This window comes from Seonamhaeicola sp. (assembly GCF_028281565.1).
Classification (GTDB): Bacteria; Bacteroidota; Bacteroidia; order Flavobacteriales; family Flavobacteriaceae; genus Seonamhaeicola.
The window spans coordinates 1-57671 of record NZ_JANQJQ010000005.1 but is presented as its reverse complement, the minus strand read 5'-3'; the positions used below and the strand labels follow the sequence as shown (position 1 = coordinate 57671).

General features: G+C 37.3%; 48 protein-coding genes (1 of these 48 running past the window's edge). 17 read left to right on the top strand and 31 right to left on the bottom strand.

Annotated features, from left to right (window positions below):
- From Q0983_RS01335 to aroC, 7 genes are all read right to left on the bottom strand, one after another.
- Window positions 1–1011, bottom strand: partial view of a tyrosine/phenylalanine carboxypeptidase domain-containing protein gene (locus tag Q0983_RS01335; protein WP_299547585.1) — the 5' portion only. It extends 150 nt beyond the left edge of the window; the window shows 1011 of its 1161 coding nt (coding positions 1–1011); the start codon lies at window positions 1009–1011; its stop codon lies beyond the left edge, outside the window.
- A 3-nt stretch (window positions 1012–1014) separates the two neighbouring features.
- Window positions 1015–1845 carry an N-formylglutamate amidohydrolase gene (locus Q0983_RS01330; RefSeq protein WP_299547582.1) on the bottom strand — a complete coding sequence of 277 codons (831 nt, stop codon included), beginning with the start codon at window positions 1843–1845 and terminating at the stop codon, window positions 1015–1017.
- Complete coding sequence (locus Q0983_RS01325) at window positions 1838–2998, bottom strand: sulfurtransferase (protein ID WP_299547579.1); 1161 nt, start codon at window positions 2996–2998, stop codon at window positions 1838–1840. Before Q0983_RS01325 ends, Q0983_RS01330 begins: the two co-directional genes overlap by 8 nt.
- Before the next feature lie 11 nt (window positions 2999–3009).
- A complete protein-coding gene (locus tag Q0983_RS01320; RefSeq protein WP_299547576.1) occupies window positions 3010–3519 on the bottom strand; it encodes a hypothetical protein in 510 nt (169 codons plus the stop codon).
- Between the two features lie 13 nt (window positions 3520–3532).
- Window positions 3533–4570 carry a glutathione synthase gene (gene gshB, locus Q0983_RS01315; protein ID WP_299547573.1) on the bottom strand — a complete coding sequence of 346 codons (1038 nt, stop codon included), beginning with the start codon at window positions 4568–4570 and terminating at the stop codon, window positions 3533–3535.
- 72 nt (window positions 4571–4642) lie between these two features.
- Window positions 4643–5179: an acyl-CoA thioesterase gene (locus Q0983_RS01310; protein ID WP_299547570.1), complete on the bottom strand. Its 537-nt coding sequence runs from the start codon at window positions 5177–5179 to the stop codon at window positions 4643–4645.
- Window positions 5180–5333: 154 nt separating this feature from the next.
- A complete protein-coding gene (gene aroC, locus Q0983_RS01305; RefSeq protein WP_299547566.1) occupies window positions 5334–6395 on the bottom strand; it encodes a chorismate synthase in 1062 nt (353 codons plus the stop codon).
- A gap of 481 nt (window positions 6396–6876) precedes the next feature.
- Here aroC and Q0983_RS01300 point away from each other — a divergent pair, with 481 nt between their 5' ends.
- The 5 genes from Q0983_RS01300 (at window position 6877) to Q0983_RS01280 (ending at window position 10604) form a co-directional block, all read left to right on the top strand.
- Window positions 6877–7725 carry a UDP-2,3-diacylglucosamine diphosphatase gene (locus Q0983_RS01300; RefSeq protein ID WP_299547563.1) on the top strand — a complete coding sequence of 283 codons (849 nt, stop codon included), beginning with the start codon at window positions 6877–6879 and terminating at the stop codon, window positions 7723–7725.
- Between the two features lie 183 nt (window positions 7726–7908).
- A complete protein-coding gene (locus Q0983_RS01295) occupies window positions 7909–8397 on the top strand; it encodes a hypothetical protein (protein WP_299547560.1) in 489 nt (162 codons plus the stop codon).
- A gap of 292 nt (window positions 8398–8689) precedes the next feature.
- Window positions 8690–9754, top strand: a complete 1065-nt coding sequence (locus Q0983_RS01290; protein ID WP_299547557.1) for a ThuA domain-containing protein — start codon at window positions 8690–8692, stop codon at window positions 9752–9754.
- Window positions 9755–9772: 18 nt separating this feature from the next.
- A complete protein-coding gene (locus tag Q0983_RS01285) occupies window positions 9773–10192 on the top strand; it encodes a DUF1801 domain-containing protein (RefSeq protein WP_299547554.1) in 420 nt (139 codons plus the stop codon).
- 40 nt (window positions 10193–10232) lie between these two features.
- Entirely contained in the window at window positions 10233–10604 is a 372-nt protein-coding gene (locus Q0983_RS01280) for a VOC family protein (protein ID WP_299547552.1), read from the top strand.
- A gap of 474 nt (window positions 10605–11078) precedes the next feature.
- On the opposite strand, the gene bshA is transcribed toward Q0983_RS01280, so the two are convergent.
- The 9 genes from bshA to Q0983_RS01235 form a co-directional block, all read right to left on the bottom strand.
- On the bottom strand, window positions 11079–12215 hold the full coding sequence (bshA, locus tag Q0983_RS01275) for an N-acetyl-alpha-D-glucosaminyl L-malate synthase BshA (protein ID WP_299547549.1): 1137 nt from the start codon (window positions 12213–12215) through the stop codon (window positions 11079–11081).
- 87 nt (window positions 12216–12302) lie between these two features.
- Entirely contained in the window at window positions 12303–15218 is a 2916-nt protein-coding gene (locus Q0983_RS01270) for a glycoside hydrolase family 3 N-terminal domain-containing protein (RefSeq protein WP_299547546.1), read from the bottom strand.
- A gap of 130 nt (window positions 15219–15348) precedes the next feature.
- Entirely contained in the window at window positions 15349–16572 is a 1224-nt protein-coding gene (gene serB, locus Q0983_RS01265; protein ID WP_299547543.1) for a phosphoserine phosphatase SerB, read from the bottom strand.
- Window positions 16573–16648: 76 nt separating this feature from the next.
- Window positions 16649–17134, bottom strand: a complete 486-nt coding sequence (locus Q0983_RS01260; protein ID WP_299547540.1) for an ABC transporter ATPase — start codon at window positions 17132–17134, stop codon at window positions 16649–16651.
- A 46-nt stretch (window positions 17135–17180) separates the two neighbouring features.
- On the bottom strand, window positions 17181–17972 hold the full coding sequence (locus Q0983_RS01255) for a (Fe-S)-binding protein (protein ID WP_299547537.1): 792 nt from the start codon (window positions 17970–17972) through the stop codon (window positions 17181–17183).
- A 9-nt stretch (window positions 17973–17981) separates the two neighbouring features.
- A complete protein-coding gene (locus Q0983_RS01250; RefSeq protein ID WP_299547535.1) occupies window positions 17982–18668 on the bottom strand; it encodes a hypothetical protein in 687 nt (228 codons plus the stop codon).
- A complete protein-coding gene (locus tag Q0983_RS01245; protein ID WP_299547532.1) occupies window positions 18661–19968 on the bottom strand; it encodes a (Fe-S)-binding protein in 1308 nt (435 codons plus the stop codon). Before Q0983_RS01245 ends, Q0983_RS01250 begins: the two co-directional genes overlap by 8 nt.
- 1 nt (window position 19969) lies before the next feature.
- Window positions 19970–20911 (bottom strand): MlaD family protein, encoded by a 942-nt coding sequence (locus Q0983_RS01240; protein ID WP_299547529.1) that lies wholly within the window; start codon window positions 20909–20911, stop codon window positions 19970–19972.
- 134 nt (window positions 20912–21045) lie between these two features.
- Window positions 21046–22164: an N-acetylmuramoyl-L-alanine amidase gene (locus tag Q0983_RS01235; RefSeq protein ID WP_299547526.1), complete on the bottom strand. Its 1119-nt coding sequence runs from the start codon at window positions 22162–22164 to the stop codon at window positions 21046–21048.
- A 196-nt stretch (window positions 22165–22360) separates the two neighbouring features.
- Here Q0983_RS01235 and Q0983_RS01230 point away from each other — a divergent pair, with 196 nt between their 5' ends.
- Both Q0983_RS01230 and Q0983_RS01225 read left to right on the top strand, forming a co-directional pair.
- Window positions 22361–25042, top strand: a complete 2682-nt coding sequence (locus Q0983_RS01230) for a putative LPS assembly protein LptD (RefSeq protein WP_366140975.1) — start codon at window positions 22361–22363, stop codon at window positions 25040–25042.
- Between the two features lie 12 nt (window positions 25043–25054).
- The gene (locus Q0983_RS01225; protein ID WP_299547523.1) at window positions 25055–25435 is read left to right on the top strand and encodes a Rid family detoxifying hydrolase; all 381 of its coding nucleotides are present in this window, start codon (window positions 25055–25057) and stop codon (window positions 25433–25435) included.
- A 196-nt stretch (window positions 25436–25631) separates the two neighbouring features.
- On the opposite strand, the gene Q0983_RS01220 is transcribed toward Q0983_RS01225, so the two are convergent.
- Complete coding sequence (locus Q0983_RS01220) at window positions 25632–27047, bottom strand: ATP-binding protein (RefSeq protein WP_299547520.1); 1416 nt, start codon at window positions 27045–27047, stop codon at window positions 25632–25634.
- Between the two features lie 133 nt (window positions 27048–27180).
- On the opposite strand from Q0983_RS01220, the gene Q0983_RS01215 reads away from it, so the two are divergent.
- The gene (locus Q0983_RS01215) at window positions 27181–28221 is read left to right on the top strand and encodes a GMP reductase (RefSeq protein WP_299547517.1); all 1041 of its coding nucleotides are present in this window, start codon (window positions 27181–27183) and stop codon (window positions 28219–28221) included.
- Window positions 28222–28450: 229 nt separating this feature from the next.
- Here Q0983_RS01215 and Q0983_RS01210 read toward each other — a convergent pair whose 3' ends face one another.
- The 6 genes from Q0983_RS01210 to Q0983_RS01185 all read right to left on the bottom strand — a co-directional run bounded on the left by Q0983_RS01210 (window position 28451) and on the right by Q0983_RS01185 (window position 39671).
- Window positions 28451–30559 (bottom strand): pyrroloquinoline quinone-dependent dehydrogenase, encoded by a 2109-nt coding sequence (locus tag Q0983_RS01210; RefSeq protein WP_299547514.1) that lies wholly within the window; start codon window positions 30557–30559, stop codon window positions 28451–28453.
- Window positions 30560–30820: 261 nt separating this feature from the next.
- Complete coding sequence (locus Q0983_RS01205) at window positions 30821–32044, bottom strand: ATP-binding cassette domain-containing protein (protein ID WP_299547511.1); 1224 nt, start codon at window positions 32042–32044, stop codon at window positions 30821–30823.
- Between the two features lie 118 nt (window positions 32045–32162).
- Window positions 32163–33023, bottom strand: a complete 861-nt coding sequence (locus tag Q0983_RS01200; RefSeq protein ID WP_299547508.1) for an N-acetylglucosamine kinase — start codon at window positions 33021–33023, stop codon at window positions 32163–32165.
- Between the two features lie 82 nt (window positions 33024–33105).
- Window positions 33106–34113, bottom strand: coding sequence for a type I glyceraldehyde-3-phosphate dehydrogenase (gene gap / locus Q0983_RS01195; protein ID WP_299547503.1), 1008 nt, complete (start codon window positions 34111–34113; stop codon window positions 33106–33108).
- 18 nt (window positions 34114–34131) lie between these two features.
- Window positions 34132–35118, bottom strand: coding sequence for a 6-phosphofructokinase (pfkA, locus tag Q0983_RS01190; RefSeq protein ID WP_299547499.1), 987 nt, complete (start codon window positions 35116–35118; stop codon window positions 34132–34134).
- A gap of 155 nt (window positions 35119–35273) precedes the next feature.
- Complete coding sequence (locus tag Q0983_RS01185) at window positions 35274–39671, bottom strand: translocation/assembly module TamB domain-containing protein (RefSeq protein ID WP_299547496.1); 4398 nt, start codon at window positions 39669–39671, stop codon at window positions 35274–35276.
- A 163-nt stretch (window positions 39672–39834) separates the two neighbouring features.
- Here Q0983_RS01185 and tsaD point away from each other — a divergent pair, with 163 nt between their 5' ends.
- The 7 genes from tsaD (at window position 39835) to Q0983_RS01150 (ending at window position 46944) form a co-directional block, all read left to right on the top strand.
- Window positions 39835–40857: a tRNA (adenosine(37)-N6)-threonylcarbamoyltransferase complex transferase subunit TsaD gene (gene tsaD / locus Q0983_RS01180; RefSeq protein ID WP_299547493.1), complete on the top strand. Its 1023-nt coding sequence runs from the start codon at window positions 39835–39837 to the stop codon at window positions 40855–40857.
- Window positions 40858–40995: 138 nt separating this feature from the next.
- Window positions 40996–41700: a 16S rRNA (uracil(1498)-N(3))-methyltransferase gene (locus Q0983_RS01175; protein WP_299547490.1), complete on the top strand. Its 705-nt coding sequence runs from the start codon at window positions 40996–40998 to the stop codon at window positions 41698–41700.
- Between the two features lies 1 nt (window position 41701).
- Entirely contained in the window at window positions 41702–42343 is a 642-nt protein-coding gene (locus Q0983_RS01170) for a DUF4159 domain-containing protein (RefSeq protein WP_299547488.1), read from the top strand.
- Window positions 42344–42656: 313 nt separating this feature from the next.
- Window positions 42657–43157, top strand: a complete 501-nt coding sequence (locus Q0983_RS01165; protein ID WP_299547485.1) for a TrmH family RNA methyltransferase — start codon at window positions 42657–42659, stop codon at window positions 43155–43157.
- 43 nt (window positions 43158–43200) lie between these two features.
- Window positions 43201–44289 (top strand): AI-2E family transporter, encoded by a 1089-nt coding sequence (locus Q0983_RS01160; RefSeq protein ID WP_299547482.1) that lies wholly within the window; start codon window positions 43201–43203, stop codon window positions 44287–44289.
- A gap of 6 nt (window positions 44290–44295) precedes the next feature.
- Window positions 44296–45465, top strand: a complete 1170-nt coding sequence (locus Q0983_RS01155; RefSeq protein ID WP_299547479.1) for an RsmD family RNA methyltransferase — start codon at window positions 44296–44298, stop codon at window positions 45463–45465.
- A 15-nt stretch (window positions 45466–45480) separates the two neighbouring features.
- Window positions 45481–46944 carry an arylsulfatase gene (locus Q0983_RS01150; RefSeq protein ID WP_299547476.1) on the top strand — a complete coding sequence of 488 codons (1464 nt, stop codon included), beginning with the start codon at window positions 45481–45483 and terminating at the stop codon, window positions 46942–46944.
- Here Q0983_RS01150 and Q0983_RS01145 read toward each other — a convergent pair whose 3' ends face one another.
- Complete coding sequence (locus Q0983_RS01145) at window positions 46945–47403, bottom strand: RNA methyltransferase (RefSeq protein WP_299547474.1); 459 nt, start codon at window positions 47401–47403, stop codon at window positions 46945–46947.
- 173 nt (window positions 47404–47576) lie between these two features.
- Here Q0983_RS01145 and Q0983_RS01140 point away from each other — a divergent pair, with 173 nt between their 5' ends.
- A complete protein-coding gene (locus Q0983_RS01140) occupies window positions 47577–48020 on the top strand; it encodes a universal stress protein (RefSeq protein WP_299547471.1) in 444 nt (147 codons plus the stop codon).
- A gap of 64 nt (window positions 48021–48084) precedes the next feature.
- On the opposite strand, the gene Q0983_RS01135 is transcribed toward Q0983_RS01140, so the two are convergent.
- The 5 genes from Q0983_RS01135 to Q0983_RS01115 form a co-directional block, all read right to left on the bottom strand.
- A complete protein-coding gene (locus Q0983_RS01135; protein WP_299547468.1) occupies window positions 48085–48969 on the bottom strand; it encodes a hypothetical protein in 885 nt (294 codons plus the stop codon).
- 304 nt (window positions 48970–49273) lie between these two features.
- Window positions 49274–49702 carry a hypothetical protein gene (locus Q0983_RS01130; protein ID WP_299547465.1) on the bottom strand — a complete coding sequence of 143 codons (429 nt, stop codon included), beginning with the start codon at window positions 49700–49702 and terminating at the stop codon, window positions 49274–49276.
- 148 nt (window positions 49703–49850) lie between these two features.
- The gene (locus Q0983_RS01125) at window positions 49851–52355 is read right to left on the bottom strand and encodes a TonB-dependent receptor (protein WP_299547462.1); all 2505 of its coding nucleotides are present in this window, start codon (window positions 52353–52355) and stop codon (window positions 49851–49853) included.
- The gene (locus Q0983_RS01120; protein ID WP_299547459.1) at window positions 52342–53244 is read right to left on the bottom strand and encodes a FecR family protein; all 903 of its coding nucleotides are present in this window, start codon (window positions 53242–53244) and stop codon (window positions 52342–52344) included. The genes Q0983_RS01125 and Q0983_RS01120 overlap by 14 nt, the downstream gene beginning before the upstream one ends.
- 49 nt (window positions 53245–53293) lie before the next feature.
- The gene (locus Q0983_RS01115) at window positions 53294–53818 is read right to left on the bottom strand and encodes a sigma-70 family RNA polymerase sigma factor (RefSeq protein WP_299547456.1); all 525 of its coding nucleotides are present in this window, start codon (window positions 53816–53818) and stop codon (window positions 53294–53296) included.
- Window positions 53819–53962: 144 nt separating this feature from the next.
- On the opposite strand from Q0983_RS01115, the gene Q0983_RS01110 reads away from it, so the two are divergent.
- A complete protein-coding gene (locus Q0983_RS01110) occupies window positions 53963–55033 on the top strand; it encodes a hypothetical protein (RefSeq protein ID WP_299547453.1) in 1071 nt (356 codons plus the stop codon).
- A 222-nt stretch (window positions 55034–55255) separates the two neighbouring features.
- On the opposite strand, the gene Q0983_RS01105 is transcribed toward Q0983_RS01110, so the two are convergent.
- Window positions 55256–57031 carry a sodium:solute symporter family protein gene (locus Q0983_RS01105; RefSeq protein ID WP_299547450.1) on the bottom strand — a complete coding sequence of 592 codons (1776 nt, stop codon included), beginning with the start codon at window positions 57029–57031 and terminating at the stop codon, window positions 55256–55258.
- Window positions 57032–57199: 168 nt separating this feature from the next.
- A partial coding sequence (locus tag Q0983_RS01100; RefSeq protein WP_299547447.1) for a phytanoyl-CoA dioxygenase family protein occupies window positions 57200–57671 on the bottom strand: 472 nt, incomplete at its 5' end.

The window sequence follows — 57671 nt, the reverse complement described above, 5'->3', positions numbered from 1 at the left end:
TAGTAACAGAGTTAAATCTTTTCCCTGATGATAGTAGTCGTAAATCTTTTTTAAACCGGTTAAATACAGGTAATCTTTGGTAAACCCGCCTCCACGGTGTACTCTTAAGGTTATAAAAAATGCTTTTTCCCTATCCAGGTCATATTGATTATGAAGTAACCTGAACGTTTTTGAAAACGAATACCCTTTGGCCAAACTATCCACCGCTATAACACGATACGCTAATTCCTTTAAACGTTTTACGGTAAGGTTATTACTCATATATTCGGCAAATACTGCTAGACCTTCCTGGGTTTCTTCGTTATTAGGGAAGCCATGCGAAAATATCTTTAAAGGATGCAGCAACCCGTTCATGGTGGTCACCATATGAACCCCTATTTCATGGTTGGTCAATACTGCTATTTCATTATCTGAAAATGTATAATTGGAGTTCAATACTAAGGTCTTAATATTATTCAGGACCATAGCAATGGCTGAAATTTTATCAGACTGGGTAATATTGTACTCAAAGCCGTATTGTTCCGAATAAGCTTCAAAAAAGGATATAGCTTCTTTGGCTTTATACTTTGGTTCAAAAATACCTAGGTCTTTAGGCTCTTCCTCAAAATGCAAAATAAACTTGGCATTTTCAACGTCGCGCTCTGTAGGAGTTCCAAAACAGTGCAAACAATTGTAGTAAAACTTCTTACCGCTTCCAATGGTCTCAATACATTGGATCAAACCAGAATATTGATAAATAATATCTTCATACAATTTCCTGATCTGCTCGTCTTCAATGCACTCCAAATTGTTTTCAAAAAGCTTTCTGTGAAGTTTAAACCGGTCGAAATTAATGGTAGGATACTGAAATACAGGATCGGTTAAATACTTGGATGAAAAAAAACGTTTTTTTTCTTCTTCAATATTAGTAGGATTCACATAGCTAAGCAATTCAATTTGCTTAACCAGCTCATCAATATTATGATCTATTTCCAAAAGTGCTTTAGTAGCTACATTGTTCTCAACCTTCATAAACTATCCTTTAAAAGCTTTGTATACATCCAGTGCGTGCTTAGGTATACGGGTTTTCAATTCCTGTTCAACAGCGTTAACCACTTCGGGAAAGATAACCTGTTCGTATTCGTCACAATACACTTTAGCTATTTCAGTTGCCAAAACTAAGGTATTTTTAAAATTCTTTGTGATATATTTTAAAAAAAAGCCATTTCCGAAAAAAGTATCATTGACTTTTGAAGTCGATTTTATACCATTAGGAAGCCTGATCTCTGATAAGCTTTGTCGCCAGTCTTCTATCACTTTTCCAAACCTCTTGTTATCCAAATTGCTGGTTCCTAAATTCCACGTAGGCACTTCCCTATCCCAACGCTGCCAGTTATAACTATGCATATCATAAACCGTACAGAATCCAAATTTTCGTTCTAAGGTTTCAATTAAAGTATGCGTCACTTTATAAAAATTGATATGTTTTTGAAGGCTTTTACTTTTCATGGCTTCGGAAAGGGGTGCCTCCCATAATTGTTTGCCCCAGGCAGTAACAAAAACCGCTTCTTCCGGTGAACGGTTTAGATCATATTCAAAACGGGAATCACAACCGGCAATAACAATAGGATGTGAAGCTACCATCGTTTTGGTTTCCGGGTCTTCTTCGTACCATCGCTCAAACTCAGTATGCAAGCAATTGTCCCATAATTCTTTTCTAAACTGGTGGCCGTTATGGATGGCAGCACAGGCATAAGGCACGTACGTATCAATCTTAATAGTAAAACTGTAATCCAATGATACAGCCTCAAAAGTTTCTTCGTTTTCAATTTTAGAAATGATCTGGGTAAGGGTTAATCTATCCATCTATTAAGATCTTACGTAATTGACTATAGACCATTTGCTCCATTTGGTGCAAACTGCCGTCGGCAAAGGCCATGAGTTTAATATCTGCAAACAAATCTGCAAAATCGTTCCTGTAATAATCGTGTGCTCTAACCGCTTTAATAATATTTTGAATACTCTGATAATCACTATCGGCATCAAACCGGTCATGCATCTGCTGATACACCTTTTTATCAACTCTGCTTAGAATGTATTCACGCTCCTTCCAGGATTCTTTTAAATCTGAATTTGACACGTAAATCAAGATGTAAGCTAACAATTGATCTTTAGTCCATTCATCCGGATCTTCCATGGTACCCGGATCTAAGGTTCCCCATTCGGTCCATGAACCGTCGTAGACCGCTATATTGTTATAGCCTGAAATCTCAGCTCCCAAAGCTAAAATACAGGCCGTGATACCCGAACCACATGAAAAAATTACGGGATCGGATTTGGTAGTAAGAGTATTTGAAAAAATCACTTGAAGGTCACCTTCATGCTTTAGCAAGCCGTTTTCCAACAATTCCGTATAAGGTAAATTCACCGAATTTGGAATGTTGCCGCTTCTTAATCCTGCTCTGGGCTCCGGAACCTTGCCATGGAATCGTTCACCAGAGCGTGCATCAACAATGGCATGGGTTTTAGCTTTGGAAGCTTCTTTCAGGTCTTCATAAAACCTCATGTATTCCTGCTGAATATCGGCTTTAAAATTGCCTTTATCTCCCTGGTAAGCAGTCATGGGTTCGGTTGGATAGCCTGCTTGCAACCATTCCGGAAAGCCACCATCTAAAACCGCTACATTATCATACCCAAAAGCTTTGAACAACCACCAAACACGAGCACTGGAATAAAGACCTTTATCATCATAAACCACAATATAGCTATCATTATTGATGCCTAAGTCCCTGGCTTCACTCTGAAATTGTGCCACTGATGGAAATGTATTTGGAAACGCCCCGGAAGTATCACTGAACTTATTTTTTATATCAAAAAACCGTGCGTTTGGAATTTGTTGTAGCCCCGCGTCAAAAGACTTGCTGATGGTACCATCTAAAACCACAAGATTTTCGGCCTCTAAGTTCTTATGAAGCCAATCTACTGATACTATAGGTTTATCTAATGAAACTTGAGCCATTATTTTATTTTCTAAAGAAACGCCCTAAACAACTGAGGAACAAAAATCCATTTTTCATCAACTCTAAAAAAGGCGCCTCTGGATTTGGTTCCCATACCTTTCTTATCTACATATTGCATCCCATAAATAACCACATCTGCTTTTAAAAATTCACATAGCATGATGTAATCCATAGATAAATCGGTTTGTGACCACTCCAAAAGCTGATCCTGAGTTGCTGATACCGCAACAGGAATATCATCTTCATTCACTGGCCCTAAAGCATTAGCAGGAATCTTATCAATCCCATTCCATACCTTATTTGAATACTCAATTGCTCTTTCGGTATACATACTATCCCTGAAAATTTCATATAAATCAGAATCTGTTGGCCTTAAAGTCATCAGAAACTCATGGTCTTCATCAGTTCTTAGTTTTTTTATAATTTCCAATAATTCAGATTTGGGTGAACTGGCTTTCTCCTGGCATGAAAATAAAAATACGTTTACACAAACTAATAACAGCAATAATTTTTTCATCATTCTTTATTAAATTTTACGCATCCTCTACTGCTTTTCTTAATCTTTGACGTCGGTCAAAAGCCTGAAGCTTATCAAGCACTTTCATCTCGAGAAAATCAATGACTTTCTCTTCTATTTTGATTTTTAACTTATATACTTTATTAATATAGGTAATGCCACCGGGGGACATGACATTTACCTCAACTAATTTTCCTCCAATAACATCAATACCCACAAAATAAAGTCCGTCATTCACCAGTTTTGGTCCTATTTGTTTACAAAGCGCTTTTTCTTCCCTTGTTAAACTATGCTTTTGCACACTTCCTCCCGCCGATACATTGGATCTGTGATCATCACTTCCCGGAACGCGCTTCATAGCTCCAACCGGTTCGCCATTCAATATTAAAATCCGAACATCGCCTTTATCGGCCCCTTCAATATAATCCTGAAGAATCACATAATTTGAAGACCCGTCTCTATTGGTAATATAAAAATCCAGTAAAGACTGGATATTACTCATCGCCGATTTTTCTATAAGAATAACCCCCGAACCTCCAAATCCGTTAAGTGGTTTCAAGATCATCTTATCCGATTTTGATTCCTTGATCTGCCTGATCAAATAGTTTTTACTTTTTGATACGTGTGTAGCCGGAATAATGTTACTATGTGCATCTCCAAATGCTGCGGTATATAGTTTGTTATTAGCTTCCCGCATCCCTTCCAAAGAATTCATAATAAACACATCATCTTTTACAGAATCTAAAAAGTTAAGCATGATAGGGTCTAACGGCGGATTGGCCCTGAAGAAGATCACATCAAACCCTGCTAACGGCAGCATTTCCTTACGCAACGTTACCTTGTTATAAAACGATTTTAAGGAAGCAGGTGTTTTTTCCATACGGTTAATTACCGAACAATTAGCCGTAGTAACACTATTTCTGATAGTTAAATCTGCCGGAATACACATGGCAACCCCATGCTTGCGCTTTACACATTCTTTTATAAGCGCCAGGGTAGTATCATTATCCGGGTCAATATTTTCCCAGGGATACATTAAAAAACAAACATTCATGTATGTTGAATTTTTAAGTGGTTATGTAAGTTAAAAGTAACTATTTTTTTGATTAGTGTAAAGGTCATAGCGTTATTTTTTAGTGCGCTTAAGAATGTTGTAATCGTTATCAAACATGCTTAAAACTTCTGATGATACCGGTACATCAACTGGTTCTATACCACTTTCAAAAATAATGGGCCTGATAGGTTGAATCTTATTCTTTTTCCAAAATCCAACTTTAGTAAACCCAATGGCATAAATCTCATCATGCCTGGTAAAAACCTGACGATGGTATACCCAATTATCGTCCCAGCCTTCTAAGATCAGGGTAATTGTAAACTTCGTCCAGCGCTTAAGTGGTTTTTTGTAAATTATTTTTTGAGAGCCCAGAACAGGAAACTTACCTTTATTAACTGAATTCTTATATAAATTGGTACGGAACATAATTTCAAACCGGATTAAATCCATGTAGTAGAAATACTTGGAATTAGCCATAAAACGAAATGCCTCACAATCTAAAATACTGACACGTCTGGTTCTGGAAAGATTGGCCGCTAAATCGACTTTTTTCCAAAAAAGTTTTGAACCGATAAAAACGAAAATGAGGTGTAGCCAGTAATATAGCATGGTTGGTTGATTAGCAAATAAATATAAACATTTATATACTTAAAACACATAAGTTACCAGAGACATCGTGTCTGAGGTACTCATAAACACCTTAGAATTATATACTAAATTGAAGTAAGTTGGGACACTCCCGATTTAATCTTGGAACCAACTATTAATGATATATTTTATTGATCAAATAGAAGTCTGCCAACACCAAAGCCGCCATAGCCTCTACAATGGGTACCGCACGAGGCACCACACAAGGATCATGACGCCCTTTACCTTGCATTTGCACAGTATTACCGGCTTTATCAATGGTTTCATATTTCTGGATAAGGGTAGCCACCGGCTTGAACGCCACATTAAAATAGATGTCCATACCGTTACTTATACCGCCTTGAATACCGCCAGAATAATTGGTCTTTGTAGAGCCGTCATTGTTAAATGCATCATTATGGTCGCTGCCATACATGGTACTTCCGTGAAATCCGCTGCCATATTCAAAGCCCTTTACCGCATTAATGGATAGCATGGCTTTACCCAATTCGGCATGGAGTTTATCAAACACCGGTTCTCCCAGGCCTGCCGGTACATTTTTGATCACACAACTTACTACACCTCCAACGGTATCGCCTTTACTGCGGACCTCTTTAATGTAGTTTTCCATCTGAGAAGCCATAGCCTCATCCGGACAACGCACTATATTTGTTTCAGCTTTAGACAGATCCAATTCAGTATATGGTTTATCCAGTTTCATGGTCCCTACACTGGAAACATAAGCCGTAATGTCTATATTCTTAAGCAATTGCTTGGCAATAGCTCCCGCCACTACCCTACAGGATGTTTCACGTGCCGAACTGCGTCCGCCTCCCCTATAATCTCTAATGCCGTATTTTTTATCATAAGTATAGTCAGCATGGCTTGGGCGGTAACTGTCCTTTATATGAGAATAATCGTGAGATTTCTGATTGGTATTTTCTATGACAAATCCTATAGGTGTCCCGGTAGTTTTACCTTCAAAAATACCGGAGTGAAATTTAACCGTATCCGGTTCTTTACGTTGTGTAACAATAGCAGATTGCCCCGGCCTGCGTCTATCTAATTCGTGTTGGATCGCTTCAAAATCCAATTCCAATCCGGGAGGGCATCCATCTATAACACCACCTAAAGCGGTTCCGTGAGACTCTCCGTAAGTCGTTAAATTAAATAGTTTTCCAAAGGAATTTCCTGCCATGTCAAAAAATTTTGTGCTAAAATAAAAGAATTTCTTGAAACCAACTATCTTCAGGACAAGCCAAAAAGATATTTCACTGTTTTCATTTTGACCTTAGGTCCAAAAACGGAAATTCTTTTATTTAGATTCCCGTTTATACGGGAATGACAGTTTCAACGGAAACCCCGATGCAAGCATTCGGGGAATTCTTTTCGAGTAAATCTATTCTCAGAGAAACAAAAATCAAACGAACATCAATTTTCATCATTACAAATTCATTTAGATGGAATGATTAAAATTGATGAGCGTTACTGAATGTATTAATTTTTTTTGAAAATTGAGAAATCAAAAAAAATTAAGCAGATGACATTGCGCCAAACTCAGTAAAATCAAGCAAAAGCGTAACATTTGCTTAACAATATACTCATATTTAGATAATTATAAGATAAACTTTACATAATAGTAAAAGTGGTTATTTGCATAAAACCAAGCCTCCCCTAAATTGAAAATAAAAAGAAAAATAGAAATAGCCGTAATATCTGATGTTCACCTGGGTACTTACGGTTGTCATGCAAAACATTTACTCACTTATTTAAATAGTATTGAACCCAAGAGGTTAATACTAAATGGTGATATTATTGATGTTTGGCAATTTAGTAAGCGTTATTTCCCCAAATCGCACTTAAAAGTTATTAAAAAGATCATGGATATGGCTTCTGATGGTGTGGAAATATTTTATATCACCGGAAATCATGATGAAATGCTGCGCAAATTCAGTGGTACCAACATTGGTAATATCTCAATAGTTGACAAGCTTGTTTTAGATCTTGACGGGAAAAAAGGATGGTTCTTTCACGGGGATGTATTTGACGTTTCCATACAACAAGCCAAATGGCTTGCTAAACTCGGAGGTTACGGCTATGACCTGCTTATTTTATTAAACCGCCTTGTCAACTGGTATTTGGAAAAACGAGGGAAAGAACGTTATTCACTTTCCAAAAGGATAAAAAACAGCGTAAAAAAGGCTGTTAAATTTATAAACGATTACGAAACGGTTATCTCGGACCTGGCCATTGAAAATGGTTATGATTATGTTGTTTGCGGACATATACACCAACCTAAAATGGAATACAAAGAAAACAGGCATGGCAAAACCATGTACCTAAATTCCGGGGATTGGGTTGAAAACTTCACTGCTTTGGAATACCAGTTTAAACGTTGGAAAATATACAACTACAGTAAGGATAAACTAGCACCTTTTTACGTTGATGAAGCCATGGAAGACCTTGAAGTTAAAGACTTAATCGCTGCCATTACTATTGTGGAAAAGCACGAAAAAAAGGGAGATTAAGCCATGCTTAAAACCTCCTTAAGAATCTCATAGACAAATTGTTAAATTATTTTCAAAATAATTACTTCAAGAAGTTAAATATAAATACTTTTTTGGCGTTATTTTTGTTGAACTAATCTGAAATATAATTTGTGACGTATTTAAATAATAGTGTCCAACATTTAACAACAAAAATTAATCTTTATGAAAAAATTATTTTTATTATCATTTGCTTTAATAGGGTTTGCATTAACTACAAATGCACAAAACATAGCAAATAATGCCATTGGTTTACGTTTAGGTGATAGTGATGGATTAGGTGCGGAAATCTCTTATCAGAAAAAATTAAGCGAAGACAATCGTCTAGAATTAGACCTGGGCTGGAGAGATGGCAATAACTACGACGGTTTTAAATTGGCCGGTTTGTACCAATGGGTTATGCCTTTAGATGGAAGTTTTAACTGGTATGTTGGTGCCGGTGGTGGTATTGCCTCATATAGTGTTAATACGCCTGGTAATGATGTTACCGATACGTTTATTTTTGCAGCAGGCGACATTGGTATTGAATATGCTTTTGAAATTCCGTTATTACTATCATTAGACTTCAGGCCTGAAATAGGTTTTGGAGACGACACCTGGGATAACAATGATTTAGATTTCGATATTGCTTTAGGTATTCGTTATCAATTTTAAACTCATATTCTTCAATATCCATAAAGTAACATAAAAAATAAGGTTTGTCATGCTGAACTTGTTTCAGCATCTTAATAATTTATAAATCGGATAAAGAGACTCTGAAACGAGTTCAGAGTGACAATTTATCAAATATATTAACGAACAACCCGTTTTAAATGTATATAATTCTAAAAAGCGCCCGATAAAGGCGCTTTTTTTGTTGTACAAATTATCTGTGTGAAAGATTTTAAACCCTTTCAAGCTTTTAATTTTTTATCTTTCAACATAAATTATCTTAAACTAAACCGGAATGAAATTCATTTACACACTTTACTTTCTATTACTGGGGCTGATTTTTGTAGGATGCAAGAGCAAAACAAACCCGGATGACCAGGTAACCAAACCTAAGTTAAAAGCACTTATCCTTGATGGCGAAAACAACCATGGCGTATGGCCCAAAACTACGTTTATGATGAAGAGCTATTTAGAAGAAACCGGTTTATTTGAGGTGGATATAAACAGAAAGGCCTATACCTGGATAGGGCCTCACTACAATGACATAGAAGGTGTAAATGACATCAATGAACTGTTAACCATGTATCCGCTTAATGATGGTATGGAGCGAATTGCGGTTGATACACCTAAGGTTGATCCTAACTTCAGACCTAACTTTGAAAAGTATGATGTGGTTATATCCAATTTAGGCTGGAAATCGTCACACTGGCCGGATGCCACAAAAACCAATTTTGAAAATTATATGAAAAATGGAGGCGGCTTGGTTGTGGTTCATGCCGCTAATAATGCCTGGGGCGATTGGGATGAATACAACAAAATGATTGGTTTGGGCGCCTGGGGCGGTAGAGATGCCACCTCGGGACCATATATTTTTTATAACAACAACAATGAAATTGAACACGACCCCTCGGAAGGCATTTGCGCTTCGCATGGTGCACAATATGAATTTCAAATTAAAACAAGGGCTGCAGATCATCCTATAATGAAAGGGCTGCCTGATGTTTGGCTTCACGCAAAAGATGAGCTCTATGACCGTATGAGAGGCCCTGGAGACCAAATGACCATACTGGCTACGGCATATTCCGATGTTGAAGGGAATGCACCACCCTGGAATAAAGATGTTAAAGGCACCGGACGCCATGAGCCTATGCTTTTGGTTGTAAATTATGGTAAAGGGCGCGCCTTCCATTCTGCTATGGGGCATATGGATTATTCTATGGAATGCGTTGGTTTTATGACCACCTTCCAACGGGGTGCCGAATGGGCCGCTACCGGAAACGTCACTCAGGAGATCCCTAAAGATTTCCCGGGTGCGGATAGTACGAGCTCCAGAAAGTGGCGTTTAAAAGAGACGCATTAGGATATTTAAACGAATGCTTTGAGAATAACAACAGACCCAAAAGTAGAAACCGTTTTTAATAACTACCCCGATTCTGTAAAAAAACAGATGCTGGTGCTTAGAGCGTTGATTATTGAAACTGCTAAAGTAACTGAAGGGTTAAATACCCTGGAAGAAACATTAAAATGGGGTGAACCGAGTTATGTTACCAAACAAGGAAGTACTTTAAGGATGGACTGGAAGCCAAAATCACCCGATCAATATGCCATGTATTTTCAATGTACCAGCAGATTGGTTCCAACCTTCAGAAGCATTTTTAAAAACATGTTTGAATTTGAAGGTAAACGCGCCATCATTTTTAAATTGGATGACGACCTCCCAAAGGAAGCTTTAAAGCATTGTATAAAAGCAGCTTTGACCTATCACAAAGTGAAACACTTGCCAACGCTTGGGATATAAATTTTAGTATATTTATAAAAACGCGAAAAAAATTAAACAGATGAAACTAGGTGCATTTTCCATTAGTCTTGCTGTTAAAGACATTCATAAATCAAAAGAATTTTACGAAACCCTGGGTTTTAAAGTATTTGCAGGTGACATTGAAAGAAACTATCTCATCATGAAAAATGAGAACGCCCTTATCGGTTTGTTCCAAGGCATGTTTGAGAACAACATTTTAACCTTTAATCCGGGCTGGGATGAAAATGCGAATACTTTGGAAGCTTTTGATGATGTGAGAGCTATTCAAAAACACTTAAAAGCTAACAACATCACAATGGAACATGAGGCAGATGAATCCACAAAAGGGCCGGCAAGTTTTGTTGTTTTAGACCCGGATGGAAATGCTGTTCTGATAGATCAACACGTTTGATTATAAATTCCAAATCACAAATTCCAACTTCTAGCTTCCGTCTTCGGCCTTCGGTCTAATATCTCTAAATAAAATAAACTCCAAAATGTAAACTGAAACTAAGTATCGGGACTGGGATTGAATACTGAGACTGCTCACTGAATACTGAAGGGCCTCGCAAAGAAGCCAAGGCACCAAGCTGAATAAATTTCAAATCACAAATTCTAAATTCTATTTACCGACATTGAACACCGGGACTGTATACTGCCAACTGCTTACTGAATACTGAAGGACCTCGCAGAGACGCTAAGACACCAAGCTGAATAAATTCCAAATCACAAACTCTAACTTCCAGCTTCCTTCTTTGGTCTTTGGTCTTTGGTCTTTGGTCTAATATCTCTAAATAAAAAAATTCCAAAATACAAACTGCGACTGAATACTGAGACTGTTAACTACTAACTTCAAGCTTCATACTTCGCACTTCATACCCAAAATTTACAACACCAAACACTTGGTCAACGTATCTTCGTAAATGGCTTCGTATTGTGGTACTATTTCATGTAGGTCAAACTTTAAAGATTGTTCCCTCGCGTTATCTTTAAAAGCTTTCAATCTTTTGGCATCACTTAAAATATGAAGGGCATTTTTGGTCATATCCTCCACATCGCCTACATGACTTAAAAAGCCGGAATAACCGTGAACATTGACTTCCGGAATCCCGCCTGTATTACTGGAAATCACCGGCACACGGGATGCCATGGCTTCCAGAGCAGCCAGACCAAAACTTTCGGTACGTGATGGTAACAAGAATAAATCACTGAAGCAAAGGATCTTATCAATTTCATTACTTCTTCCAAAGAAAATGACCTTATCTATAATCCCCAATTCTATACAACGTTTCTCCACATTTTCTTTTTCAGGTCCCTCACCAATGAACATCAATTTAGCAGGCATTTCTTTTTGAACATTATAAAATACACTTATAACATCCTGAACCCGTTTTACAGGCCTTAAATTACTGATGTGGGTGATGATCTTTTCATTATCTTCTGCCATCATACCCCGTTGACAATCCGTAAACTGATAATTATATTTATCTAAATCGATAAAATTAGGAACTACGTGTATCTCATTCTTTACATTAAATAAACGTAAAGTATCATCTTTCAAGCTTTTAGAAACTGCAGTTACGGCATCCGATTTATTAATACTGAATGTGACAGCCGGTTTATAGAACGGATGGCTCCCCACTAAAGTAATATCGGTCCCGTGAAGGGTAGTAACAATAGGTACATGGATCCCCTCTTCCATCAACATCTTTTTTGCCATATAAGCCGCATAAGCATGTGGAATAGCATAATGTACATGTAAAATTTCAATGTTATGAAGTTTCACCATATCAACCAATTTGCTTGATAATGCCAACTCATAAGGCTGATAATGAAACAGCGGATATTCCGGTACATTCACCTCGTGATAATGCACATTGTTACTTATCAATTCCAAACGCACCGGTTGCCGATATGTGATGAAATGAATCTCATGGCCACGTTTAGAAAGTTCCAAACCAAGCTCTGTAGCCACAACGCCACTACCACCAAATGTAGGATAACAAACAATTCCTATGTTCATACTTTAAGTTTTAAGTGCCTAAAGTAAAAAAGTACTTAAAGTTTTACCGTAACTTTAAAATACTTTTAACTATTAAGTACTTCATTATTATTCTATAGCCTCGTATATAAAGCGTTGTATTTCCGTTCTGATATTTTCTCTTAACAACAGGTTTTTCCCCGCTCTCGGATAAGTCCTGTTAGCCAAAAACACATATACTAAGTCTTCTCCAGGGTCTGCCCACGCATAGGTTCCGGTAAAACCCGAATGTCCAAAACTGGTCATAGATACACAACCACAAGTAGGCCCTTCCTCATCTAACTGTGGTTTATCAAACCCTACCCCTCTTCTGTTGTCTTTCTCACAAAAATAACAAGTATTAAACTTATCAATGGTTTCCGGTTTTAAATAGCGTTTTCCTCCGTAAAACCCTCTTTGCAGATACATCTGCATAATTTTAGCTACGTCGTTAGCATTACTAAACACCCCGGCATGACCTCCTACACCATTTTGCATGGCAGCACCCATATCATGTACAAAACCATGAATTTTTTGGTGCCTGTAATAGTCATCAATTTCGGTTGGTACAATTTTCTTGTTACTTATCTTATAATACGGATTATACAAGGTATTATTAGCCCCTAAAGACTGGTAAAAATGCTCTTGCACCAGATCGTCTAAACCTTTGTCGTAATGGGTTTCAATAAATTTCTTTAAAATGTAATAAGGAAAGTCGCTATACCGATATTTCAACCGCTCCAACAATTCAGATTCTTTAATTATTTTTTGAATAGAATCCTGGTAATCAGACCTTAAATAAAGGTTTCTGGTGACTTCAATATTAAAGTTTTCACTTTTCTTAGTGCGATAATATTTTTCACTGGGCTTTTTTGTGACCGAATCTAAGGTATGATAATAAAACGGCTCCCACGGCCGTAATTTGGCATAATGTGACAGCATTTTTTTAACGGTAATATCTTCTTTATTAGTATCCTTATATTCCGGTAAAATCTCGGAAATTTTACTGTTTAACGACACCAGGCCCTGCTCTTCTAATTCCATTAAAAGTGGCAATGTGGCCAGGATCTTAGTTAATGAAGCCACATCATAAATATCATCGGACTTCACTTTTGTTTTTCCTTTGTATGTATGTTTTCCGAAGTTTTTATTGTAAACAACGTTTCCATTTTTGGCAATCAGTAATTGAATACCCGGAGTCATCATAGAATCCACGGCCATTTGGGCCACTGAATCCACTTTTTTTAATTTAAGCGAATTCATACCAACACGTTCCGGAACGGTATACCCCAGTCGTTTAATAGTGCTGTATTTAATACCTTCCCCAACCTTAAAAAACTTCCCTGTTGAAACCGGCAAGCTTCCTTTAGCCCCTAAAGCACCAAAAATAATCTGAGCCGATTTTTGTTGGGCCAACTCACTATTTTGATAGCTAACCACAATACTTTCAATGTTTTCAATGTTCTTTAAATCCATTAAAGCATATGGTTTTACAAAAATATCCAGAATAACATCATGCGTTCTGGCAATTTCCTGTAACCAACCCAGCTCTTTTTCAGTGAATTTATAGGACTTCCAGGGATTTGCATTAGACCGGTGCAATCCTATCACAACCGTATTGTAAGCTTGTAATTTGCCCATTAAATCATCGAGCATTTTAGCCTTTACATGATGTACCTTGGTGTACTTTTTTAACTCGTTTAGAAAAACGGAACCATCATCGTCACCCATTTGTACATAGGCAATGGTCTTGGTTTCCAATCGTGTAAGTGGTAATAAATCCCCTTTGTTTTTAACCACTGTAATGGCATTTTCAATAAGCTCTTCGTATAGAATATCATCTTCCAACCTGTTCAGATCATTAGTCAAATTGTATACCCCTACAGGCTCGTAATTATGCAACCCAACTTTATATTTTGCTTGAAGGATCTTTTTAACCGAATGTTCTAATCGCGCTTCTGTAATCTCCCCAGTGTTATAGGCTCTCACAATTTTTAATATGCCAATTTCTACATCCTCGGACATAAGCATGACATCATTTCCTGCTTTAAAAGCCGCTAAATCAATATCACCGGTTAAATCAAAATCCGCAACACCTTTCATGGTTAAAGCATCGGTAAAAATGAGACCTTGAAACCCTAAAGAATCCTTCAGGATATTAGTAATGACATTTTTTGACAGTGAAGAAGGATACCCGGAACGGCTTTCTAAACTCGGCACATTTAAATGGGCTACCATAACACTGGAAAGCCCTTTTTTAATAAGCTTTTTATAGGGATACAATTCCACGGAATCTAAACGTTTTTCATCAAAACTAACAGTTGGCAGGGTTTCATGAGAATCTTGCTCTGTATCACCATGGCCTGGAAAATGCTTGGCATTTGCTAATACGCCTGCACCTTGCATACCTTTCATAAAAGCCAGCGCTTTTTCGGTAACATTATCTCTGCTTTCACCAAATGAGCGGTTACCAATAATAGGGTTCTTAGGATTCGTATTAATATCGGCAACAGGTGCAAAATTAAAATGCACGCCTATGCGTTTGCAATGCTCACCGATATGTTTGCCGGTTTTTTCAATCAATGCACGGTCCTTTATGGCCCCAAGTGTCATATTCCAGGGGAAAGCATAGGTGGAATCCAATCGCATGCTTAAACCCCATTCGGCATCCATACCAATGAGCATGGGTATTTTTGAAATAGACTGTAATTCGTTATTTAATTTAGCCTGCCTTACAGGGCCTCCTTTTGAATATATGATCCCTCCAATATGATGCTCCCGAATCAGTTTAATAATGTCATTTTTTTTATCTGCATCCTGGTTAGACATCACCTGAACCATATACAATTGCCCCACTTTTTCTTTTAAACTCATGGAGGCATAGACACTGTCAACCCACTTTTTTTGGGCTTCAATATCTTCCGAAAGTAAAGGATTAGTATTTGTTTGACTTTGTAAAGTCTGAAAAATGACGAGAGAAAAGAGAGTAAATAAGATTTGACGCATAAGCAATGTATTAAGCCTATTAATATTAATTGTATTAATACTAATAACCATGCCAAAATACTATTTTTAGCAACAAGATAAAAAGACTTTAAGATAGATTTATAAAGAAGAAATTAACTGAAACAGTAAACTATTCAATTAAATCAATATGCCGGTCATGATACCCCAACAAATACAACACGCCATCTAATCCAATACTTGAAATAGAGTTTTGCGCATTATCCTTTACCGTTGGTTTTGCGTGAAATGCAATTCCCAATCCTGCCAGATTAAGCATTGGTAAGTCGTTGGCACCATCACCTACGGCAATGGTCTGGCTGATATCAATACCTTCCTTTATGGCAATTTCCCTGAGGTATTCTGCCTTTTTCTCTCCATTCACAATGTCTCCAAGGTAATTACCCGTTAAAGCACCATCTTTAATTTCCAACTGGTTGGCATATACGTAGTCAATCCCCAATTCCTTTTGTAAATAGTGCCCGAAATAGGTAAACCCACCAGATAAAATAGCAGTTTTAAATCCGTAGCTTTTAAGTGTGTCAATAAGTCTTCTGGCTCCTTTGGTAATTGGAAGGTTAACCGCCACATTATACAACACATCTTCGCTTAAGCCTTTTAAAAGCTTCATACGTTTCTCAAAACTTTCGTTGAAATCAATCTCGCCCTGCATGGCCGATTCCGTAATGGCTTTTACTTCGTCTCCTACCCCGGCTAATTCTGCCAGTTCATCAATAACCTCGGTTTGGATAAGGGTGGAATCCATATCAAAACAAACCAAACGTCTGTTACGCCTGAAAATATTGTCTTCCTGGAATGCAATATCCACATCCAGGTCCTGTGAAATTTGCATGAATTTCTCGGTGAATTCCGCCTTATTATTTATTCTACCCCTAATTGATAATTGAATAGATGCTCTGGGGTATTCTTCTTTTTTAACCAACGATAAACGCCCTGTAAGGCGTTTAATAGAATCAATATTTAAGTTCTTATCAGAAATGATTTTTGTGACTTCCGATATTTGCTCAGCGGCCAGTTTCTCCCCTAAAATGGTAACAATGTATCTGTTCTTTCCCTGAAGGTTTACCCAGTCTTCATAATCAGTAAGTGAAATGGGTGTAAACTTAGCCGTGATCCCTAATTCATAAGCTTTAAACAATAAATCCTTTAATACGGCTGACTGTTTTTTCCCTGATTCAATTTCAAACATGATCCCTAACGATAGTGTATCATGAATGTTTGCTTGTCCAATATCCAACACTTTGGCACCGTATTCAGCTAATACGGAGGTTAATGCAGAAGTTAACCCGGGTTTATCCTGCCCAGAAATGTTTAATAAGAAAATTTCTTTAGCCATACTTTAAGGTTTGCTATTTGAAAAGTGTAAAAATCAATAATCTATTTGAGATATGAAAGTTAAAAATGAATTATGATCAATTAAGAAATCTACTATGCCAGCTTTCGCTTGCAGGAACCTCCCAGTTCTCATTAAATTCGGCAATATTGGTGACCAGATTATTAAAGACTATGGTGTTTTTAGAAACAGCGCGATCCTTAGCCATTTTTTTGAAATCTGCTAAGGATTTATAAGCAATATATTCACCCTGCTTGTAAGATACATTCATTTTATCCATCAGATCTACATTGTACGCTTTCTCCAATTGTTGAATAAAATGCACCGACGCATCAATGGAACATCCGGTGGCAGCATTTAAACTTTGATTGAGCCCTATTACGATAAACCGCTTATACTTAATCAGGTAACCTGAATGTAAATCGCCACCATGAGCCGTCCAGTTTTCAATAAACGTATCCAATTTGGATTCTATTTCAGCTATTTCCTCGTCTGTAAACGAACGGTTAGCCTGATAGATCCAAACTCTTGCTTCTTCGGGTAATGTATTAAAATCTACTAGCATGATACTCTGTATACGATTTACGATTTTAGATTTACGATATATTAATTTATAATTCTTCTGAGTTTGCAATTAACTCTGCAATGTCTAAAACTGAAATGTCAGCTTCTTTTTCTTTAGCCTTAACGCCGTCGGTCATCATAGTATTGCAATAAGGACATCCCGTTGCGATAATATTTGGGTTTGTTTTCAAAGCATCTTCGGTTCTTAAAACGTTCACATCCATATCGCCTTTTTCCGGTTCTTTAAACATTTGAGCGCCTCCTGCTCCGCAACATAAACCTGTACTTTTATGCCGCTTCATTTCCACAATATCGGCCTTAGTGGTTTTAAGGAGCGCTCTCGGCGCATCGTATTCATTATTGGCTCTTCCCAAATAACAGGGATCATGAAACGTAATACGTTTGCCTTTATATACCCCCCCTTCAACCTTGAAGCGCCCGGATTCGATAAGCTCCTTAATAAATTGCGTATGGTGTAATACCTCATAGGTCCCTCCCAAATTCGGATATTCATTCTTCAAACAATTAAATGAATGCGGATCACAGGTCACGATCTTTTTTACTTCATAAGCATTCAAAACCTCAATATTCATTAAAGCCTGCATTTGGAACAAAAACTCATTGCCGGCACGTTTGGCCACATCACCGGTACAACTTTCTTCGGTTCCCAGAACTGCGAAATCTACATCAGCCTTATTTAAAATTTTAACAAATGCTTTGGTTATTTTTTTAGCTCTATCATCAAAACTACCGGCAGACCCCACCCAAAATAAAACCTCCGGCTGCTTGCCTTCCGCCATATAATCTGCCATTGTTGGTACTTTTAACAATTCACCCATAGCATCAATTTATTTGTTTTCACTTTCCTTTTTGCTTTTTAACATTAAAGCTTGTTGGTATTCTTTTGCAGCCCCTATCAAGTCAGAGGGTACTATCTGAACGAATAAAGGCGAATTGGCATCGTAATTTATCATAACCCAATTACTATTGGTTGCATCGTCTTTCATTAAAATGGTTATTCTATCATTCATTAACACATCCAATGTATTACTTGATATAAACTCTACATCCATTCCTTGAACTTTCATCATTCCAATCATCATTTTTTTTGATTCCTCATCAAATTCCTGATTGTGAAATGTCATTTTCATATTCATATCATAAGAAACAAAAGCGTATTCTAAATTATTCTGATCACCTTTAAAAACCTCTGATACCTTATATTCAGGTATTCTTTTGGGAATATCAATGCTAAACTCCTCATCACCTTCAAACATAGATTTAAAAACACTTTTAAAAGATTCTTTTGGAACCAACTCAAAGGCCTTTGGATGCATCATCTCTATAATAGCATCGTAATCCCTATTGTTTATATCAACAAACATCTTTTGCGCTAAACTGTTAATATGCTTAGTGGTCTCATTACTGGTTTGAGAATAAACACAAACGTTCATCCCTATCATTAAAAAACAAAAAGCAACAACTCTTACGTAAGATATTATATTATTTCTTTTACTCATAAATGGTTTATTCATCTTTCCAGTTTAATCTATCCATTTGATTATATGGCCATGGCGCTCCGTTGTTTTCAATATTGGTCATCATATTGTTTAATTCGGCAGGCGCGGCACTTTGCTCCATCACCAAATAACGACGCATATCTAAAATAATGGACAACGGGTTGATACTTACCGGGCACTCTTCTACACAGGCATTACAGGTTGTACAAGCCCAAAGCTCTTCGTGTGTAATATAATCTCCCAGCAACTGCTTACCATCATCTTTAAACTCGCCATTATTAGTATCTATGTTTTTACCAACTTCTTCTAATCGGTCGCGTGTGTCCATCATAATCTTACGCGGCGACAGCTTTTTACCTGTTAAATTTGCGGGACAGGCCGAGGTACATCTACCGCATTCCGTACAGGTATAAGCGCTAAGCAATTGCACCCAGTTTAAATCCTGCACATCGCTGGCACCAAACTTAGCTGGCATTTCTGCTTCTGTGCCTTCAGGAGGTGCCGCAAATGGATCAGCATTAGGATCCATCATCAATTTTACTTCTTTGGTTACGGATGCCAGATTATCAAACTGGCCCTTAGGCTTTAAACTACCGTAATAGGTATTTGGAAATGCCAGAATAATATGTAAATGTTTTGAATAATACAGGTAGTTTAAAAAGATAAAGATCCCGACTATATGTATCCACCAGGCTGCTCTTTCAATAACGTGCAGTGTGCTTTCAGGCAATCCGCTAAACCATGGTGCTATGAACTGACTAACAATATTGCCATTATTCATATTTTGAAATGACACATCGGTAGCATTCATCACCAAAAACAAGGTCATTAGTACCATTTCGAAATACAGGATATAATTGGCATCGTTCTTGGGCCAGCTGGTCATCTCTTTATTCCAGAAACGTCTTAATTTAATGATGTTTCTTCGTACCCAGAAAACAATAACCGCAACAAAGACCAGAATAGCCAGAACCTCAAAAATCCCGATTAAAACACCGTAAGGCTTTCCTATACCTGAAAATATGCGGTGGGTACCAAATACCCCATCAATAATAATCTCCAGGACCTCAATATTGATCACTAAAAATCCAACGTATACAACAGCGTGAAGTAACCCAGCTACAGGACGACGCACCATTTTACTTTGTCCAAAAGCAATGCGCATCATATTTTTAAAACGTTGCGATTTATTATCACTTACATCAACATCCTGTCCAAGCTTTATATTTCTGATAAGTTTTTTTACGTTTTTAGTAAAATAACCTATTCCTAAAATGAGCAGAACTGCAAAAATTATGTTCGGCAAGTAGTGCATACTAGTTTTTTTCTTCTTCTGAGTATGGGATTTCCTTTTTAGAAAGTATTCTGAAATAACGTTTGGGGTGCAGCTTAATGTCTTTTAAAAGGGCTTCCATTTCTCCGGTGGCGCCTTCCAAATTGTTATATAAAGCTTCGTCTTTTAACAATTTACCCATAGAGCCCTCCCCACGTTCCAGACCGGCCAGAATAGTATTGAATTTATTTAAGGTAGATTCCAAATTATCAATGGTCTGACCAATATTAGCGCTGGCAATAGAATCAGATACTTTAGAAAAATTAGCAGATATTGTTTCTACATTGGCCAAAGACTTATTGAGTTTACTGTTATCATCGGCCAATAACTCATTTAACGATTTAGCTGTAACTTTAAATTCAGCAATTGTCTCGTTCAATCCAGAAATAGAGGATTTTAAATTGGCTTTGGTTCTACTGTCAAAAAGTGTGTTAAGATTCTTTAAAAGCGCATCTGCACTGTTCAACATAGACTCTAAATTTTCCTGAATGGGTGTTAACCTTTGATTCACCAATTCACTTAAGCCAGCCTGAACACTTCCTTCTAAGGTATCACCGGATTGGGCATTTCCGGCGTTATCAAATGCCGGAATAATAGCAACGGCCTTACCTCCAATCAGTCCGGTTTCGTATAATTCGGCTTTGCTGTTTTTTGAAAATTGATAATCACTATCCACCAAAAGTTCTACAATAAGATTTGCTGAATTATCGTTTTTGAAATCTATACTGGAAACTTTCCCAACCACTTTACCGCTAATGGTTACAGGCATTGAGGGTGTTAAACCTTCAACATTATCATATTCTGTGTAAAACGTTCGGGATGAGTCTAATAGATTTTGTCCTTTTAAGTAATTAAAACCAAAAATAAGAAGTACTATTCCTGAAATTACTAATAAAGCTGTTTTAACTTCTTTCGATATCTTCAAAATAATTGTATTTGAAAAACAAATTTAAAATAAATTTCTTCGGTAAAAACTAAATTTCCTCTCAAATAAAACAAAATTTAACTTTAGATCAGTAACCACGGCGTTGAGCCATGCTATTTTTTAAAAGAACAGACTTAATTGGCTATTGTTTTCAGAGCATCTATCAACGGGATATTCTTTCCGTCTTTAAAAGCCACTACAAAGCTGGATTCATACCCTTTATTGATAGCTTCTTTCTCTAATCTTAAAATCTCATTATAGTCTGATGCACCGCCATAGTAATACTTATATAATTTTCTATTGGCATCATAATTTCTACTTATATTGCTTAAGCCGTTGAAATTATAAGGTTTAGTCTCCAATGCTTTTGAGCTTGCAGCTATCTGTACTTTAAACTCGATGTTACTTGAAACTTGTTTAACCGGTGTTTCTTCAACAAAAACAACATCTTTAGTGTTTACGTTTAAGTATTTAAGATATTTTTCAACAGCATTGAATAAAGACCTGGTCATCAAGTCTTTTCCTTTCTTGGAATTCAAAAAATCTTCTTCTTTTTTATGCGTTAAAAACCCAAGCTCAACCAAAACACTTGGCATATAAGTATAAGCCAATACGTAGAAAATATTTTGTTTTACACCTCTGCTCCTTCGTTTTGCAGTAACCTGAAATTCGTCCTCAATATATCGTGCCAATTTAATGCTATGGTCTAAATACTCTTCTTGTGCGAGCTCAAGACTTAACAAAAATTCGGTAGAACTTGGATTAAAGTCCTTATAAACCTCAGTATTATCTTCCAAAGCCATTACGTTGTTCTCTCTTTTAGCAACTTCCAGGTTCTCCTTGTTTTTTGTTTCGCCCAGTACATATGTTTCAGAACCATAAGCCGTTCCTTTTTTACCAGGTTGTGCATTACAATGAATGGAAATAAACAAATCCACATCTTTCTTATTTGCCTTTACAGCTCTACCGTTTAAAGTTGGGTAAACATCTTTATCACGCGTATAAACAACCTTAACATTTTTCAGTTTCTGCTTAATCATTTTACCCAAAGCCAATGACACATCCAAAGCAATATCTTTCTCAGTAGCTTTATATCTGCCCGTTCCGGGGGTACCACTATCTCTTCCACCATGTCCCGGATCAATCATGATCACAAAAGAATCCGAAGCCGACTGGCCATAGGCAGAAGTATTAAAAGAAAATGTTAATACTGTTATAATGAATACGAAAAGCGATAATCTGTACGTTTGCATAAATGTTTTAACGACTATAAACCGGGTTTATTACTCAAGTTTTTTAGGTGTAGATTTTATTTTAAAATTTTAAATCAATCACATAAAAAATATATGTAATTTTGGCATTTCAAAAACCGAGCCATACTTTTACAAAAATACATTAAAAGCGTTGCACACAAACAACTTTAAAATACTTTTTGCGCTAAGTTTTACAGTGTTTATTAACACATTAAGCTTTAGTCAAGACATCCCAAAAAAAGGTAAGGCTATAGATTCTGCTGTTGAAGATACCATAGTAGTTGATATTGACACAGACAAAATAAACGGCCCTGAAATATCTGAAAAAAGTCAGGACTCTACAGTAACAGATTCTGTTAAACCAAAAGAACTCTTAGAACATATTGTTAAGTACACCGCTACAGATTACACCAGGTTCAATCAGAAAAAACAAAAATTGTATTTATACAATAATGCCAAAATTGATTATGGCGACATGAATATAACGGCCGGTAGTATTATCATTGATTACAATAAAAACACGGTATATGCCCAGGGTATAAAAGATTCCATTGAAGGCTATACCCAAAAACCGGTATTTACACAAGGCAGCAATGTTGTAGAGCCGGACTCCATTATTTTTAATACCGATACTAAAAAAGCACTTATTTATAATTCCATTACGGAACAAGAAGGTACTGTTATTGCCAGTATTACCAAAAAGGAAAATGATTCTGTTTACTTTATAAAGGAAGCTAAATACACCACGGCGGAAGATCTTGAGGACCCGGATTACTATATCAGGCTTTTAAAGGCTAAAATAGTTCCCGGTAAAAAGATAGTTACAGGGCCTGCCGGATTGTATATTTATGATGTTCCAACCCCCATCTGGTTGCCTTTTAGTTTTTTCCCGCAAAGCGAAAAACACACCTCAGGTATTATCATTCCAACCTTTGGAGAACAAAATAATCGTGGCTACTTTTTACAGAACGGCGGGTATTATTTTGCAATTAATGATTATGTGGATTTAGCGGTTTTGGGTGATTATTACACCAACGGAAGTTATGGTTTGCGTTTAGAAAGCACCTATGCCAAACGTTACCGTTTCAGGGGAAACTTAGCGTTTAGATACGAAAACTTAATTACCAGTGAACGCGGTTTCCCTGATTATTCCAGGAATACCATTTATAACTTAAGATGGTCGCATAGCCAGGATTCCAAGGCAAATCCGAGTTCCCGGTTTTCAGCATCCGTAAACTTAGGTAGTAGTACCTATTATCGTTCGTCCATAAACCAAATTAACCAGGGAAGTAATTTTTTAACAAATACTTTAGCATCTTCGGTATCCTATTCCAAAACCTTTCAGGGTGAACCGCAGGTCAATTTTAGTTTGACAGCCACCCACTCTCAAAACACCAATACGCAAACCATAAGCATGACCCTGCCTACCTTTCAAGGCAGTGTTGGAAGAATGTATCCGTTTGCCTCAAAGACGGGTTCCAAAAAAGGCATTATTCAAAATGTCAATTTACAATACAACGTAAGAGGCGAAAACAGAATTCAGACTACAGATTCGCTCTTTTTCAAAAAGGAAATGTTTGATGATGCCAAAACGGGTTTTCAGCATAGCGTACCGTTAAATACCAACTTTAAAATATTCAAGCATTTTAGTGTTAGTGCCGGTAGTAGTTACAACGAAGTTTGGACTTTTAAGACCATAGGTAAAACCTACGATGCCCTTAACAGAGAAACCGTGATTGACACTATTAACGGGTTTGATTCTTTTAGAACCTATAACTTCAGTACAAGTATAGGGACAACCGTTTATGGTATGTTCAATTTTGAAAAAGAAGGTAAGGATACCTGGTTAAAGGCCATAAGGCATGTTATGAGGCCTTCTGTTAGTTACAATATTAATCCTGCTTTTGATAAATATTATGAAACCGCCGAAGTTGTAAACGCCGATGGTTTAACAGCCGGTGAATTAGAAGTTATCCAGAGTACCAACAATTTGGAATATACAAGATTTGAACAATCTATTTTTGGTACTCCCAACAGGAATTTTTCCAGTTCTATGGGGATCTCTTTAGCAAACAATTTTGAAGCCAAGGTAAGAGATAGGGACAGTACCGCCACGGAGCCTAAAAAGATCAAACTTTTAAACAGTTTAAACTTTTCAACAGCATACAACTTTGCTGCTGACTCTTTACAGTGGAGTCCCGTAAGAATGAATGGTAGTACACTGCTTTTCGAAAACCAAATGAGTATCAATTTTGGAGCGACATTAGACCCTTATGCTTTGGATAACAATAATGTAAGAATTAACAAATTTAATATAGATAATGGGGGCAGCCTGTTCAGAATAACCAGCGCCAACCTTACGGCCAGTTGGTCGTTATCAAATAAGGATAAAGGTAAAAAGAAAAGTGGAGAAAGTAACCAGGCCAGTGATAACCCGGAAGATGTGCTACCTAAAAACATTGACTTTGCGAATGAGCAGATAAACCGTGATAACGATGAGGATAAGGGCAGCGAAAAGCAGGAAAACACCAAGTTTTACAACCATAAGATACCCTGGAGCCTGCGTTTGGCATACGCTATAAACTATGCCAACTCAAGGCGACAGAATGAAATATCTTCACATTCCCTTATGTTCTCAGGTGACATTGATTTAACCGATAAATGGTCTATTAATGTCTCATCGGGTTATGATATTAAAAACCAGGGATTTACTTTAACTCAACTCCGTTTCTCACGGGATCTGTTAAGCTGGAAAATGGATTTTAGCTGGGTCCCTTTTAGCGACCGAAGTTCCTGGAATTTCTTTATAGGGATCAAATCAAGTATCTTAAAGGACTTGAAATACGAAAAGCGCAGACAACCAGACCAACAACTATAAAAATTTAGTGTCATGAAAAAAATAATAACAACTTCCAAAGCTCCGGCTCCTTTAGGCCCCTATAATCAAGCGGTTCTAAGCGAAAACACACTTTATATGTCCGGACAAATAGCTATAAATGTTGAAACCGGGGTTCTTGTTTTAGATGATATTCAGTCAGAAACACGTCAGGTCATGGAAAACCTGAAAGCTGTTTTAGAAGCTGCCGACATGACCTTTGAAAATGTAGTTAAGTCATCTATTTTCATCAGTAATATGGACGATTTTGTTTTGATAAATGAGATATACGGCAGCTATTTTGATGAAGCTTCTGCACCGGCCAGAGAAACTGTTCAGGTGGCCAGATTACCAAAAGATGTAAACGTTGAGATCAGTATGGTCGCTGTGAAATAAAAAATTTCTTGAAACGAACTATCCTTAAGGCTGAGCCATAGAGGTATACTTCGGCAAGCTCAGCACAGGTTTTGTTCGTTTCAGTTTGATCTTTGGGGCAAAGATCAAAATTTTGTATTTAGATTCCCATTTTTACGGGAATGACAGTTTCAAAAAAAACCTGACGCAAAGCGTCGAGGATTTATTTTCGATTGAATTACGCAGAACTCTCCTTTTTAGAATGTTTGATCAATAACTTTTTTAGCTTTTCCACTTCAATAGGTTTTGATAAAAAGTCATCTATTCCCGCCAGTTTAGCGTTGGTAATATCTTCTTCAAAAGCGCTGGCAGACACACCAATTATAGGTGTTTTTGCAGTTAAATATTTTTGTGTTTTCTGAATGGATTTGGTGGCTTCGTAACCGTCCATATCCGGCATATAGATATCCATAAACACCATATCGAAATCCAAAATCTTATAGAGTTCCAGGGCTTCCAAACCATTTTTTACAAATGTACAATCGGCGCCCTGACGTTCTAACAGGAATTTAATTACCTTTTGATTCATCCGGTTATCTTCGGCCACTAAAACATTGAATTTATCCTGTAGAACGGGTTGCAATTCTTCCGCTTCGGTTTTAACGTTCAGGGTCTTTTTAAGCTGTAAACTAAAGTAGAACGTAGAACCTTCATTTTCCTTAGTTTCTAACTTTAACTCGCCTCCCATCAACTTCACCAACTGGTGAGAAATTGAAAGCCCTATACCACCTCCTCTGTAATCACGCATTAATGAGGCATCATATGCTTTTTCCGAATCATCAAAAATACTTCTTACTTCTTCGGGCTTCATACCAATACCGGTATCTTTTATATAAAAGGTAATGATTTGATCGTCGTCAATACCTACGGTTTGATCAATAATAATCGAGATTTTCCCGGAATTGGTAAACTTAATCGCGTTATTAATCAGGTTAATCAGCACCTGTTGAATGCGTGCCGAATCACCTAAAACCAAAAATTTATCTTTTTCTTCAGATAGAAATTTGTATTCAAACTCCAGACTTTTTTCCCAGGCCTGGTACTCAAAAACTTTAAAGAGACGTGTTAAATCAGATTCTAGATCAATGGCCATCAGATTTAATTTAAGGGCTCCGGCATCCACCTCCGCATTATTGGTTACCATATTAACCAATTGTAATAAATGCTTTGACGAATACTGCGCAATTTCAACCTGGGCCTGTTGGTCGCCGTCCAATTCGGTTTGCCCGAGCATGTTTAGCATCCCCATAACGGTGCTTAACGGTGTTCGAATCTCATAGCTCATGTTTGCCAGGTAAATAGACTTATGTTCGGCCAATCTTTCGGTTGCTTCCAGGGTATTTTTTAACTCACTAACTCTTGCAGCTAAATTGCCCCTGGTAACATCATTTTTTAATTGATTCTTTAAAAAGTACTGCAGTACAAAAACCTGTATAATAGCTACCGCAAACAAGGAAAGCATAATGGTATTCACCTCAAACAATTTTTCCAGAAAAGCATAGCCCAGGAAAAGAATAAATACAATTGAGGCGAAAATTAAAAAAGATAATATCCTTTTTACATTGGACCGTATAAACTTTAAAAGAATATTCATTTAATCAAGGTTATAACAAACTTATCTATAAATATATTAATTATCAAAACAATTAAGTGTTATTTATCTTACTACGGCATTTATGAAATTATTCAAAAAATTGTACTTTTAGGTATCCTTAATTTGAAGGCAGATGCGAATAGAATACGATATAAAACTGGGCTTTAAAGATGTCATGATACGCCCAAAGCGCTCTACGCTAAAAAGTAGGGCCGAAGTAAATTTAGAACGGGATTTTAAGTTTTTACACAGCCCTATAACATGGACAGGAATCCCTGTTATGGCCGCCAATATGGATACTGTTGGTACTTTTGAAATGGCTAAAGCCCTGTCAAAACAAAAGCTGTTTACGGCTATTCACAAGCATTATCCGGTATCTGACTGGAATGTTTTTGCTGCTAGTTTATCCGAGGACCTTTCAAACTATGTTGCGGTGAGTACCGGCGTAAGCCAACAAGATTCCAAAAAACTATCCGAAATTTTAAAGTTTAACCCAAATTTAAAATTCATCTGCATAGATGTGGCTAACGGTTACTCGGAGTATTTTGCGGATTTCGTAAAACAAACCCGGGACTTATACCCTGAAAAGGTCATTATTGCTGGTAATGTTGTTACCGGTGAAATGGTTGAGGAACTATTACTTTCCGGTGCCGATATTGTCAAAGTTGGTATTGGCCCCGGTTCTGTTTGTACCACAAGGATTAAAACCGGTGTTGGTTATCCGCAACTTTCGGCTATTATTGAATGTGCCGATGCTGCGCATGGTTTAGGCGGACAAATTGTTAGTGATGGCGGATGCTCTATTCCGGGTGATATTGCCAAAGCTTTTGGTGCGGGCGCCGATTTTGTGATGCTCGGTGGTATGCTTGCCGGTCATGACGAAAGCGGTGGGGAGACCATAGAAAAAAACGGGAAGCCTTTCAAAAAGTTTTATGGTATGAGTTCTACAACCGCCATGGAAAAACATGTTGGCGGTGTAGCCGATTATAGAGCCAGTGAAGGAAAAACAGTAGAAGTTCCTTATAGAGGTGAAGTTGATACCACGTTACAGGACATTTTAGGAGGGCTGCGAAGCACCTGCACTTATGTAGGGGCAAGGCGTTTAAAAGAACTTACAAAGCGTACAACATTCATTAGGGTTGCGGAACAGGAAAACCAGGTTTATAGTGAATAAGTGAGGCCAAATTAAAAATGAATTGAAAGCACACCCCTAAAGTCCCCTCAAGGGGACAATTTTTAAAGCTATGTTCCTCCCTTGAGATTAGCGAAATCAAAGTACACCTTTGATTGAAGTTAGAGAGCGAAGTTTTTGTTAAGGAGGGTGTATTTAGAAAATAAAATTCTTATCCTTACAAGAAAAATTAAATTGGTTTGAGTAAAAAGCAAACACACAGTAAGTAGTTCTACTCCAAAGCGAAGGCGACAATTTTATTGCCAACCGGTGTTCCTAATTTTTCGCCGCCACAGGCAATAGCGACATATTGTTTTCCATTCACCTGGTACATGGCCGGTGTAGCAAAGGCCGCCGCCGGTAATTTGTATTCCCATAATAGCTTTCCTGTAAACTTATCGAATGCTCTGAAATACCCGTCTTTAGTAGCACCAATAAAAAGCAATCCGTTTTCGGTAACTACCGGTCCGCCATAATTTTCACAACCTGTTTGCGGAAACCCTTGTGCTTTTAATTCCGGGGTTTCCCCTAAAACAACAGACCAGACAAACTCCCCCGTATTTAAATCAATAGCATGCATCGTTCCCCAGGGAGGTGAAATAGCAGGTCTTCCTTTACTATCCAAAAAGCGTTTATAGCCGGCATATTTATAAGGCAATGGGTATGATTTCTTGGGCTTTTTGGGGCGAATCGTATCCAACTCATCGAACAGGAAATGCATTAAGGCTTGCTTTTCATCCTCAGGAATTTGTGGAAATCCGGTCATCATACCTTTTCCTGTTTTTATTAACTCAGATACTTCCTCTTTTGATTTTCTACTTTTTAAGTTTATAAGCGATGGAAAACCACTTATTGCATTACCTTTTCTATCCTTTTGATGACAGGTAACACAATATTGCATATAAGTTTGTTGGCCTAACGGAAGGTTATGTATGGTCGTATCATTTTCTTTCATTTGGATCACCCAGGGGGCTTCCTGAGAGTTTACATAAATGATTCCTTTGTCCGGATCAGCAGCAGTCCCGCCCCACTCTGCTGCTCCGTCTAATCCCGGAAGTAAAATCATGGGGGCTAATCCCGGTGGGGCATATAATCTTTTATCCGATTGTTTTAAGAGGTCCAAAAATGAGTCTCTATTCTCGGCATACGGACTAATATCTTCATTTGTTAATTCATTTACTTGTCTAGCAAAAGGCTTTGGTTTTACAGGAATAGGTTGTGTTTTCGAGGCTTCTTCTCCATCTAAAGCAGACACCGGAACCGTAACTTCTTTGATATCAAATAACGGTGCTCCCGTAACGCGATCAAATACATAAACATAGCCCTGCTTGGTAGACTGAGATACTGCCGGAATCTTTTTTCCGTCCCTTGTTACCGTAATTAAGTTTGGTGGGGCCGGTAGGTCTCTATCCCATAAATCATGATGTACCAGTTGAAAGTGCCAAAGCCTTTTTCCGGTGTTGACATCTAAAGCCAAAAGACAGTCTGTGTATAAATTATCACCTTTACGCACACCCCCGTAAAAATCCGGTGAAGCCGAACCGGTAGGGACATAAATGATCCCACGCGCTTCGTCTAAAGACATACCGCTCCAATTGTTTCCGGCTCCTACTAACGGATTTGTATAGGAATTTTTGTCCTCCCAGGTTTCAATACCTGCTTCATTTGGTTGGGGTATTGTATTAAAAACCCACTCCAAATCACCTGTGATCACATTAAAAGCCATAATATTCCCCGGAACCGCCCCAACATCTTCCGGTAAACGAATGGGCATGACAATAATATCTTTATAAACTGTTCCGGGCGTATTGGAAATAACGAATTTGTCTTTGGCCTGCTCGCCTAAACCCATATTCAGATTTACTTTACCGTGGTCTCCAAAACTTTCAACAGGCACTCCTGTTAAGGCATTAAGCGCAAACAAATGGGCTCCCGCGGTATATAAAATACGTTTATCGTCTCCTTTTTCCCAATAAGACACCCCTCGACTGGTTGATCCACCTAACTTTAAAGAATCACCATAACGCCATATTTCTGCACCGGTCTCCGCATGTAATGCAATAGCTCTTAGCCTGGAAGTAACGCCATATAACATAGTATCAATAACTATCGGATTCATCTGCATTTGTCCATAGTCTGGTGACTCGTAAGTCCAGGCTACTTGTAATTGGGTAACATTCTCCGGTGTAATTTGAGATAAGGTTGAATAGTGGTTTCTGTCCGGCCCACCTAAATAGGATCTCCAGGTGCTATAATCTCTGGTATTTGAATGTTGGTCTTGCTGGCAGTTAAAAATAAAAAAGGCACTGAGAAAAAGGGCCAGATATAAAGCATTACGCATAAGGTGAGTTTCAGATGTAATATACTTGTCTAAATATAGTAAATATATCCAACCAAAAATATATACCTATAATATGGTGAGTTCGATATAGTACCTGAATTTTTACTGGGTATAAATTATTATTCTATCTGTAAGATTGATCGTGGTCGAAACCAAATTAAAATTCTGCTTTTTCAAGACCTTTCGACTGCGCTCAAGGTGGCACTCGTAAGCTTTATTACGAAACAATATTAAAGATGAGTTTCTTGTGTCGAACTTACATTATGTTAAAACTTTACCCGTAGAGCCTGTGGCAGACATTTTCAGCTCATATATATGGTCCGGTTCCAAACCGATTTCTTCACTGTGAGATACATATAAAACGGCTGTATCACTCTCTTTGGCGATTTTATTTATCAGTTCCGTAAAGATCACCACATCATGATCATCCAACCCATTAGTAGGTTCGTCTAAAATGAGTAACGGCGGATGTTTTACCATGGCTCTGGCTATTAAAACCAGTCGTTTATGTCCGCTTGATAAGGTTTGAAAATTTCGGTCCTTAATATCAAACATATTTAGCAAATTCAGCCATTGGTGAGCTATCAACACCTGGTTTTCATTTGGAAATTTATATAACCCAACGGAATCATAAAATCCTGAAATGATCATTCTTTCAATGGTATCGGAACGTCTGAAACCTTGTAACATTTCGGAGGTGAAATAGCCAATCTTCTCCTTGATTTCCCAAACACTCTCGCCACTGCCCTTCTTAATACCGAACAGATGAATGTCCTGATTGAATGCCTTGGGGTTATCTCCTGAAATGAGTGATAAAATGGTACTCTTACCGGAACCGTTAGATCCCTTTAAATGCCAGAACTCCCCAGCTTTGATTTCCCAACAAATATCCTTTATAATGGGCCTGTCTAAATAGGAAACACAGACCTTATTAAACTTTACCAGAGACTGGCTTTGAGCAGCAACCTGATTAAGTGGTTTTGGTAAATCCTGGATGAAATATTTAGTTTCATTTTGATTTAAACTTTCAATATGGTCTATCAACTGAATGCCCTTCCCTTCCGGTTTATATACATCGGCTATAAAGTGAAGTATATCCTTCTTTCTATTGGTGATTTGAATTATAGGTATGGATTTACCTAAGTCTTCCAGGGTATGTACTATGGCTTCTTGCGACTTAACATCTAAATTCCCAAACACATTATCAGCAATCAGATATTCCGGATTACCGGCAATAATATGATTAATTAAGGCTTTCTTTCGTTCCCCTGCCGAGGATTTTGTTAAGCTATGCTGGTTTATCGTAGCAATGTCAAAACGTCCATGTCGCCTTTCTTCTTCAATAAATTTATTGATAGTGATTTCCGAAAAAAGGGCACCTTTTAAACCATTCAACTCAACAATAGTATGTCCTGACAAAATATTTTTAATTAACGCTTTTTTGTCATCTTTATTTGAAATGTATATGGCCAGATGTTTATGCAAACTCTTAATGGTTTTTGAAAGCTCTAAACTATTCAAAATCTATAAAACAAAAAACCTTTAAACAGTAATACCGCTTAAAGGTTTAGTGGATACCTGCTTCAGCAGGTATGACAGATTATTATAAGTTCTTTATATGATAAGGCACTAAACCATCTATCGGTCTGCGAACAAAATTGCCCACTTTAAAGCCCATTTCTTCGGCTACTTCTCTAATTTCATTTTGTGAAAAGAAGGCGATAGAACCTGCAAAATGAACCGGAGCTGTTTTTAATTCCTCTTTAAATTGCAGGATCATGTTTTTTGCAAACAATCTGATACCATCTTTTATAAGGTTAATGGTGTATTCCGAATCTTTATGCAAGAACATAAACTCTGCAAAACTCGCCAAATACGCATTAGGGTTCGGTTGTTTATACAAGTTATACTTGATAAAATCCGAATCCATATTAAACTTGGCTCCAAACGCCACTTTTACATTTTCCGGCATATGATTAAAGTAGTAATCCCTGATCAATTGTTTACCAAAGTAATTTCCGGAGGCATCATCCATAAGCGTATACCCTAAAGAAAATACACGTTGATGTAACGTTTCGCCATCATAGTAACTACAGTTAGAACCTGTACCCATGATACAAACCACAGCGGCTTCTTTTGGATGATTAATTGTTGAATAGACAGCAGCTAAGGTATCTTCATTTACGGACACATAGGCATTGGGAAAAATGTCCTCTAAAACACCTTTTAGCATTTCTCTGGGGTTCTCTGTTCCGCATCCAGCCCCATAGAAAAACACGTGAGATACGGTATCCTTATGCTCTATCAAGGCATCACTTTCCCGGATAGTTTTATAAAGTTTCTTTTCACTTAAAATAGCCGGATTAAGCCCCTTGGTACGGACCTTTTCCATTAACTTATTACCCGCTTTATCTACCGCTAACCAATCTGATTTAGTAGAACCGCTATCGACAATTAAAATCATATGTTCAAAGATAAAAAAACTCCACAGTAGTTAAATGCCTGAACACTTAATACACTGTGGAGTGCTATAATTATAAATTAAATTATTTTACAGACGCAATGTATTGAGCTAAGTCAACTAATTTAGTTGAGTAACCAAACTCATTATCGTACCAGGAAACTAATTTAAAGAAGTTATCATTTAGTGCAATACTTGCTCCGGCATCAAATACACTTGTTAATGTTTCTGAAACGAAATCCTGAGACACCACAGCTTCTTCAGTATAGCCTAAAACGCCTGCTAATTCATTCTCTGAAGCAGCTTTTAAAGCAGCTTTAACTTCATCCCATGATGCTGATTTTTCAGTTCTAACCGTTAAATCAACCACAGAAACATCCGGAGTTGGTACTCTAAATGCCATCCCTGTTAATTTTCCGTTTAATTCAGGAATTACTTTACCAACAGCTTTAGCTGCACCGGTTGATGAAGGAATGATATTAGCTAAAGCACTTCTACCACCTCTCCAGTCTTTCTTAGAAGGACCGTCAACAGTCATTTGCGTAGCCGTTGTAGCGTGAACTGTGGTCATTAACCCTTCTACAATTCCGAAATTATCATCAATTACTTTAGCTAATGGGGCTAAACAGTTAGTAGTACATGAAGCGTTAGATACAATAGTATCATCAGCTGTGATCTTATCATTATTTACACCCATTACAAACATTGGGGCATCTTTTGAAGGCGCAGAAATAGCAACCTTTTTAGCTCCAGCCGTAATGTGTTTTTGAGCACCTTCCAAAGTTGTGAAGATACCTGTACAGTCTAAAACAACTTCAGCACCTACAGCATCCCACTTTAAATCTTCCGGGTTACGCTCAGCGGTAATTCTAATCTCATTTCCGTTTACTACCAGGTTACCGTCTTTAATATCCACTGTTCCGTTAAATCTTCCGTGAACAGAATCATATTTTAATAAATATGCTAAATGTTCAACATCTAACAAGTCATTGATCCCTACTACTTCAATATCATTAGGTCTAGAAGCTGCTACTCTGAAGGCAATTCTACCTATTCTACCAAATCCGTTAATTCCAATTTTTAATTTTGACATATCTATGTTTAATTAGTGTTATGTGCTCATGATATCTGAGACACGTAATAATTCTAAGTTTATTTTTGTTTTTCCTTTTATGGCGTTATCCAATGGTGTCAATTCCATTTTATTATTTTGTAAACCAACCATATAATTGGTTTGTCCATTTAATAAGGTCTCTACGGCCTTAACTCCCATTCTACTTGCTAAAACCCTATCGAAACAAGATGGTGCACCACCGCGTTGCATATGTCCGAGTACTGATACGCGTACATCGTATCCTTCCATATTCTCATCAACATATTCTTTCAATTCGAAAATGTTCTTACCAATCTTATCGCCTTCAGCCACCACCACAATACTGGAAGTTTTACCGGTCTTTTTACTTTTATTTAACGACTCAACAAGTCTATCTAATCCTAAATCTTCCTCAGGGATTAAAATTTCTTCTGCTCCACCCGCAATTCCGGTATTCAGCGCAATATGACCTACATCACGCCCCATAACTTCAATAAAGAATAACCTGTTATGTGAGCTTGCGGTATCTCTAATTTTATCAATGGCGTCAACCACGGTGTTCAGTGCCGTATCAAAACCTAATGTATGTGTAGTTCCGAAGATATCGTTATCAATAGTTCCCGGAATTCCCATGACCGGAAACCCGTATTCCTGGTTAAAAACCAGGGCTCCGGTAAATGACCCGTCACCTCCAATAATCACCAGACCTTCAACACCTGCTTTTTTAATATTTTGAAAGGCTTTTTCTCTACCTTCTTTTGTTCTGAATTCTTTGGAACGCGCAGACTTTAATATGGTACCTCCTTTATTGATAATCCCTCTTACACTACGGGCGTCCATAGGCTTGAAGTCACCTTCTATCATACCCTGATAGCCCCGATACACACCTACACATTCCACACCATGATACGCACATGTTCTAACTACCGAACGAACCGCTGCATTCATTCCCGGAGCATCTCCTCCTGAAGTTAAAACTGCTATTTTTTTGATTCTATTTGGCATATCTTTAATTTGCCGGTAAAATTACTAAACAAAAACTATATAATCATAGCATTTAGCCCTTTTTAATGCATACTTAACACTACAACGTTTTAGTAAATGATCATTTATAATTCTGTTGAAAACAACAGCAAATTGAAATATAAATACAGGGGATTTTATTTTTGTGAAGCGGTTTTATGAGTAATAAAATCCGGGGCGGTATTTCCGCCTAAATCTTCTGTTTTTTCTCCTTCCGAAACGGCTTCCGTTTCTTTCTTTTTGAATAAGTTTTGAATAAGTTCTTTAAAGGTATCAAAATCGACATTATATGAAAGCCCAACGCCCTGGGTATAACCAATGGCTTCACCAAAATTTCGGATACTGTTTTCCCTGTTGAATACTTTGGCAATTAAGGTGCCTTCATCATTTAAAAGAAAATCTATTTGAACATCACCGGCAACCACGGTATTGGCCGCATCAGCTCCACCAATGGGCACCCCGACTTTACCATTTATAAGTACCCGGTCACTAATTTGTGTTTGCAATGTAACACCCACTCTATCATTGGTTTGATAATCCGGTCTGTTCTGACCCGCTTCATAATTCACACCCAAATTGAACTTACCGTTTCCATTTGAAAAGATCCCGTTGATAATACCATTAAGTCTTTCTGCAATGGTTCCGGAAAAATTAAGTTCATTCAACCCTCTTGAAAATGAACCGGTTGATATTAAGTATAATGCCTGATTTTGTCTATCATCCGGTGAGTCCAGCCTGTATTGTAACTCTGATTTAACCGCTGAATTAACATTTGGAAATTCAAAGCTAAATTCAGGAACGGGTTGTTCTAAATCTCCTGTCAAAGCAATATTTAGTTCAACCGGGATACTTCTGTTAATAGGATTATCTAATAATGGGGATGGATTTGCCTGGGTCTTATAAATAGCCAGCATATCTATTTGTGCTTTTAACGGATCACCCTCCCAGGCAATCGTTCCACCGGGCTGTACCACAAATTGTTTTTGAACCAGGCCTCCGTAGGCAAAATTATAGTACCCTTCAAACACGGAAAAATCTCCCCACATATTAAACTTACCATTAGTGTTAATTTCAACTAAAATACCCCCTCTTCCTCTTCCTTTTAATGAATGGCCCGTGTTTTTATCAATGATTATTTCCAAATCGGCTTCTTCGGTAATATCTACATCAAAATCTAATTCCAATCCTTGAATATCCTGAAAAACAACTTCTTCACCCTTATCTCTTGCTTCTTTTTCTTCTTTTGTTACAAAACGTATAAAGGTATTATCTCCAAACGATTCCGTGTCATTTAAAGGAATTTTAAAAACGGTTCCCGGTTTGGTTTCCGCAGTCACGCTGATGGTCAATTGTTCTGTTGGCCCCGAAATATCTGCTACACCTCCCATGAACCCCCGACCATAATACAAGGCGTCCTCGGTCTCCTGCGTATCTAAAACCAACAACCGTTTGGTGTCAATACCAAGATCCAAACGCCATTTCGATAAATTTACGTGGCTAAGCGAACCATTCAGTGTGCCTCTTGATTTAAACTTGGTATCAGTAAGCTGAATGTCATTAAAAATAAAACTTTGTTTTTTTAAAGTTACCGAAGCATTATTGTTAAAGGCGTAATCTACATTTAAATACGGAATACCAAAACCGGCGTTTTTCAATCTAAACTCGCCTTCAATATTGGGCCTGTTAAGGTTCCCCACAATGTTCGCCTTTCCGGTTACAAATCCTCTTATATTGGATAGTACATCCTGGAGCAACGGATTCAGCGGTGTTAAAACAAAATGATCAAAGGTAAGATCAACATCAATCTTTGATCGTCTTCCAACGACATTAATATCACCTTTGGCAGCAAAAGACTTGGATATATCATTTTTAATAGTAGCATCCACTACATAATTGGTCAGGTCCTCATTTCCGGTAATGCTGGCATCAAAATCCCCTAAAGGAAACTCATTAATCCTGAAATTGTCAATAAATATGGTTGAGTTCGGCAAATAACTTCCGTTTTGTTGCAGAATATCCAGCTTGCCGTTTACGTTTCCTGCTAAAGACAAACTATCAATATCAGGGGTTATTTTGGCCAGGTTAACATTCTTGAAATTCAACTTAATGTCTTTTTGAGTGGAGTCTTTAAGGAAACCCGATAGCATAATTTCTTCGTTCTTATGATTAATCCTGAAATTATCAAGATTGAACCTGGTTAATCCTTTATTGAAAGACATTTTGTTAAACCTGTCACTCTTTTCATTTATAAACCACTTTCGGTCTTTAACAGTGAAGTCCGATTTTTTAAACCCTAAAACCGATTCGTTCTCTTCATTAATTGTATGGTAAAAACTGAGATTATAGCTATCGTTATTACGCTTACCTCCTTTAAACTCAGAACGCATAAACAAGGTGTCGTTAACGGTAACATTGATTAAATTAAACCTGGATACGTTGTAAAACTTGGTATTTAAACTATCCACCTCTACATAAGTATTGAAAAGCGGGTTGCTATTATCAACCTGTAACTCTATATTGTTTGCAAAATAATTATACACCTTTATTTGAGGCGATTTAAAGGTAAGTTTAAATTTGGTTTCATCACTCTCAACCCTACCGCGTATATAAGTATTTTTACCCAGTTCAATTTCCGGGAAAATAACCTCGGCTATTTTATTATATATCTTAAAATTGAAATCGATTCCCTGATTGGTCCTGACCTCATGCGGAATATAGTTCGTGTAAATATGCCCGATAGAGTTTTCAAACAGTTTCTTTAGGTCTTTAAAAACAAAACGCCCTTTTAAATCACCTTCTACAATATCAGGTGACCTAAACTCTATATACCTGATATCATTTTCAAACCTGGATGAAATATCAAATTCTTTAAAGTAGTATTTGTCATGCTCATTTGTGTAGGTCGTGTTATTAAACGAAATTTTACCATAAGCATCATCCAGACTACTACCGTTCATATTCATTTTCAGCCTGCTTTCAAAGACGGATATACTGTCTTTTTTAACGAAGTTAAGCGTCTTTAAATTAGCATAATCTACATTGGCTTCGAAATCATATTTTTTTATTTCTTCAGAGAAATCCACCAATCCGTTAAAATTTAGCTGTAAGTTTCTGTCGTTAACAATCAAATTACCGTCGAAGATCTTGTTTCTAACATTTCCGGCTACTTTAATTCTACTATAATTATAGTTGTTGTAAACAATCTCATAAATATCACCTTTTACCTGTGTATCCAGGATCTCTGTTATAAATCCGTTTCCGTTTACATCGAAATCTAACGAACCAACCCCAATTTTTGGTTCATCAAGAAAAGCACCGAAATCAAATTTTTCAAACACTACCTTACCCTTATAGGAAGCATTATCTATATCATCCACCTTTGTCATTTCTAAATTGGAATCTACAAAACCTATTTCCGTATCAATTTCAATATCAGCGTTAACGGTAGAGGATGATATTTGCGTATTTCCGACAATAGTAAATCTTCCCAGGCGTTCAAAAGAAGACGGAATAGCATCACCGATAACATTGGGTAACAAGGCTTTTAAATCTCTGTAATTTGAGGTTAGATTAGAAAAGCTGCCGTCCATGTAAAAGTTGTTTTCTTCTTTATTAAACAGGTTTTCAAAGGTTACATCGCCTCGAATTCTGGTGTTTCTACTGGTACGAAGGCTTAAATCAGTTGTTTTTAAATTATTCAGGGTTCCTGTTACATCCACATTGAAAACAGCACGCTGGTTGGCTCCAAACTCATCATATATTAAATTGAGTTCATCTAATAGCACATTGGAATTTTCAAACCTTGCATCCACCAAAACCTTATCTGTAAAAAACTGAAGGTCTTCCCGCTTATAGGTAAACTTTAAGTCCCCTTTTAATTCAGATTCAGGCGTTTTTATATTCAGATTATCGAAGGTCATTCCGGTAAGTGTGTACTTAAAGTTGGTCATCATATTTTTTATAGTCAAACCTCGACTATCTTCAAATGACAGCTTATTAATTCTGGCACTGACATCACTTCCTTTTATTAAAAAATCTGTTGCATTTATATTCAGATCTTTAAAGTCCAGACGTTTTTCTACTTCCCTATTCTCATCGGTTATCATAAAAATCCCATTGTAGATTGACACATCACTTGAAGATAACAGAAAACTGCCGTCACCCTTTTTAGGATTTTCACCTTCTATTTTTTTCACAAAAATGTCGAGGTTGGTATCACTGGTATCCTTATAGGTCTTTATGTTTAAAAACAGGTCCATGATATCAACATCACCAAAGGTCATTTTGTTATTATAAAGATTTCTGAAACTTAAAACAGACGTATTTAACTCTGCTATACTTATCAGGGTGTCCTTTTTATAATCTTCAATAAAGATATTTTTAAACTCCACATCACCATTTAACTGCAAACCAACCTTGTCAATATTGATGTTAGTTCCAAAGGCTTCATTAAGTTTTTTTGTAGCATAATTCCCCAAACTGGTTTGAACTGAAGGAATAGATAGCACTAACACCAAAATGATGAAGATGAGCAACAGGATAGCTGCTATTTTTGATGCTATTTTCAGTACTTTTTTGATACGGGTTAAAGTTATGATATTATTAATAATAAACTACATTTGTACTTACGAATGTTCAAGTACCTTTAGATGTCTGTTCGTAATCAAAATTAACAATTATTGTGCCTAATATTTATTAATGGATTCACAAAATATTTTTATTCTGGGAATTGAATCGTCTTGCGATGATACAGCTGCCTCCGTAATTCATAACGGAAACATTTTAAGTAATGTTATTGCCAACCAAAAAATACATGAAGCCTATGGTGGTGTGGTTCCTGAGTTAGCCTCCAGGGCCCATCAGCAAAATATAGTTCCGGTAGTGCACCAGGCACTTGAAAAAGCCGGTATTACCAAAGAACAACTCCATGCTGTGGCTTTTACACGCGGCCCGGGATTAATGGGAAGCTTGTTGGTAGGCACGTCGTTTGCCAAATCTTTGGCCTATGGCCTGAACATTCCGTTAATAGACGTCAACCATATGCAAGCGCATATTTTGGCGCATTACATAAATGAGGAAGGTTTTGAAAAACCTCCGTTTCCGTTTTTAGCCATGACCATTTCCGGCGGGCATACCCAAATTGTTAAGGTGAACCATTATTTTGATATGGAAGTGATTGGGGAAACCATTGATGATGCCGTTGGTGAAGCTTTTGATAAAAGCGGAAAAATACTTGGTCTGGGATACCCTGCAGGACCGGAAATTGACAAACGTGCCAAATTAGGCAACCCGAAAGCGTTTAGATTCACCAAACCCAAAGTGGCCGGGCTCAACTTTAGTTTCTCGGGTTTAAAAACAGGTATTCTCTATTTTGTGCAGCGTGAAACGAAAGCTAATCCAAATTTTGTTGAAGAAAACATAAACGATATCTGCGCTTCCATCCAATACACCATTATTGGTATCCTGGTAGATAAGCTTAAACAAGCCTCAAAGGAAACCGGTATTAAACACATTGCGATTGGTGGTGGTGTGTCTGCTAACTCCGGTATCCGACAAGCTTTAAAGGATGGCGAACAAAAGTTTGGATGGACAACATACATTCCAAAATTTGAATATACAACCGATAATGCTGCTATGATAGCTATTGTAGGCTATTTAAAATACCTGGAAGGAGACTTTACCGAACAACATGTCATGGCTTCAGCCAGGTTGAAAATTTAGTTGGCTGTATTCAGTGTTCAGTGGGCAGCCCCAGTTTTCAGTATCAGAGTTTCAAACTTTGCGGCTTAGCGTCTTTGCGAAATTTATTATAAAGACAATTCGTAAATCTAAAATCATAAATCTTTATATCTTCGCTTCATGCAACTTTTTTATAATCCGGATATTACCGAAAACACCACCCAGTTTACTTTTCCAAAAGATGAGAGCAAACATATTGTAAAGGTTTTGCGCAAAAATACCGGAGACACCTTACACATCACTAACGGTAAGGGTTGGTTGTTTGAGGCGGAAGTTGCACTTCCTAATAGCAACAAATGCCTGGTAAGCATTACTTCAAAATCATTGCAACCCAAACGTGACTATAGTTTGCATTTGGCCGTGGCCCCAACCAAAATGAACGACCGCTACGAGTGGTTCCTGGAAAAAGCTACCGAGATCAGTATTGATACCATCACCCCTATCATTTGTGATAGAAGCGAACGTAAAGTGATTAAACCGGAACGTTTTGAACGTATTTTGCAATCGGCCATGAAACAGTCTTTGAACTGTTATTTACCCGAATTAAAAGATGCTGTTCTTTTTAAAGATTTTATACAACAAGAGTTCAAAGGAGATCAGTTTATTGCGCATTGTGAAGAAACCGACAGAAAATCTTTAAAGCAAGCGCTTAAACCTAAAACTGATATCACCGTTTTAATCGGACCGGAAGGCGACTTTAGTACCAAAGAAATTGAAATGGCTATGGCCAATAAATTTATTCCCGTAACTTTAGGCCCTACCAGGTTACGAACTGAAACAGCTGCCATTGTAGCATGTCATTCTGTAGCCTTTGTAAATGAATAATATGAAATTACTTTTGTCTTCCGTCTTCTGTCTTTTGTTTTTTACCTCGTTTTCACAGGAGCTCGCTGTTTTGAAATACAAAGGCGGTGGTGATTGGTACAGTAATCCTACGGCATTACCTAATTTAATTACGTTTTGTAATAATAACATCCATACTAAGATAGAAAGCGTCCCTCAAAATGTGGAAGTGGGTAGTACGGATATTTTCCAATTTCCCATGTTACATATGACCGGGCATGGCAACGTATTCTTTAGTGAAGATGACGCCGAAAATTTGCGAAACTATCTGATCTCCGGTGGGTTTTTACATATTGATGACAATTACGGTATGCAGCCTTATATTACTGTAGAATTAAAAAAGGTATTCCCCGATAAAGAACTGGTAGAGCTTCCATCCTCGCATCCTATTTTTAATATAGCCTATAATTTCCCAAACGGATTACCTAAAATACACGAGCATGATGGTAAACGTCCGCAAGCATTCGGGATTTTTCATGAAGACCGATTGGTATTATTATTTACTTATGAAAGTGATCTGGGTGACGGCTGGGAGGATGAATCGGTTCATAATGATCCGCCTGAAGTAAGGGAAAAAGCGCTTAAAATGGGGGCTAATATTGTTAAATATGCTTTCGAGAACTAAATCGAAGTACGATTTATGATATACGATTTTAGATTGTATAATCTGAGATTTAAAACCACAGAAAAAACATAAATAAGTTTTGAAAGCTATTTTTCTTTTTATTGTAGAATTGTTTTTCGGGATCGATTCTCATAAAGATTACTCGTCGAAGCAATTATTAATTGTGTTTCTAAAAGTTCTGGCATTTATTTTAGTTTTTATAATTGTACTATATTTTCTTTTAGGAAATAAAGAAACTGTTACAATTTCAAATAGTATATGGTCATTTTAACATTCGGAATTCGTAAATCATAAATCTAAAATCGTACATCACTTGCAACTGACACATTACAATACCAACTTCGCAAAACGCACTTTTCCTATCACCGTTGTTTGTGACCATGTTACCAATGCCCCTAATATTGGAAGTTTGTTCAGGATATGCGATGCCTTTGGTGTTGAGAAGCTCATACTTTGTGGCGACCATATTTCGTTAGGGAGAAAAATGACGAAAACATCAAGAGCTACGGAAAAAGTGGTCGATTTTGAAATTCAGCCTTCTGCTATAAAAACCATAGAAACACTAAAAAATAAGGGGTATCAAATCATTTCTTTAGAGATAACTGATAGCAGCAAACCCATACATACATTTAAATTTTCATCAGAAAAACCTATGGTGTTAGTTGTTGGTGATGAAAACTTTGGGGTTTCAGAAAGCATTTTACAAGTATCCGATAGTATTGTTCATATTGATATGTTCGGTCAAAACAGTAGTATGAATGTGGTGCAGGCCACTAATATCACCCTGTATGAAATGACTAAGCAACTGTTGTAACAATAAGGGACTTGCAATGACAAATAGTTATTATATTTACTAAATGAATTCCAAAATAATCTCAAACGGTATTTTAAGAGCCATTGCCATTATTTGTGGTGTCGTTCTGATCTTATACTTTTTATATCAAATACAATCGGTCATTGGTTATATAGCTATAGCAGCGGTAATTTCTTTAATAGGAAGGCCTGTGGTACTGTTTTTACGTAAACGTTTAAAGTTTAAAAACACCCTGGCAGTTGTTGTAACCATGATGTTTTTATTAGCCATTATTGCCGGTTTGGTAAGCTTGTTTATTCCCCTGATTCTGGATCAGGGCCAAAAGTTATCGCTGTTAAATACTGCGGAATTACAAGGCAATATTGAAAGTTTATATGCAGAGATCATTACTTATTTCGATCTGCACCAAATTGATGTGGAACAATCCTTGAAAGACTCTAACCTGTTTTCCAAGCTGGACTTTTCGTTCATACCAAATTTTTTAAACTCAGTCATCAGCGGCCTGGGAAGCTTTAGTATTGGCTTGTTTTCAGTGCTATTCATTTCGTTTTTCTTTTTAAAAGACAGTCGTTTATTTGAGAATAGCATTCTGACCTTAATCCCGGATAATAAAGAAACCCGCTGGAAAGCATCTTCAGAAAAAATAAAGGACTTATTGTCCAGGTATTTTGTGGGGCTGATCTTTCAGATATTTATTCTCTTTATCATTTACATGATCGGATTATTAATTATAGGCGTTGAAAATGCTGTAGTTATCGCCTTTTTATGTGCCCTGTTAAACCTGATCCCCTACGTTGGTCCGTTAATAGGAGCGTTTTTAATGATCACCCTGACCATGACCAGTAATTTAGGACAAAGCTTTTCTGAAGTCATTATGCCAAAAACGTTTTGGGTATTGCTTGTCATTGCCATTGGGCAGTTGGTAGATAATTTTGGAAGTCAACCTATCATTTTCTCAAAGAGTGTGAAATCACACCCGTTGGAAATATTTTTGGTGATCCTTATCGCCGGGATCCTGTTTGGAGTATTAGGATTGATTATCGCCGTACCCGCCTACACAGCCATTAAAGTCATTTTAAAAGGCTTCTTGTCAGAAAACAAAATTGTAAAAAAGCTGACTAAAGATCTATAGTTCACTTTGAATTTAGCGATTTTAAATACTGAAATTCAAGCGTTTATTTCAGCTAATCTCAATGCTGACATTACTTCGCTTTTATTAAAAGGCACTAGTTTTGATACTGTTGAAACCAGAGACCTTATTGAGCAGATTGAAGCCAAAAACAGGTGTAAAAACAAACTCCCCACATGGTTTAATACGGATACTATTTATTATCCGAATAAGCTGAACATTGAACAAACCTCTTCTGAAATTACAGCAGCATACAAATCGCAACTGATCCATGGTAATTCTATAATCGATTTAACCGGTGGCTTTGGTGTTGACTGTTATTATTTTTCAAAACGGTTTAATGAAGTCATTCATTGTGAGATCAATGCGCAACTCTCAAAGATTGTAAATCATAACTACCGTCAACTAGCCGTTAGTAATGTTGCAACAATTCATACCGATGGTATGGACTACTTAAAAACTTTAAATAAAATGTTTGATTGGATCTATGTAGATCCGTCCAGGCGACATGACAGCAAAGGCAAAGTGTTCTTTTTAAAAGATTGCTTACCAAATGTCCCGGAGCACCTTGAATCCCTTTTTAAGGCCTCAAAACACATCATGATAAAGACCTCACCGTTACTGGATATTTCAGTAGGTAAAAATGAATTAAAACACGTCAAAACCGTTCATGTTGTGGCGGTGAATAACGAGGTCAAAGAATTGCTCTGGGTTTTGGAAGCTAGTTATGAAGGCCCTTTGACTATAGAAACCGTTAATATTAAAAAAGACCAAAACGAGGTTTTCAGTTTCAATCCCAATAAAAGAGGCGTTGAATATAGTTTACCACTCACCTATTTATATGAACCTAACGCAGCTATTTTAAAATCCGGTGGTTTTAATGATGTTTCAAATCAATTGAAGATTTTTAAGCTGCATCAGCATTCCCATTTATATACCGGCGAACTCCTTATTAATTTCCCCGGAAGGCGATTCAAAATTGACACTATACTGCCCTACAATAAAAAGGCATTCAAAAAGACAGGGCTAAAAAAAGCCAATGTAACCACCAGAAACTTCCCGGAAACCGTGCAACAGATTAGAAGAAAACTACAGATTAAAGATGGCGGGGATACCTATTTATTTTTCACTACGGATGTAAACAACAACAAAATAATATTAGTAACTTCTAAGCTATAAAAATAACCAAGACCTATGACCACTAAGTTACATACCCTTTTATCAGCCCTGATATGTGTTGCTTTACTTCATTCCTGTAAAGAAAAACAACCGGATAAGCTTCAAAAACCGACATATGGCAGCCCTAATATCATTTATATTCTGGCAGACGATCTGGGATACGGAGATTTAAGTTACACAGGCCAAAAAAGATTCACCACACCTCATATTGACACCTTGGCAAAAGAGGGCATGTTCTTTTCGCAGCATTATTCCGGGTCTACGGTTTGTGCACCTTCCAGGTCCACCTTAATGACGGGATTGCATACCGGGCATACGCCCATTAGAGGTAATAAAGAAGTAAGACCCGAAGGACAATGGCCCTTACCCGGAAGTACACAGACATTGGCAAAATTATTACAAAGTAAAGGGTATACCACCGGAGCATTTGGTAAGTGGGGATTGGGGTATCCCGGATCTGAGGGAGATCCTTTAAAACAAGGTTTTAATACGTTTTACGGGTACAATTGTCAACGTATTGGCCATCATTATTATCCCTACCACCTCTGGAGTAACGATCAGAAAATAGTACTTGAAGGCAATCAGGGACACAAAAGTGAACAATACGCTCCGGATTTAATACACCTGGAAGCTTTAAAGTTTATTGATAACAATAAAGACAGGCCTTTCTTCCTGTACTACCCGAGCATTATTCCTCATGCCGAATTATTGGCCCCGGAATCTTATATGAAAAAGCACCTGGGGAAATACGAACCCGAAAACTCCTATATAGGTACTGATGACGGCCCCGATTATAAAAATGGCCCCTATCAGTCCCAGAAAAATGGTCATGCGGCATTTGCGGCCATGGTCAACTTGCTTGATGATCAGGTAGGAGACATTGTCAGTAAAATTAAATCTTTAGGCCTGGCAGACAATACGATCATTATTTTTAGTTCCGATAACGGTCCGCATCTGGAGGCCGGAGCAGATCCGGATTACTTTGACAGCAATGGCCCGTACCGGGGTTATAAGCGCGATTTATATGAAGGCGGTATTAGGGTACCCATGATTGTAAACTGGAAGGGTAAAATATCCCCCGGAAGCAAGACGGACCATATCTCTGCCTTTTGGGATGTTTTGCCAACAATTGCCCAACTTACCGATATTGATGTAAAGCATGAGATTGATGGCATATCTTTCCTTCCTACACTTTTAGGACAGGCCAACCAAAAACAACACGGTCATCTTTACTGGGAATTTCATGAAAGGGACGGAAGACAGGCTCTAAGGCAAGGTGATTGGAAATTGGTAAGATATGACACGAAGAAAAACGGTAAATATCAACTTTATAACTTAAAAGAAGACCCCGGTGAAACCACCGATCTGGCTGCAAGTTTACCGGAGAAAGTGGCCTCTCTTGCGAAAACTCTGGAATCAAGCAGAACACCTTCAGACGTATTTAAGTTTGAGCAAACCACGTACAATGCCGAAAAATAATTAAGACCTTGGTTTGGCAATACCTCTATCATACATCACAATACTCCCGGCTACCGACACATTTAAACTTAACTCCGATTTAAATTTCACTAAGAAATGTGACTTTTCGATAGCTTGCTTGGAAAGCCCATGGTCTTCAGCTCCTAATAAATAAACACACCGTCTGGGATGATGAAACGTTTCCAAAGGTTCCGCTTCATCAGTAAGCTCTACACCAACCAGGCGTGCGCCTTTGGGCAGGTTACTAAAGAAATCTTCAAAGGTGTCATAGTGAAAATAAGGCATCGATTTAACTGCATTATGTGTATCAGAAGCTTGTTTTGCATAGCGGTTCCCTATGGTAAAAATAAAACTGGCTCCTAAGTTTTGTGCGGACCTCCATAAAACACCTAAGTTCTCCGGTGTTTTTCCATTTTGGATGCCAATGCCAAAAAATTCGTTTACAAAATTGTCATTCATGATGCAAAAATAGAAAAGATAATGACCTGTTAAGGTTTTTGTAGAATTTAGCTAAGAACAAAAGGATCCGACCATTTAGTTACAGGTTTCTTAAATATTCAGACAAGTGACTTTAATCATTTTAAAAGTTTCTTTATTTCCGTAACTTATAGGAAATCACAAATAACGAGGTCATGAAAAATATTTTAATCCCTATTGAGTTTAATAGTAATGAGCAAAAACTAATTGAAATGGGTAGTCGGCTAGCCGAGAAATTCCATTCCAAAATTTGGTTGATCCATATTGCTTCCCCGGAACCTGATTTTGTCCCTTACATTAGTGGTAGTGGTCCAAACGATGAAAGAGAACATCGGGCATCTATTTTAAAAAAAGAACGCAAACGTATTCAGAAATATGCTGAGACACTAAATAGCAAAAATATTGACACCACAGCCTTACTTATTCAAGGTCAAACCATCCAAACCATCATGGAAAAAGTTAAGACATTAAATATTGATTTGATCATTACCGGAAATAATAAGCATGGTTTTATTTATAAATTATTTTTGGAAAGCGTTTCGGAAGAACTAGTTAAAAAATCGGATATTCCTGTACTACTGGTTCCTTTGGATTCTTAAACATATTCGTTAAAAAAAAAAGCCTTTACAGTGGTGTAAAGACTTTCTCCCCCAATTTAATCATTTATTCGGCTACATCCGGTCTTAAGTATTCCGGTAATGCAGCAGCCAAATCGGTATGAATGTCCACCTCAAAATTCTCTGTTTCCTCTAAACTTCTTTCATAGAAAATTATATAATCTATACTACAGCCCTGTGCCCTACCGGAAATAGTCAGCGTATATTCTTCATCCTTTTTCAAATTCACAGCAACAACAGCGTGCTTCTTCACGCCATCAATATGGCCTTCCATTTTATGTATAGAACCCCACTTGCGCACCCCACGTCCCCAGAACTTGTGGTTTTTCTTTAATTCTTCAGTTGGAAATGCTGAGGCCGTTGTAAAATCCCCTTCCAGCTTAAACCATAAATCATTTCTTTTATCTCCCTTTTCAAACCCTGCATCCGTACAATGTTCAGTGCCCGGAGTACATTTCTCCAATGGCTGGAGCATGCGCATGGTCAACCTATACTTTGCTGTTTTTGGACAAGTAAAAGTATATTTTAAAGGAGACTTTGGCTGACCTCCATTTAAGTTATTTCCTGTAAACTCTAAATAGGCATCATTCAAAGCTGCTATGTCTCCTTCAGTAGTTCTGAAATTATCACTGTCAGGGTAATAGTCAGGGTCTCCTTTCTTTCTCACAACCCATAATCCCAAATCAGATTTTGTTACCTCAGGTTCAAAAACAACATAATTGGATCCAATTTTAATACCGTCAACCGTGGTGGTTTCAGTTTCATTGGTCCCACCTGTCTCTTCTCCGGTTCCGGTTCCATTATCACCGGCGTTCTGTTCCTCCTCATTATCAGGTAATTGATAGTCGGAAGGATCAAGGTCGTCTTTTGAGGATGAACAGGAATAAATGATAAGACATAAAGACAAGAAAAACAGTCTTGTAAGTTTCATAGTTTGTTAGTTTAGTTAATGACAAATCAAAACTAATACAAGTCAATAACTACAAACGCAAGAGATAACCGCAAGAATGCCACATATGGTTTTCTTTTAATGAAGGTTTTATAAAACAACATATCTCCACTATGGCTGGTGAGGATTGAAGTGATCGCGACAGGATTATTTTTAATGTCCCCCTGATACTTTACCGTACAAGTATAAAGCCTGAGAGCTACGCGCCGGCGTTCTTTTTTGGAGTTACAAAACAAAACCCCATCAATTAAGGTGGCATTTCCTGAAACTAAATAATTCAAATAGATTAATCTCCGGCACTTAATGAATAACTTCCATCGCCGTTAAAAGAAGTCAATGTAATGGTAACCGTCCAATTACCAGGTTCGCCAGAGCTTGTTACACCAGAGAATGAATCCGGCTCTGTACCACCATTTAAACTTCTTTCAAGAACAACAGTTCCATTGGCATCTGCTACTTTCATAAGCAAGGTTCCTGTAGCAGACGATGTAATATCTGCATTATAATCGGCAGTTGCGAGATTGTTGGTCCAGGTTATGGTTCTTGTACCATCGCCCCCATTTCCTGTAAAGTCACCGCCTATATCTCCGTTGGGCCCTTCGTTTTCTACAATATTTACCGTCGGTCCATCATCACTGGAACAAGAAGTAGTAGTAAGCGTAAAAACTGTCATTACCATTAAAATTCCAAATAGTTTAAAATTTGAGGCTTTCATTTTTTTTGTTTTAGGTTAAACACTTTTATTTTAAAACAACTTACTTCATAGAAGTCCCAAACTTTTTGCAAATATTTTTTATGAGAGTGCTATAAATTAGTCTACCATATCAGAAACCAATTGATAATTAGTCTTAAATAAAACCAACTCAAAAATAAAGTCGGTATACAATATTACTGGTTAAACCCAGTGAGAATCGGGAAAATTTTTCAATAGCCTCATTTTGATTTAGCCTGTAATAATTATTAATCGCATTTTCCCGATTAGTAATATTCCAGACCGATGCACCGACTTCCGACCTGAGCGTTTTGCCGATTTTAAATTTATAAATTGCGGAGGCATCTAATCTGAAATAATCCTTAAGTTTGTCGTTGTTGGCTAAATCAAAATTTATTTCATCATCAACTATTTCATTACCACTTAAGGGAATTGAGGTTGGTTTTCCCGTTCTGTAATTTAATCCGGCAGAAATATTCCATGATTTATCGCTATATGTTGTTCCAACGGTTAAGGAATTAGTAATATCAAAATTACTAGGAAATTCAATGTCTTCCAGAGTTTCAAAAGTATAGGTATTATTTATATGGGAATAACTTAACCAGCAACTAAAATTATTGAACCGTTTTCTAAATAAAAATTCAAGACCATAAGCATCATACCCTCCTTTTGTTTTTATAAACTCATACTTTGTGGTAAAGCTTTGGCTCTGTGTGGTAACACCATCTACTGTTTTGTAATACCCTTTGGCATCAAATAACCAACCGCTATTTTTATAAACTAGGCCAAATGAAGCCTGCTTACTTTGAATTATAGGAATGTCATCATTATCCGTTAATTGCCAACGTCTCTTTTCTATACCCAGAAAGTCATTTTGAAAATTGATAATTTGCGAGGTGCTTTGATGTTTAAATTCGCCTTGTGCTTCAATTTCAAAGTGCTTTCCAATTGGCTTTCTTATACTTAACCTGGGTTCAACAATTAATTTTTTAAATCTGGTAAGATAGTTTGCTCTAACGCCACCTCTAACCGAAAAGCCATTATCAGGATTCTTGTATCCTATTTGACCAAAAACTGCATGTTCCCTTAATACTTCTTCATCCCGTCTAACAAATCTTGGTAAGTCAATATCATTTAAGTTAATGACTTCAGTCTCGAAAAAATTATACCCAAGTTTAAAACGCCATATATCCTGAGTATAATTACTTTCCAGTTTTATACCTGTTTCGGAAACCACATTTTCCTGTAAAAAACGTTGCCCTGCCATCACATCAGCATTAACTGCTTGCAATTTATAGTCTGTGTTGTAAATATTAAAGACAGTAGATAGTTTATTGGTCCATGCTCTTCTATAATTTAGGCCTCCGGCAACAGTGTGTTGAGATACGCCACTTTCTTTTGTTTCATTAAAGCCATTGACATTTGCAGTTTCATTAAAACTTAAATTATTATCAACGACCAGAAAATTCAACCTAATAAAATCCTTATCAGTAGGCTGATACAACCACCGGAATGAGGCATCATAGAAATTAGAGTTTTGGTCAGAATTGGTTACGTTGGAAACATTGTTTGCGGCCTCTGTATCCTGGGTTACCCTATCAAAATAAACGTCATACGTTGGGGTTCTAACAAAATCATCTAAAGATTTTCTTGAGGCCACTAGTAGAGAGGACTTTTTACCTATGGGAATGTTGGTAAACAGCTCTGCATTCAAAAAATTAAGCCCCAAAGCCCCATTAAACTTTGAATCAACCTGTTTATCCGTCTGCATGTGAATCGTTCCGGAAACGCCATCCGTCAGAGCAACGTCTGAACCATTATTAATTACACTGGCTGTTTGGGTCATTGCAGGGTTAAAACTCGATATTAGACCAAAAAAATGTCCTGTTTGATACATTTTAATATCATCCCATAGGATAAGGTTCTGGTCATGGGAACCTCCCCTGATATTGATATTTGAAACGGTTTCATCAACACTTAAAACACCGGGTAATGCCTGGACGGTTTGAAGTACATCAGATTCAATGAGGCCAGGTAAAAGACTAAACCGGGTATAGTCAATTGAAGTGGTCCAATCCTGTCTTTTGTCAATACCTTTAACAAGATAGGTTTCAATGAGTACAGGAGCTATGGTTTCTTGCTGAACAAACATTGTTATAGTTCCACAATCCGCTAAATTGAAATACCTGACTTGTCGTTCAATAGTTCTGAACCCAATATGCCTCATAGTTAATGGTTCATTTAAGGACTTTACTTTTATTTCGAAATACCCGTTCTCATCAGTTACCGAATACCCTGACTTACTTGTAATAGTTGCACCTTCAACGGGTTGTGCTAATTCTGAATCTTTAATGTAGCCACATAATTGAATGACTTTCGAAATTGTATAAACTACCTCGCTAACTTTTTCAAAGATCAGGTCTGTCTGTTTCTCAAGATTCTTGATTTTAGCCGATAAGTTTAAGTCCTCTGGAATGGGAACAACATAAATGTCTTTTAAAAGGCTACTTTCGTAATTAAAAGTTATAGCATGAATTTGATTAATTTGTTCCAGTACTTTGGAAATGGGAACACTCTGTCCTGCATTTTGGCCATGTAACTTAATTGATAAGGCAAAACACAGAAATAGTAATACATAAACTTTAGTTTTGCCCATTCCTTACTATGACTTTGTTGGCGTTTTGAATTGTGTAAGTCAAATTAAGGGGATTTGTAATAGATTTTAAAGCATTTTCAAGATTATTATGTTCAAAGGCTCCTGTAAAGTTTACATTTACAGACGATGGATATTCAACATCTATATTGTATTGCTGTTCAAGTTCTTTAAGAACCTCTGCCAGGGAAGCATTTTCAAAAACGCTCATATTGTTAAGCCAGTGCGGTTCAGCAATTGCAATACCGGATTTTATGGCCGTTCCTGAATCCAAAGCAAATTCCGTCCCCGCCGGGAGCTCAATATTTTCATTGTTATATGTTACTTGCACCAGACCTTCATAACACGAGACCTTAAAAATGCTGTCTCTGGATAAAACATTAAACGCTGTTCCCAAAACGCTGACCTTCCCTAAATCTGTGTAAACCTCAAAACGTTTCCCTTTTTCAACGTCAAAATAAGCTTCACCTTTAAGATTAAGAGACCTGTTTTCATCCCAATCAGAGCTTTGGTACTTTAATTCGGATAGTTCATTAAGGTTAACCATAGAGTTATCAGGAAGTGTTATGGTTTCATTTTGAGCTAAATCAGTCTTAAAGGAATCTATTTGGTTTTTACTGATCAGAGTAAACAATGCAAAACCAACAACAAAAACAGCAGCTATACCGGAAACAACTCTTATCCATTGCTTAGAAGTACTCTTCCGCGTGTACAATTTTTTATCCAGGGTATCAAAAGGCACAACTTTAGCATGGGTATTACCATTAAATCGTTTAGCTTCACTAACAATCTCATTATACAGGTCGGCATCTTCCAAAGCATTAAAAGCTTTTGCCTCTGCATCAGACAGATTATTGTTTAACCATTTTTTTAATAAATCCTCTTTATCCATAACATGCTGTTATATATTTAAAACAACTAAAACCGGAATTATCCCAGAATTATTTTCTATTCAGTTCTTCGAGCTCATTTTTAAGTTTGTTTAAAGCAGCATAAACCCTATGCTCAGCTACTTTTTTAGTGACTCCTAAAATTTCTGCAACCTCTTTATGGGTTTTCCCATCTATTTTGCTCAACATAAACGCAACCCGCTCTTCTTCCTTAAGCCCTGATAGTGAACGTTCAAAACGTTTAAGAAATTCTTTTTTACGTAGAATAAACTCCGGGGATTCATTAGTATAGTCTTGTGGTTTAACCTCCTTGTATTTTAAAACAACCTTCTGGTGCTTAACTTCGTTGAGCATCATGTTGTTAGCTGTAGTGTACAAATAAGTCTTGGCTGTTTCCGGCTTAATCTTGGAACAGTTTTCCCAGAGTTTGATGAAGGCCTCCTGGACCTTATCGGCCGGGTTTAAAAGCGCTCCATATTTGTAAAAAAGGATATTACTCAATGACTGGGCATACTTTTCATAAAGTTTTGAAAAACGAAACTTGTCACATATATCCTGGTGCAATGATTTAGGCAAAATATTGGGTTATTGGATTTGAGAAACGAAAGATAAACAAAAAAATGTCTTTTTTCCTGGGACATTTTTTAATTGGGTTGTTTTAAGAATAAAGAGTGCTGTAGAAACTCCTTTTGAAAAAATAAAAATATAATTTACTTAGTTATGAAAACACTCAGAACACCTTTCTTTTTAGTCTTAGCCCTTATTCTAATGATTACATCTTGTAGAACAGAAGAAGATTTAGCGATTGATCCTCCAACAGATGAAGCAATTACCTCTAATTCAACGGTTGCCGGTTTAATGAAGAAAACCGTATTAAATGACGGCTCTGTTGATAATATCGTGTATCACGCAAATTGTTTTACTTTTCAATTGCCTATAACCATTACGGTAAATAGCATTACAATTACCATCAATGAAATAGGTAACTATGAAGATTTAGAGGATATCCTTGATGAATTTGAAGATGATGATGATATCATAGATATCTCTTTCCCGGTTACCATCGTCCTTGCCGATTACACGGAAATCATTATTAACAGTTTTGACGAACTTGAAACTTATGTCGATGATTGTAATGATGAAAATGAAGGTGACGATGATATAGAATGTATAGATTTTCAATACCCAATTACGGCATCGATCTTTGACGAAAACAATGATCTAATAAATACCATTTCTATCGATAATGACAACGACATGTATGATTTTATAGAGGATTTGGATGATTATGCTGCTACTACCATAAACTTTCCGATTACTGTTATATTTCCTGATGACTCAACCCTAGTTATCAATGATATACAAGCATTAGAAGAGGCTATTGAATTAGCTGATGATAGTTGTGATGAGGATGATGATTACGATTATAATGACGATGATTGTGATGACTGTACCACAGACGACCTGGTCTCAGTTTTTGCTGATTGTCCTCAATGGATGGTAGATGAATTAAAGCGTAACAATAATGACCTTGAAGATAACTATGAAGGGTATACATTTGAGTTTAATAATGATGGTACGATTGTAGTCACTCAAGGTTCTACCAGTACATTTAGCGGAACCTGGGAAGCTTCAGGTGAAGGTAATAATATTTCGGTTACGATAAATATACCAGACCTATCAGACTTCAATGGTACCTGGATTCTTCATGAAATAGAGCACGAACCCGGTGAAGCTGCGGTTGAATTAGAATTGGGTGAAGATGAGTTGGGTTTTGAAAGTAATTGCTAATCGAATAATCTAAAATTTTTGAACACTACATCGGTTTAATATTTTTATTGCCTGATGTACAACATAAAAAGTAATCCTTAAAAATCTTAGGATTACTTTTTTATTTTACAATGGAAATAATTAATACTGTATTAGCAATAAAACCTGAAAGCTGTGCTTTATTGTACTTTTTTTGTGTGCCTTGCATCAAATGCTTTTTAAAAAATGGCATGTATCGGGACCTTAAAGATGTTTTTTCCAGAGCTTAAATAATAAGAACGCACTAAGGAAGGTTAGTAAAAGTAACATCAATGCCAGCTTCAGTTTTCCATAGATGAAATAACCAATAGTAAAGAGGGCAAAAAAGATCATAAAACTTCCTATGACCATACAAAGTATAGCGATGGGGACATCCCAATTTTTGTTATTGTCAAGATCACCATTCTTAATTTTAATCCTGATTTTTTTCCACCCGGGACCACCCGGTTGTATTAGTTTATAGAACGATATAAGTGTTTCTTCATTTGAAGGCTTTGTAAGCAACGTAACCCCAACCCAGGCAGTTGTAGTGATTAGAACTCCCAGTACCAGTTTTAAAGCATCAGATATTTCCGGAAGTCCGGTCCAGGGATGTATGGCCTCAAAATACAGGGCTATGACAAAGGATACTATCATGGCTGTCATCTCGCTCCAGGCATTTATACGGAACCAAAACCATCGCAATATAAAAAGTAGTCCTGTACCTGCTCCAATTTGTAGCAGTATGTTGAATGCTTGTAACGCATTGCTTAGAAATAAGGCTAATATTGCGGCAAATAACATCAAAAGAGCAGTACTCATCCTCGCTACAAAAACCAGTTGTTTCGCTGAAGCCCCTGGATTTATAAATCGCTGGTAAAAATCATGTACCATATAGGATGCCCCCCAATTCAAATGCGTTGATATGGTAGACATGAAAGCCGCGATTAAAGAGGCTAAAACCAACCCTAATAGACCAGGTGGTAAATAAGTGAGCATTGCAGAATAGGATAGATCATCCTTAATCACTGACACATCGACATTAGGAAAAGCACGCACCAAATCGGATACATTAGGAAAAATGATTAATGATGCCAATGCGATTAAAATCCAGGGCCATGGCCGTATGGCATAGTGCATTAAATTAAATAAAAGCGTGGCCCAGATGGCGTTCTTTTCGTCTTTGGCAGAGAGCATTCGCTGTGCGATATAGCCCCCACCTCCGGGTTCAGCACCCGGGTACCACACACTCCACCATTGAACTGCGATGGGGATTATAAAAGCCGAAATGAGTAGGTCGGTATTGGAAAAATCCGGAAAGAAATTTAATTTATCCTTAACATTTGTATGAGATAAAAGGTTATCTAAACCTCCAATTTCCGGCAGATCAACAATAACTATGGTAGCCCATACGGATCCGATAAGAGCCATGAAAAATTGAAAAAAGTCGGTTATCAGGACGCCTTTCAGTCCTCCCAACGAACTGTAAATAACTGTGGTGACGGAGGCAATTAGCAAAGCTTGGATCGGGCTAAGACCAAGTAAAACGCCGCCAATTTTGATAGCAGCCATAGATACGGTTGCCATTATAATAATATTGAAAAAGAACCCGAGATATAGTGCCCGGAATCCCCTTAGAAAAGCTGCTTCTTTTCCACTATATCGAAGTTCATAAAACTCAAGATCTGTCAGGACGGTAGAGCGTCTCCATAGCTTGGCATATAAAAAGACCGTCAGCATTCCGGTTAAAAGGAAAGCCCACCAAATCCAATTTCCGGAGACGCCATGTTTTCGAACAATATCGGCTACCAGGTTGGGCGTGTCAGCTGAAAATGTGGTAGCGACCATAGAAATTCCTAAGAGCCACCAGGGCATGGAGCGACCCGATAGAAAAAACTCAGAGGTGTCTTTCCCTGCGCGTTTTGAAACCATAATCCCTATAATTAGGGAGGTGATAAAAAATATTCCAATAATGATCCAATCTATTTTTTCTAAAATCATGTTATATTCTTCAAGTTAAGACAAAGCCCATTCTTCACTGAGCCGCATAACATTTCTATTTCTGAATGACAGACTTGTACAGAAATTGCGTATGTGATACTACAATTAACCATTACTAAAAAATGGATTTTACACAGTGATAATGGTAAGAGGAGGTTAAGTAATGCATTAATCAAAATCATTAATAGTTGGAATTTCATCTATAATGGTTTTAATTAGTTCCATATCCTTATCAAATAAGACCGGATAAAACGTGCCTTCCATTTTTTCATCCTGGGGAATGATAGGAAACCCCTGTAGATCCTCTGGCCTTTTAAGAGCATCCACATTGGATCTGGTACCATCTGCCATCACATTGAGAACCACGGCCCTTCTTTGCCGGTTGGAACCATTGGCATAGGAACCATGCATGCAAATCGGATGGTGAAAACTGGCATAGCCCTTTTTTAAGACATTGGCAAACTTATTATCCATGGCCTTGTTTTGTTCGGGCGTCAGTACTTTTCGAACTGCATCCATATCCCCGGTTAAACCCGTAATTGGTAACAATCCCCATTTATGGCTCCCGGGAACAAAGTACAAACAGCCATTGTCTTCACTGGCGTCATCCAGGCCCACCCAACAGGTTAAATGATTGTTT

Coding starts and splice junctions, on each gene's coding strand:
- Q0983_RS01245 (WP_299547532.1), bottom strand. CDS start 19,968: ATGCACTACTTGCCGAACATAATTTTTGCAGTTCTGCTCATTTTAGGA.
- Q0983_RS01310 (WP_299547570.1), bottom strand. CDS start 5,179: ATGCTATATTACTGGCTACACCTCATTTTCGTTTTTATCGGTTCAAAA.
- Q0983_RS01270 (WP_299547546.1), bottom strand. CDS start 15,218: ATGCGTCAAATCTTATTTACTCTCTTTTCTCTCGTCATTTTTCAGACT.
- Q0983_RS01260 (WP_299547540.1), bottom strand. CDS start 17,134: ATGCTAGTAGATTTTAATACATTACCCGAAGAAGCAAGAGTTTGGATC.
- Q0983_RS01170 (WP_299547488.1), top strand. CDS start 41,702: ATGAAATTACTTTTGTCTTCCGTCTTCTGTCTTTTGTTTTTTACCTCG.
- tsaD (WP_299547493.1), top strand. CDS start 39,835: ATGGATTCACAAAATATTTTTATTCTGGGAATTGAATCGTCTTGCGAT.
- Q0983_RS01325 (WP_299547579.1), bottom strand. CDS start 2,998: ATGGCTCAAGTTTCATTAGATAAACCTATAGTATCAGTAGATTGGCTT.
- bshA (WP_299547549.1), bottom strand. CDS start 12,215: ATGAACATAGGAATTGTTTGTTATCCTACATTTGGTGGTAGTGGCGTT.
- Q0983_RS01320 (WP_299547576.1), bottom strand. CDS start 3,519: ATGATGAAAAAATTATTGCTGTTATTAGTTTGTGTAAACGTATTTTTA.
- Q0983_RS01290 (WP_299547557.1), top strand. CDS start 8,690: ATGAAATTCATTTACACACTTTACTTTCTATTACTGGGGCTGATTTTT.
- gap (WP_299547503.1), bottom strand. CDS start 34,113: ATGTCAAAATTAAAAATTGGAATTAACGGATTTGGTAGAATAGGTAGA.
- Q0983_RS01110 (WP_299547453.1), top strand. CDS start 53,963: ATGAAAACACTCAGAACACCTTTCTTTTTAGTCTTAGCCCTTATTCTA.
- Q0983_RS01210 (WP_299547514.1), bottom strand. CDS start 30,559: ATGCGTAATGCTTTATATCTGGCCCTTTTTCTCAGTGCCTTTTTTATT.
- Q0983_RS01255 (WP_299547537.1), bottom strand. CDS start 17,972: ATGGGTGAATTGTTAAAAGTACCAACAATGGCAGATTATATGGCGGAA.
- aroC (WP_299547566.1), bottom strand. CDS start 6,395: ATGGCAGGAAATTCCTTTGGAAAACTATTTAATTTAACGACTTACGGA.
- gshB (WP_299547573.1), bottom strand. CDS start 4,570: ATGAATGTTTGTTTTTTAATGTATCCCTGGGAAAATATTGACCCGGAT.
- Q0983_RS01145 (WP_299547474.1), bottom strand. CDS start 47,403: ATGAATGACAATTTTGTAAACGAATTTTTTGGCATTGGCATCCAAAAT.
- Q0983_RS01105 (WP_299547450.1), bottom strand. CDS start 57,031: ATGATTTTAGAAAAAATAGATTGGATCATTATTGGAATATTTTTTATC.
- serB (WP_299547543.1), bottom strand. CDS start 16,572: ATGGCTAAAGAAATTTTCTTATTAAACATTTCTGGGCAGGATAAACCC.
- Q0983_RS01220 (WP_299547520.1), bottom strand. CDS start 27,047: ATGAATATTCTTTTAAAGTTTATACGGTCCAATGTAAAAAGGATATTA.
- Q0983_RS01150 (WP_299547476.1), top strand. CDS start 45,481: ATGACCACTAAGTTACATACCCTTTTATCAGCCCTGATATGTGTTGCT.
- pfkA (WP_299547499.1), bottom strand. CDS start 35,118: ATGCCAAATAGAATCAAAAAAATAGCAGTTTTAACTTCAGGAGGAGAT.
- Q0983_RS01120 (WP_299547459.1), bottom strand. CDS start 53,244: ATGGATAAAGAGGATTTATTAAAAAAATGGTTAAACAATAATCTGTCT.
- Q0983_RS01175 (WP_299547490.1), top strand. CDS start 40,996: ATGCAACTTTTTTATAATCCGGATATTACCGAAAACACCACCCAGTTT.
- Q0983_RS01130 (WP_299547465.1), bottom strand. CDS start 49,702: ATGAAAGCCTCAAATTTTAAACTATTTGGAATTTTAATGGTAATGACA.
- Q0983_RS01135 (WP_299547468.1), bottom strand. CDS start 48,969: ATGAAACTTACAAGACTGTTTTTCTTGTCTTTATGTCTTATCATTTAT.
- Q0983_RS01330 (WP_299547582.1), bottom strand. CDS start 1,845: ATGGATAGATTAACCCTTACCCAGATCATTTCTAAAATTGAAAACGAA.
- Q0983_RS01235 (WP_299547526.1), bottom strand. CDS start 22,164: ATGCAAACGTACAGATTATCGCTTTTCGTATTCATTATAACAGTATTA.
- Q0983_RS01280 (WP_299547552.1), top strand. CDS start 10,233: ATGAAACTAGGTGCATTTTCCATTAGTCTTGCTGTTAAAGACATTCAT.
- Q0983_RS01225 (WP_299547523.1), top strand. CDS start 25,055: ATGAAAAAAATAATAACAACTTCCAAAGCTCCGGCTCCTTTAGGCCCC.
- Q0983_RS01125 (WP_299547462.1), bottom strand. CDS start 52,355: ATGGGCAAAACTAAAGTTTATGTATTACTATTTCTGTGTTTTGCCTTA.
- Q0983_RS01250 (WP_299547535.1), bottom strand. CDS start 18,668: ATGAATAAACCATTTATGAGTAAAAGAAATAATATAATATCTTACGTA.
- Q0983_RS01160 (WP_299547482.1), top strand. CDS start 43,201: ATGAATTCCAAAATAATCTCAAACGGTATTTTAAGAGCCATTGCCATT.
- Q0983_RS01295 (WP_299547560.1), top strand. CDS start 7,909: ATGAAAAAATTATTTTTATTATCATTTGCTTTAATAGGGTTTGCATTA.
- Q0983_RS01140 (WP_299547471.1), top strand. CDS start 47,577: ATGAAAAATATTTTAATCCCTATTGAGTTTAATAGTAATGAGCAAAAA.
- Q0983_RS01215 (WP_299547517.1), top strand. CDS start 27,181: ATGCGAATAGAATACGATATAAAACTGGGCTTTAAAGATGTCATGATA.
- Q0983_RS01200 (WP_299547508.1), bottom strand. CDS start 33,023: ATGATTTTAATTGTCGATAGCGGTTCTACTAAATCAGATTGGTTAGCG.